We start from the raw sequence: 57671 nt of genomic DNA, 5'->3' as shown, positions 1-57671 counted from the left end.
AAACAGCAGCTATTTCATCATCCGATACTTCTCCCTTTAAATTAATTTGTCCACTAACACTTCCTGTTGTCTGAAGCAATTCTTGTTTGTCCATTTTTACTGCCTTTGAGTTTTTATCCACCATATTGCTTTCTATCTTTTGATGATTATAATTCATTTTTTCTACAACTTTTGAAATTAATTTAATAATTAAACCTAGAAAAATTAAAACAATAAAAACTATTGTCATTGAAATAATGGTGGTATTAACCCCAAGAAGCAATTTGTCACCTAAACTCAACATATTCCCCTCCCTATTAATGTATTTATTTATTATTTTACCATAATCTTATTCAAAATTTAATAACTTTTGCAATAAAAATTTCATATTTAAAAAATATTTTTGTTAAAAGAAATACTTGTTTCACAAATTATTTCCTTCATAAAAAAAGAGGAGTAATAAACTACTCCTCTTTGCTATTCTTATTATTGACTCTGCTTATAAACTTATTTATATCTACAATATATCTTTCATGTATTCCTTCTCCTATTTTTTCAACTTCATCAAAAGCTTCGACCTTAAACACAACCTTTTTACCTTCAACAGCTACTATCTCTGCCTCTGCTCTTACCTTCATACCAATAGGTGTTGCAGCAAGGTGCTTAATGTTTAAACTTATTCCTACTGTTGAATATCCCTCATCTAAAAACTCATCTAAACATTCTTTAGCTGCACATTCCATTAGACCTATCATTGCTGGAGTTGAGTACACATCTACTCCTCCACTTGCATAGTTTATCGCAGAATCTTTTGGTTCTGCTACCCTCTCAACAATATGCCTTTTTCCTACCCTAATCTCCTTCACCTTTATCACCCCTATGCCTCATTGAAAATCGCTTCAAACTCATCTGCCTCTAGTTTTTCCTTTTCTAATAGAGCTTCTGCTACTCTATGAAGCTTATTTATATTTTCCTTCAATAATCTTTCTGCTCTTTCATATGCCTCATGTATTATATTTTTAATTTCTTTATCTATAAGAGCTGCAACCTCTTCACTGTAATTTCTTGATTTTGCAAAGTCACGGCCTAAGAATACCTCTTCATGACCAGAACCAAATTCTATTGGTCCTAATACATCACTCATACCATACTCAGTAACCATCTTTCTTGCAATATTTGTAGCTCTTTCAATATCATTTTTAGCTCCTGTACTTATATCATTTAAAACAAGCTTTTCTGCAACTCTTCCACCCAGTAATCCTACTATCTCCTCAATAAGCTCTGTCTTTGATGCGTAGTGTTTATCTTCTTCAGGAAGTGCAAGTGTATATCCTCCCGCTCTTCCTCTTGGTATAATGCTTATTTGATGTACAGGTGCTGCATTTGGTAAAAGCTTCATTACAACTGCATGACCTGCCTCATGATATGCTGTTAATCTTCTTTCCTTTTCACTCATTACTCTACTCTTCTTTTCTGGACCTGCAATAACTCTTGTTATTGCTTCTTCTAATTCTTCCATACCTATTAGTTTTTTATTTTTTCTTACTGTTAAAAGTGCTGCTTCGTTCATTAGGTTTTCAAGATCAGCTCCTGAAAAACCTGGTGTTCTTTTAGCAATTATCTTTAAATCTACATTTTCATCAAGTGGCTTATTTCTAGCATGAACCTTTAATATCTCTTCTCTTCCCTTTACATCTGGTGGATTTACAACTATCTGTCTGTCAAATCTACCTGGTCTAAGTAGTGCTGGGTCTAATATATCTGGTCTATTTGTTGCTGCGATGACTATAATTCCTTCGTTTGTTCCAAATCCATCCATCTCAACTAGTAATTGATTTAGAGTTTGTTCTCTTTCGTCGTGGCCTCCACCAAGTCCTGCTCCTCTTTGTCTACCAACTGCATCTATTTCATCTATAAACACTATACATGGAGCATTCTTCTTCGCAGTATCAAATAAATCTCTTACTCTTGAAGCTCCAACACCAACAAACATCTCAACGAAATCTGAACCACTTATGCTAAAGAATGGTACTCCTGCTTCACCTGCAACAGCCTTTGCAAGAAGAGTTTTACCTGTACCAGGAGGACCAACTAGTAACACTCCCTTTGGTATTCTTGCACCAAGTTCTATATATTTTCTTGGTTGCTTTAAGAAATCAACGACTTCTTCAAGTTCCTGCTTCTCTTCATCTGCTCCTGCAACATCATTAAATGTAACTTTCTTCTTGTCATTTGTTACAAGCTTTGCACGGCTCTTTCCAAAGTTCATAACTCCTTTTCCGCCGCCACCTTGAGATTGCTGGATAAATATAAACCATACAACCCCTAACATAATAAGCATTAGTATATTTGGAATTGCAGATACCCAAACTGGAAATTTAGTAGGTGGTATAAAATCTAGGTCAATTTTATCACTATGTGTTCTATTATACTCATCAACTTTTTCTTGCAATTTCTCTGCTGAATTTATATTAACTTTAAATTGAGTCTTATCTTTAAGCTCCCCAGTTGCTTCACCAGAATCAACATCAACAGTTATCTTTGCCACCTTACCTTCATTAATAGCAGTATCAAGCTTTGTATATGTGAACTGCTCTTTTTTTACCGTTGGATTACTAAAAAAAGTAACTGCAACAAAAAAAGCTAAAATTATAAGTATCCATGCGCTTGCACTCTTTAAAAATGAATTCTTCAACTTAAGCCCCCCTCTCAAATTAAAAACTTATGTCTTTTAATTTTATCATAATATTATGATATATACAATTATTTGTTCGCATATGCTTCCTCCTTGACAACAGCTATATATGGTAAGTTTCTAAATCTCTCAGCAAAATCTAAACCATATCCAACAACAAATTCATCTGGTATAGTAAATCCAATATAATCTGCCTTTATATCAACTTTTCTTCTTTCAGGTTTATCTAATAAGCAGCATATCTTTAAAACTTTAGGATTTCTCTTTTTCAAATATTCATATAAATACTTTAAAGTAGTTCCTGTATCTATTATATCCTCAACTATTATTACATTCTTCCCTTCAATGTCAAAATCTAGGTCCTTTAAAATTCTAACTACACCGGATGTTTGTGAAGACAGACCATAGCTTGATACTGCCATAAAGTCCATTGTTACATCATTTTTAACACATCTCATAAGATCCGCAACAAAAACAACAGATCCCTTTAAAACTCCAATAAAAAACAACTCTTCGTCTTTAAAATCATTCATTATATCTTGAGCAAGTTCACAAACTCTCTTTTTTATTTCTTCTTCTGTTAAAAGTATTTTCTTAAGATCTTTATTCATTCTCTGCACCTCTTTCAAATCTAATTTCAAGTATTCTTTTTGTTTCACTGCTTACTTTATATAAACAGTTATCTCTCATACCAATGATCCAAACTACTTCTGAACCTTTTGCTACAAGTGGAATTCTCTGCCTTTCATCTCTTGGAACCTTTTTATCAATAAAAAAATCTTTTAACTTTTTCTTGCCCCTTATTCCACTTAATACTATATAATCTCCCTGCCTTCTGCTTCTTACAACTATGTCATTTCCTATTTTATCATAATCAAAGTATTTTATAAATGTATTATATTTAATATTATTTAAATTTTCTAATACATTTGTATAAATTTTAGAATTCAACTCAGGTATATATGTAACACCAGGAATATTTATTTTATACTCATACTCTGTTATTTCGTCACTTTTGACATCTATCATAAAATTATCATACTCTATTTTACACACAATGTTATGTGGTAATACTAGATATTTCCCAGTTTCTGCTTTATGTATAAGTTCAATGCACTCATCTATATGTTTTTGTTCAATTCCACTTATTTTCCCTATAACTATTTCAATTATTCTTCTTATTATCCTTCTTTTAATTGCTACATGCTGTTTGTTAAAAATACTTATACTAAATCTCTTATCTTTATAATGACTATTTATAATATCATCTACAAATCCTTGTAAAAATTCCTCCTCATACTTTATTATTTCTGATAATCTATTTAAACTTTCAATTATATTAGAATTAAAATTTTCCTTTATATAAGGTATAAGTTCTAATCTTACTTTATTCCTTGTATAGATACTCTCTCTATTTGTGCTATCTATTTGTGGATTTAACCCATTTACTTTGCAGTACTCTTCTATCTCATCTCTTGTAAGACACATTATAGGCCTTATATATTTACCATCTCTTTTGTTAGGTATTCCAACAAGTCCTAATGTGCCTGTACCTCTTATTAAATTCATAAGAATTGTTTCTGCATTATCATTCATATTATGAGCAAGGGCTATTTTATTTGCTCCAACTTTATTTAAAACTTCATCAAAAAACTTGTACCTAATAAATCTACCCGCTTCTTCTGATGTCATCTTATTTTCTTTTGCAAACTCCTCTACTTTAACTCTAAGATTAAAATGTTCCACGCCTAGTGATTCTGCCAGTTTTTTTGAATATTCTTCATCTCTAAAGGCTTCCTCTCCTCTAATCATGTGATTTACATGTGCTGTATAGATTGTAATATTCAAGTCATCTCTTAATGAGCACAATATGTGAAGCAAACATACAGAGTCTGGTCCTCCCGACAAACCAACTACTATTTTATCTCCATAGTCTATTAGCCTATTTGCTTTAATATAATTTAAAACCTTTTCCTTCATACTTCACCACTTCCAAACTATTTTAAGATATTATTATAATAACTTTAAACAAAAAATTCAGCAAGAAGGCTATATAAAAGAAAGAGCCATGACTATCATGGCTCAGCTTGTTTTCCATATTTTAGAAACAATAACCGTCATATCATCCTTTAAGTTGTTTCCATAATATTCTTTAGCTTTATTTAAAATATAATCTGCTACATCCTTTGGATTTCCACTATCAAATTCTTTAAGTGCCTTTACAACCCACTTCTCCTTTAGATTTTCATTAGAATCAACCACTCCATCACTTACCATGACAATCATATCACCACTTCTAAACTCAACTATATGGCTTTCTATATCAACATCATCTAATATTCCTACAGGTAGCGCAGAACTCTTTATAACTTCTACTTCTCTTCCTGACTTTATAAAAGTAGGTGCTGCTCCAATTTTTATAAATTCTCCTATACCACTATATAGATCAATAAGTCCCATATCAACTGTTGCAAAACTTTCATCACAAGATCTTAAAACTAGAACTGAATTTATTGCCTTAAGTGCTGTATTCCTTTCAAATCCTGCCTCCATTAATTTTTCTAAAAGAGCAATAGTTGTATTGCTTTCCATATTGGCTGCTCTTCCACTTCCCATGCCATCGCTTATTGCCATCATATATCTACCTTCGCCTATATTTCCAAAATAATAGCTATCGCCTGATATACTTTCTTTTGATGCCCTAGCTACTGCTGTTACTAGATTATAAGTTTCAGCCTCTATTAGTCTAAATTGACACATAGTTTTTGATTCATTAATTTTACATCCTGAACTATCAACTACCATCTTTGTTCCTAAAGCCCTAGATACTGCCTTTTCAAATTCTTTTACACATAAATTTTTACCTCTACACGGTTTTCTGTAGAAGGTTATTTCATACTTATCTCGTCCATTTTTAAGCGCAACAACGTTGTCAAACTCTAGTCCCATTTTATCTAGTTCTACTGCAATCTCCTCTTCTATATCATTCCTAAACTCAATTGAATTTGATGTCTCTTTAACCATGGTTTCTATTATATTTGATATACCCTTAATTTGTTCTGCTAAAATCATTCTTGAATTTATTAGTTTTTTCCTCCATCTATTGTTTAATCTCATTATTTCTAAAAGGTGTACAGACTGCTTCATTATCTCAGTTGGTCTAATACACTTTCTTCTAATACTATCTGGCATCTCCATAGTAGATATGATTCCTTTTTTCTCTATAGTTCTTAAAAGCTCTAAAATGGAATCATATGTATAATATAACTCCTTTCCCCAACAAATACTCTTACAATCACAGTTTGCACATACCCTATCTGCTATTTTCTCTACTAGTCCATTTATCTCCTGTTTCTTTGAAAGCTCATTCTCTATATTCTCCTGCAAAATAGAAGACATACCATATAAAGTATTTGACATTGAGGAAAGTCTTATTTCCATAAGCCCCTTTACTTTTTCTATGTACGACTTTTGTAGCTCTATTATCTTCTTATCCCCATCTAAAGAAGATGTTATCTTTTGAAACTTTTTTGTAGGTAAAAGCATAAATATTGCTGCTGCTATTAAGGATTCTAACATCAAATTATTTAAAGCAACACTCCCTGTACCATAAAACGAAAGCATTGCAGATGAAACTACAAACGAAACAGCTACAATAAATTTATTAAAGTCTTTAAATACTCCTGCTATCAATCCTGCAAAACCAAATATACCAATATTAACATGCATCGTACTATCAGATATTCCTGATACTACACCCATTGTAATTCCTACAGCAGCTCCCATGCTTGTACCTTCCGTATATGCAAAGCATATAACTATTAAAAATGTAATAATATTTCTTAATGAAAAACCATATATATTAATATCACCAAAACCTGATACTACAATTGCTAATATTAATATAAAACAAATTACTTCTTCCTTTGATAATATCCTTCTTGTTTGTTTGTTTGAATAAAATGGTATCCCATAAGAGAATATATATGCAGAAGCAAGCATAATTACCGATTCAAAGACAGCTACAATTATATCATAAGGTATAAAATCTAAACTTATGTAAAAATATCTAAAAAGCATGTTTGAAACTGTATTTATTAAAAAGGCTATTAATGAAAACTTATAAACCTTCTTATTCTCAGATATAAATGGTATAAATAATGTTAATATTATTACAGTTGCTATATGAGAGAATGAAAGAAATTTTTGAAATGAGAGCACATATCCTAAAACAACAAAAATAGCAACAAAGAAGGCTTCAGCTTTGGATAATACATGATAAGAAGCAATTAAAAAAGATATACCAAAGGGCATAAGAGAATTTAAAATAACAACTCTACTAACTAATACTGCACTTAAAAATAAAAGTAAGTACCTTAAAGAAAAAATATTAATATTTACTCTGGTTTTTACATTGTTCTCTACAACTCTTTTGTATGGAAGAATATCATCTTTATACATTCCAACCCCCCCCAATTAAATCGTAGGGTTATTATACCAAATATATGCAAAAATGTTTGTCATTATTACTCATTATATATAAAAAAATTCCGACAACTTATATTAAAAAAATGTATTGCTAAAGACTTTTCGACTCAATAATTCAACAGCTTTTTATATGGCTTGTAAATAGAGAATTTGTGAATATAAAACTTGTCGATTAGTCAAAAAACAAAACAAAAGCGAACAGCATATGCTGTTCGCTTCTTATTCTCATGGTGGCGGCGAACGGATTCGAACCGCTGACACTTCGGGTATGAACCGAATGCTCTGGCCAACTGAGCTACGCCGCCATGTTGGTTGCGGGGGGAGGATTTGAACCTCCGACCTTCGGGTTATGAGCCCGACGAGCTACCTGGCTGCTCCACCCCGCGATGTTAGTGGTGCCGGAGACCGGGGTCGAACCGGTACGGTTTTATTCAAACCGCAGGATTTTAAGTCCTGTGCGTCTGCCTGTTCCGCCACTCCGGCGTTTTTTATTTTGTTTTCATCGCCTCGCGACATTTATTATTATATATTGTTTTTTTATCTTTGTCAACAGTTTTTTTATTTTTTTCTTTTTACTTTTTTCTCTCTTTTCTTTTGCCCTGCTGACTCTTTTTATTATACATCTTTTTTTGAGTTTGTCAACACCCTATTCCCTATCCCCTAAAAAAAAAATTTAAAGGTATTTTGCATAAGCAAAATACCTCATATATCCTATCTTCTTGAATATCCGCCACTTCTTTTTGAATCTTGGCTTCTCTTAAGATCCTGAAATCTCTCCTCACTTTCCCTTAGGAATTTTGCAAGTCTTTCTTCAAAAGACATATTTGCAGACCTTCTTCTTTCCATATCCCAGTCAATCTCAATAGGTCTACTTGATTTTTTAGGAAGTGCCTGTCTGATTGAAAGACTTATCTTCCCATTTTCATCAATTGCAATAACCTTTACCTTTACCTTATCCTGCTCTTTTAAATGATTTCTTATGTCCTTTACATATGTGTCTGAGATTTCTGAGATATGAACTAATCCTGTCTTTCCAGAAATCTCAACAAAAGCACCAAAATTTGTGATGTTTACAACTTTGCCCTCTAAAATGTTTCCTACCTGTAGGGTCATGACGAAAAAATTCCTCCTTAAATTTTATCATATTTTTTATTATATAAAAATTGAATTTATCAGTCAATCTAATTATTCTTTTTGTTTTTATCTATAAACAATATTTCTCCCGGTTTTATAAGCCTTAGTTTTTGTCTAGCTAGTCTTTCTATATAATCAATCCTTTTACTAATTTTCAATTCCTCTTTGAGCTGAAGGTTTTGACTTTTTACTTTATTTAATGCTTCATTGCATGACTTAATATCCTTATTTAATCTAACTATTATGATTTGCTGCTTAATTAATATAGCAACAAAAAATATTACAATTAATAATCTAAATATCTGCTTCTTTCTCTTCTTTTTCATAGTTTTATCCCCCACAACCTTATTCTTTTGTATTATTTCTATCACTTATCAATTTTTCCTTCTAAAATTTAAAAGATAATATACAAAACTTCTTAATATAACTAAAGCAAATTTTAATGGTAAATAAATAATCTTTAAGATCAAACTCAACAACTTTATTATAACATATAATATACTATTTAATATCCCATAAAATAATTTACTTAAATATTTACTATAAATTAAAAATCCAAAAAATATTCCCAAGAAGCTATAATATCTCAAATTCAAATTATTTGTATAAACCATAAAAATAAAGGATATTATACTCATTAAAATCCAAAAGAGTAGATCTGAAATTGCTGTTAAAATATTTTTTCTAAATTTATCATGTGAGCATATCCTATAAAAATCATAAAATATACCAATAATAAAACCAACTGAAATAGTTGAAATAAAATATTTAAATTGAGTAAAAATAGGCAACGTCATTTAATCACCCAAATTAATTACTTAAAAAGCTTCTTTAATATACTCTCTCCACCTGCAGACTTATTTACATAGTTAATAGATATAAATTCCCCTTCTATTGACATATCCCCATTATCCACATTCAGCTTGTTTATCTTCATGTTTCTTCCTTTGATAATCATATCACCCATAACCGTACTTAAATTTATATTCTCTTCATTAAAGTTATTCACCTTTACTACTCCTGTAATATCGAGTTTTTGCCTATTTGACATATTTAAATTATGATTTTGAGATTTTAATGTTTTATTATTTTCCATAATCATCCCCCACCCTCATATAAATAATATTCACATATTAACAAGAATATAACTTAAATTTATCAACACAAACCCACATAATTCTCACAATTTATCCACAATATTATCCACAGGTTGTGAATAATAATTATCAATAAAAAAGAGATAGAAATTTATTCTATCTCCTCTCCTTGAAGTATTCTATACATTTCCTTTGCTTCTTCCTTTGTAACATGTTCCTTCTCAGAAAGAACTTCTGCTTTAACTGTCTTTGAAGCGTATTGTATTTCTATTATGTCTCCAACCTTTACATTTGTACCTGGCTTTGCAACTCTTCCATTTACTAAAACTCTACCTGTATCACATACTTCTTTGGCTACTGTTCTCCTCTTTATTATTCTTGATACCTTTAAAAATTTATCTAATCTCATAAAAATCATCCCTCATATCATTAATTATTAAAACTTAAAAAAAATCAGGTACAAGACCTGATTTTTTTATTACTTATTAACCTTATCCTTTAATTCCTTTCCTGGCTTAAATACTGGAACCTTTGATGCAGGAATTATAATTTCTTCTAATGTCTTTGGATTTCTACCTTTTCTTTCTGCTCTTTCCTTAACTTCAAAAGTTCCAAATCCAATTAATTGAACCTTATCATTCTTAGTTAAAGCTTCTTCTACACTTTCCATAAATGCCTTTAGTGCCTTTTCTGCATCCTTCTTTGTTAATCCACTCTTTTCTGCGATTGATGTAATTAAGTCTGCCTTATTCACAGTTTTTCCCTCCTTAGTTTATGCACTTATTTAAATTTAAATATAAATATTAAGCTACTTTTATTAATTCTTCATAGGTTTTAAAATTCCTTCTTTAAAATCAAGTTTTTTTCGATAATTTTACACATTTTTTGATTGGTTCCAAAGTTCATCCATTTCAGACAGAGACATATCTTTTAAATTCTTACCTAAACTTACTGCGGTCTTTTCTATGTACTCAAATCTTTTTATAAACTTTTCTATTGTTTTTGTCAAGGCCATCTCAGGATTAATATTACAAAATCTTGCTACATTTACTACTGCAAACATTAAATCTCCTATCTCTTCCTCTATTAAGTTATTATCTCCAATATTAACTGCTTCTAATACCTCTTTATACTCTTCTTCTATTTTTTTTATTGCCTTTGATACATTATCCCAATCAAAGCCTACTTCCTTTGCCTTTTCTTGTATTTTATAGCTTCTTAAAAGACTTGGCATAGACTTTGGAATTCTCTGCATCTCTTCAAAATAACTTTCTATTCTCTTTTCTTTTTTCTTTATCTCCTGCCAGTTATCTAATACTTCTTTAACAGAATCAACCTCTATATTTCCAAATACATGTGGATGTCTCTTAATCATTTTATCACAAATTCCATTTATAACATCATAAATGTTAAACTCACCAAACTCCCTTGCTATCTGACTATGAAATACTATCTGCAAAAGTACATCTCCAAGTTCTTCACAAAGCTCATCCATATCATCCTTATCTATTGCATCAACTACCTCATAAGCTTCTTCAATCAAATATCTTTTTAAACTTTCATGCGTTTGTTCTCTATCCCAAGGACATCCTTCATCACTTCTTAGCTTTTCCATAATATCTAAAAGATCGTTAAAATCCTTTTTACCCTCTTTTTTAGGTGGAATATATACACTTGTTAAATAATCAATCCAAGTAAGTCTATCAAGCATAAAAAGAGGTATTTTTTCTATCCTTTCAAGTCCCTCTACCCCTGCAGCACGTATAACAAATATTTCTTCCTCATCATTATAGTAATCCATAAGCTTTATCTTTAGTTCAGATGCAACTAATCTGTTGTAAACTTGAGTTATAACATTACCTACCCTTTTATCTGGCTTTTGTCTTTCAATATCAAGTGCATCAATTATCTTTAAACCTTCAGCTGGATCTATTTTGAGAGTATTTACAATTGCATCTATAAAACTTAAGGCTGGTACTATTTCTACTTTTATATTCTTTTCTTCCGCGTATTTTAATATTAACTGAACAGATCTTTCTGCAACCAATGGATGCCCAGGCACTGCATATACAACATCTTCCATACTTACAATGTCTTCAGCTATTCTTTTGTAAACTTCCTCAAAATCTTCACTCTCATCATAGTATTTGTCAAATGTTTCAAATTTTATACCCATATTCTTTATTTGTTCTACATTAGGGTGTTTTTCAGTTCTTAAATAGAGTCTTTTAGCCTGTTTCATTAAATTTAAACTTTTAATTGTTAAGTCATCAAAGGAACCAGGTCCTAAACCTATTATAGTAATCAAATTTTATCACCTCTTTATCTTTAGCATTTTAAATGTATCCATAATGCTTATTGTCCCTGTTATAAAAAGCAAAGCTATATATACTATTCCTCCAATTAAAATAGACATTATTGTTGAAATATTTATACTTAAAGTATATTCATAAAGCCTTGTATATGCAACTACAACAATAAAAATCATAACAACTGAACAAACTATTGGAGATATAATTGTTTTATATAGATCTAATTTTATATTTGTATATTTACACATAAAATAAAAGTTAATAATAGCAATTATTATATATGAAACCAATGTTCCATAGGCTGCTCCCTTTATATTTATGCTTGGAATTGAAATTAACTTAATTGAAATTATAATTTTTATAAAACTTCCTATGAGCATTGATATCAAAGGTAACATAGTCTTTCCTATACCATTTATTATACTTGATGATACTTGAGTAAAAATTATAAATATAATTGAAACAGATAGTATCTGAAGCAATTGCCATCCATCATCCATGCCTTGAAAAACAAAACTTAAAATCGGTCTTGCTAATGCATATAATCCTGCTGCACTTGGAAAAGCTAAAATGGATGCTAGCTTAAAGGACATATCTATATTTTTTTTCAATCCGTTTCTGTTATTTACAACATACACCTCAGATATTGCTGGAACTGTGCTTTGTGCTAGTGCTACAGATAAGGTAAGGGGAACACTTATTAAAACATGAGCTTTCCCAGTTAACTGTCCATACAATGCAGTTGCTATGCTATCAGTATATCCAGCCATTTTAAGCAGTTTTGGTACAGTTAATGAATCAACTAATGCCATAAAGGAACTAACTGTTTGTCCTAAAGAAATAGGCAAAGCTATAAATACCAATTCTTTAATTATTCTACCATAAGATTGTACACTACCACTGTTATAATTAAAATTATCCTTAGATTTGTAAAATAGTATTATTAAAAATAGCAAAGATATAAATGCTCCAAAGGTTGCTCCAAATGCAGCTCCTCCCGCTGCTAGTCCAATGCCATATGGTAGTAAAATATAGGTTAATCCTACACCTGCTAAAACTCTTCCAATCTGTTCAATAATTTGAGATACTGCTGTTGGAGTCATATTTTGAAGTCCTTGAAAATATCCCCTATAAACAGATAGTATACAAGTAAATAGTGGTGCCAATGAAATTCCTAATATTGAGTAGTATGATTCTCTGCTCCATGAGAAATAATTAATAATATCATCAGCAAAAAATATGAGAAACATACTTGAAAAACCACCAAGTAAAAACATCAAAACCAACGAAGCTCTATATATTCTCCTACATTCTTTAAATTTTGAAAGTACCACTCTCTCTGAGACCATTTTAGATATAGCAATCGGAATTCCACCTGCTAATGCAAGCAAAAAAGTATATACCGGATATGTAAGTTGATAAAGACCTATACCCTCTTCTCCTATCATATAAATGATAGGTAATCTAAAAAATACCCCTAAAACCTTTACGATAAAACCAGCTAATCCTAATATTATAGTTCCCTTTATAATGCTCTTTTTAGGCATAAAAAACCTCCTAATTCTTTCTGATAATAAAATATTAGAATTAGGAGGTATGTATTCCAAATTATTGTTCCATTTGTTTTCCTAAAAAAGTTGCTGCAGTTTCAGCAAGCTTTTTCTCTAAATCACCAAATACAACATTTTGGTCTTTTGACATTATAACTACTGCACCTACTGCGTCTCCTTCTGCTATAATAGGTGCAATGATCTGTGCTTTATAGTCTAGATTGTCTTCTTCATCTGGAATTATAGCAACAGCCTTTCCTTCTTTTCCTGAAAAAACAAAAATTTTTCTCTCTTCAAATACCTTTTCAAGCTCATCGCTTATTCTTTTATCAAGATACTCCTTCTTTGCTGTACCAGCAACAGCCACAACAGTATCTCTATCACAAATAATAACTGGATGACCTATTGATTGATGTAATGCCTCAGCATATTCTTTTGCAAAATCACTTAATTCATTTATAGGTGAGTATTTCTTAAGTATTATTCCACCTTCTCTGTCTGTAAATATCTCAAGTGGATCTCCCTCACGTATTCTCAATGTTCTTCTTATTTCCTTTGGTATAACAACTCTTCCTAAATCATCAATTCTACGAACAATTCCTGTTGCCTTCAACCAAATCCCTCCTCTTTATATGTTCTTATTAATAATCTCTACAAAAAAATAAAAATTATACCTTAAAATAAGTAAATAAATTAGTAATTTAACAAAAAATATAAAAGAGAGGTCAATATTTTCCTCTCTTTTATTTTGAATTCTTTAACATACAATTTTTACAAGAGAAATCTTTGTTTGATGCACGCATCCTATAGCCACAATATCTGCATTCTGATCTCATATATCTTAAAAAGCTTCTATCTATTTCTCTTATGTTTATCTCTTCATAGCGCACCTTCATATAACATACCTCCACAACTTATTTTATTTATAATTATACCTCTGTATTTATAATTATGCAATATATACATACAAAAAGAGGGAGAAAAAATTCCCCCACCCTTCTACAATCTTTCATAATAAATCTTAATTTTAGCCTTTTTTCTTAAATTGTTAAGCTCTTGTTCAAAAGCTTGTTCTTTCTTGTCATCAATTAACTTCTTTTCTATGTCTCCCTTTACCTTTTCAAGTGGTATTTGTTTGTATTCTTCCTTACTATTTACCTTAATAATATGATATCCAGATTGAGTTTTAACTGGACCACTTATCTTACCTACTGGTAACGCTATAGCATTTGCCATAAAGTCCTTATCATAATTTTTATCGTTATAGTATATATCCCCTAAATTTCCACCCTTATCCTTAGATCCAGGATCTTGGCTATATTTTTTAGCTACTTCCTCAAACTTTACTCCTTTATCTAATTCTGCCTTTACCTTATTTGCCTCATCTTGTGTTTTTACAAGTATGTGTGAAACATTCATTTTATTTGGTTTTTCTGTATAATCATAAATATTTTCATTGTAATACTTTTTAATTTCATCTTCTGTTACATTAACATCCTTTGTTATATGATCGTATAATTTTTCAATTATCACTTGATTTCTTATATATGCCTTATAATCTTCTAATGTAATCTTTAAGTCACTTAAAGTCTTATTAAACTTATCTTCTCCACCTAGAGTTTTCTTAGATTCTTCTATATTTTTATTTACCTCATCTTGTATTGTCTTTTCATCTGGTACTACCTTTAATTCCTCAGCTCTCTTTACAAGCAGAACCTCATTTATCATGTTTTCTAATAAATCCTGTTTAATTTGAGTTACATAATTTTCATTTTCCTTCTTCTCAAAAAAATCACTGCCATAAAAAGCTTGTATTTGTGCTTTTTTGGTTTCAAATCTCTTTAAATATTCAGCTTTAGTAATAGTATGTCCATTAATTTTTGCTACTGCCTCTTTAAGCTTCCCCTCTTCTGTTTTTGAAATAAGCTCACATGAAGATAAGCTCAACAAAAATGCCCCTGTTAGCATAATAGAAATTATCTTTTTAGCCAACTTCACTTTTATCCACTCCCTCTGTAAAAAATCAATATCTATTATACAACATTATTGATCTTTATGCAAATTTTTCAATTCTTCCAATAAATCCTTAATTATATACAATATCTGGTTAGAAGGATATTGACTAACCTTTATTCTTAAAATAGGCTCTTTTACACTTGCATAGCTTACTATATTATTAAATTTACTGTTAATATCTTTAATCTTTTCAACCTCTATATACCTTGAATCCTTAAAATATAATAAAATATCCTTCTGGTGCTGTTTTATATTAGTGATTTTAAGTTCCTTTGCAATTGACTTAATATATGCTATCATAATTAGATTTTCTACAGGCTTTGGAATATCTGAAAATCTATCAATTAATTCATCTTCTATATCCTGCTTATCCTCAACTGATGTTATAGCTGCTATCTTTTTATATACTTCAATCTTTATCTTCTCATCCTTTATATAATCATCTGGTATATATGCATTAACTAGTATATCTATACTTGTTTCAATCTCTTCTGTAACCTCTCCTTTTATTTCCTTTACAGCCTCCTCAAGAAGTTTACAGTATAAATCATAACCAACTGCCATCATATGACCATGCTGCTTTGTTCCAAGTAAATTTCCAGCACCTCTTATCTCTAGATCCCTCATAGCAATTTTAAATCCAGATCCAAATTCAGTAAACTCCTTTATAGCCTTAAGCCTCTTTTCAGCTACCTCCGATAAAATCTTATCCTTTCTATAAGTAAAATAAGCATAGGCAAGTCTGTTGGACCTTCCAACTCTCCCCCTTAATTGATATAACTGAGAAAGTCCCATTTTATCTGCATCATAGACAATTAAAGTATTTACATTTGGCATATCAATTCCTGTTTCAATAATAGTGGTACATAATAGTATATCTGCTTCTCCTGATATAAAATCAAGTATTACCTGCTCAAGCTCATGCTCACTCATTTGTCCATGTGCTACTAAAATTCTCGCACCTTCCACCAGCTTCTGCAAATATATTTGCATGTCCTTTATTGTATCTACCCTGTTGTATACGAAAAATACTTGTCCTCCTCTTGACATCTCCCTTAAAATTGCATCACGTATTATAAAATCATTATATTCTAAAACATATGTCTGAACTGGATATCTCTCCTCAGGAGGAGTCTCTATTACACTTATATCCCTTACTCCAATCAAAGACATATGAAGGGTTCTAGGTATTGGTGTTGCTGTCAATGTAAGTACATCTATATTTTTCTTCAACATTTTAATCTTTTCTTTATGGGATACTCCAAATCTTTGTTCCTCATCAACAATCAATAAACCTAAATCCTTAAATTTAACATCCTTCTGAAGTAATCTATGGGTTCCAATTATTATATCAACATTACCTGCAGCCAATTCCTTTAGGGTTTTTTTCTGTTGTTCCTTGGATCTAAACCTGCTTATCATATCTATATTTACAGGAAAATCAGCAAAACGCTGTTTAAAGTTATTATAATGTTGCTGGGCAAGTATTGTAGTTGGTACAAGTACAGCAACCTGTTTCCCATCCATGACAGCCTTAAAAGCTGCACGCATTGCTACCTCAGTCTTACCATATCCAACATCACCGCAAAGTAACCTATCCATTGGCCTTTTACTTTCCATATCCCTTTTTATCTCTTGTATTGCTATCAACTGATCTTCTGTTTCGTTGTATGGGAACTCATCTTCAAACTGTTTTTGCCATGGAGTATCCTTTGAAAAAGCATGACCTTCTATTGAATTTCTCACAGCATAAAGATTAACAAGTTCTTGAGCAACCTCCCTTAAAGATTCCTTTACCTTCTTTTTAGTCTTTGTCCATTCCGAAGTACCAAGCTTATTTATTTTTGGAGGATTATCCTCTCCACCTATGTACTTCTGAACCATATCAAGCTGTTCAACAGGAACATATAAAGTATCATCACCATGATATTTTAGAACTAAATAGTCCCTCTTTATACCCTCAATAACCAACTCTTTAATTCCTGTAAAAACACCTATTCCATGGTTTACATGAACAACATAATCTCCAACTTTAAGGTCTGTAAAACTCTCTATCTTTCTAGACTTTTTACCAAACTGCTTTTTTCTTTCTCTATTTGTTTTAAATACTTCCTTTTCAGAAATAAGTATTAACCTACAATCAAAAAATTCTATGCCATTTTTAATACTTCCATATGTAACATATACTTTTTTAGGAATTAGATCATTTAATGTCTCAACATATTCTGTATCAATTCCTTCGTCCCTTAAACCCTTTGATAGCCTTTCTGCCTTTGCCTTTGTTCCTGCTAAAATTACTATGTAGTAGTTTTTTTGAATTTTAGACTTTAATTCCTCTAATAAATATTCAAGATTAACTGAGGTTACATTGCTTACCACTGTATTAAAATTTACTATTGACCTTGGATTTAAATCTTCAAAGCTTCTAGGTAGCATGTTTAATCCTATACAGCTTGTGTTTTTTATTTTATTTAAAATATACTCTATATCATAAACCCACTCTGCCTGTATAGGTAAAACCTCTCCCTTTTCTATCATTGTTTTAAATATTTCTTGAAATTCCTCATTAAAGGATCTTATTCTAGATACAATTCTTACAGTTTCATCTAAGAGTACAGTAGGATTATTAAAATAATCTATAAAACTACTGTTATTTTCATAAATTAACTTTATATAACTCTCTATCCCTTCAAAATATCTAAAGTTCTCCAAACCCTCCATCATTGAATGATATTTTTCCTTTAATCTCTCCTGCGCCTCTTTGTTTTTCTTATAATTTTTTATTGCCTTTTCATATTCCTTCTCTATTTTGTTAGATAATATATTTACATGATCACTTTTAATTATAATTTCTCTTGCTGGTAATATAATTACATTTTCCTCATAATCAAGGCTTCTTTGTGTTTCTACATCAAATCTTCTTATAGTATCGATTTCATCTCCAAAAAATTCTATTCTTACAGGAGTACCCTCATTTAAAGGAAAAACATCAAGTATTCCGCCTCTTACTGCAAATTGTCCTGGTCCTTCTACTACTTCTACCCTCTCATAGCCTAAATCATAAAGATACACTATTAAATCTATTACTTCTATCTGTTGTCCTCTATTTAAATGTATTTTACATTTCTCAAGAATTTCTCTAGAGACCATTCTATAAAATGTCGAATCTATCGAAGTTACTACTATTAAATCCTTTTCTTCAAAGATCCTAAAAATAGTCTTTATCCTTTCCTGTTTAATTTCAGATGAAGTAACATCAACATTGATTGCCCCTTCTTTAGAAGGAAAATATACAACTTTATCTGTAAATGTACTTATATCTTCAAAAACCTTTCTTGCCTCTATTTCATTATGGGCAATGTATAAAAATTGCCCCTTTATTTCCTCAAATAAGCAATAGCACAAAAAGGCCTTTTGTGTTTCAGAAAGGCCATACGTCTGACATAAAAAATTTTGTTCCTTAACATTTTTTAAAAGCTGCCTGTAGCTCTCTTCCTTTTCAAATACCCTTTTTATCCCTTGAAACCTCAAAGGAACACCCCCTATTTTAAAGCAGAGTATCCATTAAACTTATTCATCGCACTTTGTACTCCATTTTTAATTATCTCCAAAACTGCATCTGACGATACCTTTATAACTTCATCAACAATCTTTCTTTCTTCTGGAGTAAATTTACCAAGCACATGTGAAACTAAATCTGCCTTTGGAGCACCTATCCCTACCCTAACCCTTGGGAATTTGTCATTATTTAATTGATATATGATATTTTTTATACCATTATGACCTCCATCACTACCTGATGGTCGTATTCTTATTCTGCCCACATCAATTGCTATATCATCATATACAACAATTATATCTTCTACATTTAACTTATAAAACTCCTTTGCTTCCCTCACACTTTCACCACTTAAGTTCATAAAAGTAGAAGGTTTTAAAAGAATAATTTTTTCTCCTTCGTAAAGGAATTCTCCAACTAAACCTTTAAATTTAATCTTATTTACATTTGTGCAAACAGAGTCTGCTAAATGATCTATCACATCAAATCCAACATTATGTCTAGTATTTTCATATTCTCTTCCTGGATTTCCAAGCCCAACTACTAACTTCATACCTTTCCTCCTTATGAATACTTATAACTTCAGTATCTGAACTTCATTATACCATAACATAAAAAATTGTGTTATCAATATAAAGTAAAAAGTCCTCTTTTAAACTTAGAGGACTTAGTCTTATAATTTTATAAACGATACAAGAATTGAAATTACTATTACAACTATTCCTATTTTTACTATTCCCTTCATTTTTTATTACCCCTTTTAAGCCTTTTTACAATTTTATTCATAAATTTAATTTTTATGATTATTTCCACTTAAAAGGGGTAATAAACATCTTATCTATTCTTCTCTCCTAATTTTATCTTAACATCTATATATTGTCCTTCACGCCAAATCCTTGCAGATACAACATCTCCAGGCTTATGTTTCTCTAATGCATCAGATAAATCTTCCATGTTTTTAATGTCAACACCATCAAACTTAACCATTATATCTCCTGGTCTAATTCCTGCTTCTTCTGCACCGCTACCTCTCTCAACTCCTCTAATATTTGCACCAACAGGAACATTAAACTCTTGAGCCATTTCTTCATCTATAAATTCATAATATATTCCAATAAAAGGTCTAGATACATAGCCATTTTTCATTAATGACTCAATTATAGGCTTTGCTTCGTTTATAGATATTGCAAATCCCATTCCTTCTGCACTGCTTATCTTCAAACTATTTATACCTATTACTTCACCAGCTTCATTGCAGAGAGCTCCTCCACTATTTCCAGGGTTAATTGACGCATCAGTTTGAATAACCTTATAAGTTCTTCCATCAACAGTCATTTTTCTATTAACTGCACTTATAACTCCAGCAGTTACAGAACCTGAAAATTCTTCACCTAACGGATTACCGATTGCAATTGCAATATCTCCTACTCTAACTTTAGAGCTATCCCCAAATTTCGCAACAGGAAGATCCTTAGCTTCTATTTTTAACACAGCAAGATCTGTTCTGTAATCCGCACCAATTATTCTAGCTGGAAGCTTCTTGCCACCAGCAAGGGTTACATATACTTCAGTTGCACCCTCAATAACATGTTGATTTGTAACAATGTAACCTGCCTTATCAAATATAATTCCTGAACCAGTACCTTGTTTTACTGTTCTCCCTGTAAATGTTGTAACATTATTTGTAATACCAACAACCGCAGGACCAACAACTTCAGCAACTTTAGTAATAGAATTTTTAGGAATATTACTTGTTATTTGTTGCTGCTGTAGGTTAGAGGGAGTTGTTAATTTAGGTACTTCCTCATAGCTTTTCTTAACATAGTATCCTCCAATAATTCCCCCTATGCCTGCTGAAAAGAAGATAATAAATATAAGTGCTAAAATCCTTAATATTTTTTTGGATCTTTTTTCTTCAACAAATTTAACTCCACTTTGCCATGATCCATTATTATAATCCATAACCACACCTCCTAACTTGATTATATCCATCAATTATAAACAGACTGTGAACAAATTCTGAAAAATGTTATAAATTAAACTAAAGTTAGTGTAAATGAAAATCTTGTTCCAAAATCACCAGATTCTACCCAAACAGTCTCTCCATGTTGATTTATAATCTGCCTTACTATAGAAAGCCCAAGTCCATATCCTGCACCTTTTTGTCTAGCTTTATCAACTTTATGAAATCTATCCCATATATAATTTATCTCTTCCTTTGGAATTGCAGGTCCATTGTTATAAATGTGAACAACCACTTTATTACCTTTTATTTCTGTTTTAATTTCTATAATTCCTTCATCCTTAACAAACTTAATAGCATTATCAATTAAGTTTGTTAAAACTTGATCTATTCTATCTCTATCTCCCTTTACCTTTAATTTTTTATCTACTAATTTTACACTTACATCAATTTTCTTTTTATTTATCTTTTCTTCAAATTTTATTACCCTCTGTCTAATTAATTCATTTAAATCAAATACTCCAATATTAATAGAAAACTCACCTGATTCCAGCCTTGCTAAATCTAATATGTCATTAATAAGCCTCATAAGTCTCTTTATTTCATCATGTACTATATTTAAATAATACGTCCATTTTTCTTGTGGTATTGTTCCATCTATAATACCTGTTATAAACCCATTTATCGAAGTCATAGGAGATCTTAATTCATGGGATATATTTGCAATAAAACTTCTTCTCATATTCTCTAAATTCTGTAACGAATCTGCCATATAATTAAAGGATGTTGCAAGATCTCCAATCTCATCATCAGAAATAATTTCAACCCTCTTATCAAATTCACCCTTTGCGATACTTTTGGCTGTATTATTTATTTTATTTAGTGGTCTTATCAATATCCTTTCAGAGAAATAATATATTATTATCGCAGAAATAAATATAGCAAAAAATGCTGACATCCATATTACAAAATATACAGTCTTTAATGTATTCTTAAGTTCTATTAGGGGGGTGTGTAAAAACAAAGCACTTTGAACTTGATCCCCAACATATATTGGAATACCTACAGTAAGCATAGGTTTTGAAAAAATCTGCTTGAAACTTCCACTTTTTACTATTATGTTTCCTGAGATAACTTCGTGTATTTCTCGGTCTGTTATCTGTTTACCCATAAACTCCTTCATTTCATTAGATGAATAGGCGTACAAAAAACCATATTTATCAACAACCCATATTCTTGCATTGCTCAATTCATCCATTACTCTAATCTGATTAAGAAGCTTTTCCTTTGAAATTTTTCGAGACAAATAATCATTTATTGTTTTGTTTAATATATATCCCTCTCTTATTAGGGAACTTGTTTTTTGGTTGTAGTAGTACCTATAAAACCAATAGGACAAAAACACTGCAACTAAACTATAGGAGATAACTATAATTATAAAATACGCTGATATTAATTTAGTAAACAAGCTCCTTCTCATAATATCATTTCACCTCAAATTTATATCCAACACCCCATACCGTCTTTATTTGCCAATCTGTTTGCTCGGATAATTTTTCTCTAACTCTCTTTACATGTACATCTACAGTTCTTGAATCCCCTGGATAATCATATCCCCAAACTTCATATAAAAGCTGATCTCTTGTAAAAACTTTATTTGGATTTGAAGCTAAAAAGTAAAGCAGTTCAAATTCCTTAGGAGGCATTTCAATTTTACTACCCTTATAAATTACTATATATGAATCAGGGTCAATAACTAAATCCTTATATTCAATTGTTCTTTTTTGACTTGATGGCTTATATCTTCTTAGAACAGCTCTAATTCTTGCTACTAGTTCTTTAGGTTCGAATGGTTTTACCATATAATCATCTGCTCCAAGTTCAAGTCCAAGCACCTTATCAAATGTTTCTCCCTTTGCAGTAAGCATTATTACAGGTATTTGAGAATCCCTTCTTATTTCCTTTAAAACCGTATAACCATCCATTTTAGGCATCATCACATCAAGAAGAATTAAATCCAATTGTTTTTCCTTAAAAATTTTAATTGCTGTCTCTCCATCATAGGCCTTATATACCTTATATCCTTCCTTTAAAAGATAAACCTCTATCAATTCACATATATTAACATCATCATCGACTATTAATATTTTTGATTCAACCATATTCATCCCTCCCTATCTTATCTTAATATTATTTTCGCATCTTTGTCTTATATTTACAAGGCTATAGGTTGGAAAGTATATTAAATTAATATATTATTCAAAAATTCTAAAAGATTTATTAAATTATTTGTTCCAAAAGTTAAAATTTGGTGTAAAATATAAATGAGAGTATTTTAAATATTCTTAACTTTACAAAGGGGGTTATAGGTATGGATGCAAAACATTATGTAAAATCCGTTTACGAAGATGTAGTTAGACGTAATAGCAATGAGCCAGAATTCCTACAAGCAGTAAAGGAGGTCTTAGACTCACTTGTACCAGTTCTTGAAAGACATCCTGAATACATAGACGCTGGTATTGTTGACAGAATAGTAGAACCTGAAAGACAAATAATTTTTAGAGTACCATGGGTAGACGACTCAGGAAAAGTTCATGTAAACAGAGGTTTTAGAGTTCAATTTAACAGTGCCATCGGCCCATATAAGGGAGGCCTAAGATTCCATCCATCAGTTAATGCCAGCATAATCAAATTCTTAGGATTTGAGCAAATATTTAAAAACTCACTAACAGGTCTTCCAATAGGCGGTGGAAAAGGTGGTTCTGACTTTGATCCTAAAGGAAAATCTGATGCTGAAATTATGAGATTCTGCCAAAGCTTTATGTCAGAACTATATAGACACATAGGACCTGATATAGATGTTCCTGCAGGAGATATAGGTGTTGGAGCTAGGGAAATAGGATATCTATTTGGTCAATATAAAAAATTAAAGGGTGGATATGAAGCCGGCGTATTAACTGGTAAGGGATTAACTTACGGTGGAAGCCTTGCTAGAAAAGAAGCAACTGGATATGGCCTTGTATACTTTGTTGAAGAAATGCTAAACGCAAAGGGTCTCTCCTTTAAAGACAAAACAGTTGTTATTTCAGGTTCTGGTAACGTAGCTATATATGCATGTGAAAAGGCTCAATCTTTAGGTGCTAAAGTAGTTGCTATGAGTGACTCAAATGGATATGTATACGATAGAGATGGAATAAAACTTGATACTATAAAGAAAATAAAAGAAGTTGAAAGAAAGAGAATTTCAGAGTACATAAAATATCATAGCAATGCAGAATATCACGAAGGATGCAGAGACATATGGAACATAAAATGTGACATAGCTCTTCCATGCGCAACTCAAAACGAAATTGACTTAAACGCAGCAAAAACTTTAGTAAACAACGGAGTAATCGCAGTAGGTGAAGGTGCCAACATGCCATCTACATTAGAAGCAACTGAGTATTTCATTGAACATAAAATACTATTTGCACCAGCAAAGGCTGCTAATGCTGGTGGTGTTGCTACTTCAGCACTTGAAATGTCTCAAAACAGCATGAGACTTTCATGGACATTTGAAGAGGTAGATCAAAAACTTAAAAATATAATGGTTAACATATACAAGAATGCAAGCCAAAAAGCTTTAGAATACGACCACCCAGATAACCTTGTGGTTGGTGCAAATATTGCTGGTTTCATAAAAGTTGCTGATGCTATGTTATCTCAAGGTATAGTATAAAAAGAGCGGCAAAGTGCCGCTCTTTTTATTCAAAAATTTTGCTTACAGATAAATCTTCGTAAATTCTCTTAATTGCCTCTGCAAATACTGGTGCAACAGATAATACCTTAATATTATCTAACATCTTATCTTCAGTTAGTGGTATAGTATTTAGAACTACTAGTTCCTTAATTGCAGAATTCTTTATTCTCTCTACTGCTGGACCTGATAAAACAGCATGCGTACAGCAAGCATAAACTTCCTTTGCACCTAAGTCAGCTAGGGCATTTGCTGCATTTGTAATTGTTCCTGCTGTATCTATCATATCGTCCACAAGTATTGCAACCTTACCCTTTACATCTCCAATTACGTTCATTATCTCAGAAACATTCGCTTTAGGTCTTCTCTTATCAATAATAGCAATAGGAGCATGTAATCTATCTGCGAACTTTCTAGCCCTTGTTACACTACCTAAATCTGGTGAAACTACAACTATTTCATCTTCATCTAAATTAAATCCTTGGAAGTACTTTGCAAGCAATGGTACACCTAATAGATGGTCTACAGGAATATTAAAATATCCCTGTATTTGTGCTGCATGTAGATCCATAGTTAAAACTCTATCAGCTCCTGCAGCAGTTAAAAGATCTGCCACAAGCTTTGCAGTAATTGGATCCCTTGCTTTAGCCTTTCTATCCTGTCTTGCATATCCATAGTATGGAATAACAGCAGTTATTCTACCAGCAGATGCTCTTTTAAAAGCATCCATCATAATTAAAAGCTCCATTAAATTATCATTTACTGGTGCACATGTTGACTGAACAACAAAAACATCTGCACCTCTAACTGTTTCATTAATATCTACAGATATTTCTCCATCGCTGAATCTTCCAACATTTGCATTGCCTAAGCCAACTCCAACGATATCAGCTATTTCCTTTGCAAGCTCTGGATGGGAATTACCTGTAAATATTTTGATGTTCTTGCCATGTGTTATCATAAAAACGCCTCCTATGCTATTTTTTCCAGATACCCTTTTTTTCAAGCCAACCTTCTTTATTGACTTGTTTTGCTCTTGCAATAGCAAGGGCTCCGCTTGGCACATTTTCAGTGATGGTTGAACCTGCTGCAATATATGCATTTTCTTCAACAACTACAGGTGCTACTAAGTTAGTATTACATCCTATAAACGCATGGTCCTTTACGATTGTTTTATGTTTGTTTGTGCCATCATAATTTACTACAACTGTACCACATCCAAAATTACATCCACGTCCAACTTCTGCATCACCTATATATGTTAAGTGTGATACCTTTGTATCATCACCTATTTTAGACTTCTTAATTTCAACAAAATCACCTATCTTAACATTCTTTCCTATTTCACTCTCTGGTCTTATGTAGGCAAATGGTCCAACAGTAGCATTATCATAAACTATACTGTCTAAAACAACTGAACTTTGCACTTCTACACCATTGTGTATTTTTGAATTAACTATTCTTGAGTTAGGACCTATTATACATTCTTCACCTATTTCTGTATTACCCTCTATTACGCATCCTGGATATATTATTGTATCTCTACCTATTTTAACTTCAGAATCTATATAAGTATTGTTAGGATCTATAAATGTTACTCCCTCATCCATTAATTTTTTAACTATTCTTCTTCTCATAACTTCACTTGCTTCAGCAAGCTGTATACGTGAATTTACTCCCATAAATTCAGTAAAATCAACCTTATATGCCCCTACTTTATGCCCCTGTTTCTTTAATATTTCAATTACATCTGTTAAATAATATTCCCCTTGAGCGTTATTATTATCTAATTTATTTAATGATTCTAGTAGTAGTTTTATATCAAAACAATAAATACCTGAATTAACTTCCTTTATATTAAGCTCATCCTGATTTGCATCCTTGTGTTCAACTATCTTTTCTATATTTCCATTTTGGTCTCTAACTATTCTTCCAAAACCAGTTGGGTTTTCAACATCACCTGTAAGTACAGTTACTTTATATCCTCCGTCAACGTGGAATTTAAAGACATTACTTATTGTTTCTGCAGTAATAAGTGGTGCATCTCCAGCAAGAACAATAACAGTTCCATCCTTATCCTTAAGGAAATCACTACAGCACATTACTGCATGTCCTGTTCCTAGCTGTCTATCTTGATACGCCGTTTTGATGTTTTCTTTAAGATGTGCTCTAACAATATCTGCCTTATGTCCAACGACAACGATAAAATCATCAACATTTGCACCCTTTAGTGCATCAATGACGTGAAAAAGCATTGGTTTACCACAGACTCTATGAAGTACTTTTGGTAAATTTGACTTCATTCTTTTACCTTCACCAGCTGCTAATATCAAACCATAACAGTTACTCATATTTAGCACCTCATCCTTAAATATTAAATTATAATACCTATTTTATTATAGTCTATAAACTTAATTTATTCAATTAAAATAGCTCAAAAAAACTTAAATGAATAATATTAAAAAAATTCCAAAAATAAAAAGGAAGCTTTCGCTTCCCCTTTATTATTTTTCTTCAGCGTTTTCTAGATTATTTTTAGCTTTTTCGTATTCTGCAAGTATTGCTTGTTGTATTTTTTCTCTTGTTTCTGAGTTGATTGGATGTGCTATGTCCTTAAATTGACCATCTGGAGTCTTTCTGCTAGGCATAGCAATAAAAAGTCCATTTTGTCCTTCGATAACCTTGATGTCATGAACTACTAATTCATTGTCGAATGTTACTGAAACAATTGCCTTCATCTTTCCTTCGTTTGTAATTTTTCTTACTCTTACATCAGTAACCTTCATACATTCACCACCTTCCAAGTTGCTTAGTTTATAGTATTCTACACATTTTTAAAAATTCCTTCTGAATTATCTAAATATTTTTTAATTTTTAATCGTTTTTTGTTGGGTAAATTTTTATAATACCATTTTCTTCATCTACCGTCTCTAAAGTTAAAAGAGATATATAATCAGATACTAGTTTTTTATCCGAAGCCCCTTCAACCAAAACACCTATCCCAACTAATTCACATTCGAATTCCTTCAAAAGTTCAATTATTCCATTGGCAGTTCCTCCTGCCTTCATAAAATCGTCAATAAAAATACATCTACTTCCCTTTGTTATGGCCCTTTTCCCTAAACTCATTCTTTGTATCTTTTTAGATGATCCAGTAACATAATTTATGCTAACTGAAGATCCCTCTGTAACCCCAACTTCACGTCTTGCAATTACCAATGGCTTATTTAAAGCTCTGGCAGTCATTAGAGCGATTGGTATACCCTTGGTTTCTACTGTAATTACATAATCAACATTCTTTTCAATAAAGTAACTTGCCAGTATCAACCCAACCTTTGATGATATCTCTGGTGAAAAAACAATATCATTCATGTAAATATATCCACCCTTAATAATTCTGTCAGGTGAACTTAAAGTTACACATAGCTCCTTTAAAAACGCGTCTTTGTTTATATCACTTAAACCTGGGATGTATTTTACTCCTCCTGCTGCTCCTGATATAGTCTCTATTTTCCCACATCCTAAATATTCAACAACTTTTTTAGCAAGCACAATATCTTCACTTAAAGTAGAACGTGCTGATCCAAAAAATTCTGAGAAGTACCCTAAACTAAATACCTTATTAGGGTTATCGGATAATATTTTTATTATTGCTGCTACTCTTTCTTTCCTTTGTAATCTATCCAAAATACCACTTCCCATCCATTCTTTTATATTTTTGTCATTATTTTTTTATTTTATACATATATTTTTAAGTGAATTGCTATAATTTTGGTTTTAAGTTAATTGTAGATTATTTAAAAAATTATTTCAATAAATTATAATAATTCATTCTTTATTTGTATTATGTTATAATCTTTTTGTCAATAATCATTATAAATATGTTCAGGAGTGATAGCATGATAAAGGTATTAGATGAAAAGATTAATAAAATACATTTTATAGGTATCGGTGGAATAAGCATGAGTGCACTTGCTGAAATTATGTTAAATGAGGGCTGTATTGTAACAGGTTCCGATAGAAGTGCATCAAAACTTACAGATAAGCTTAAACAAAAAGGAGCAACTATATACATTGGCCATTCTGAAGCAAATATAACTAACCAACAACTTGTTGTATATACTGCAGCTATTCCTAAGGATAATCCTGAGTTACAAGAAGCAATAAGAAGAAATATACCTATTATGGATAGAGCCGAATTCCTTGGACTAGTTATGAAACACTACAAAAACAGCATTGCTGTTTCAGGAACACATGGTAAAACAACAACAACATCAATGATTTCTTTGATTTTATATAGAGCCCATCTAGATCCTACAATAATGATAGGTGGAGAACTTGATGCTATAGGTGGTAATTTAAAGATAGGAAATAGTGAATATTTTATTACAGAAGCTTGTGAATATAAAGGTAGTTTCCTAAATTTCTATCCTAAAATAGGAATAATATTAAATATCGATGCAGATCATCTTGACTACTATAAAGATATAAATGAAATTTATGATACTTTTATAAAATTCTCTAAAAATATATCAAAGGATGGAGTTTTAATCGGATACGCTGAAGATGAAAGGGTAAAACAAATATTAGACTCAGCTCAAGTAAAAACACTATCATACGGTTTTAACGAAGGAGATGTAAGAGCAGTAAACATTAAGTTTGATTCAAAAGGATGTGCTGAATTTGATGTATTACTAAATGATAAAATGCTAGGAACAATAAAATTAAATGTACCAGGTAAACATAATATATTAAATTCATTAGCTTCAATATGCTGTTCTATATCCCTTGGAATTGACTTTGATGTAGTTAAGGATAGTCTACATGAGTTTACAGGTACTCATAGAAGATTTGAAAAAAAAGGAACTAAAAATGGCATAACTGTAATAGACGATTATGCCCATCATCCAACTGAAATTAAAGCTACAATACAAGCTGCTCTAAACTATCCACATAAAAAACTATATTGTATATTCCAACCCCACACATATACAAGAACTTTAACATTGTTTGATGAATTCTCAAAGGCATTCAATGGAGTGGATAAGCTAATTTTAACTGATATATATGCTGCAAGAGAAAAAGACCTAGGCCTTGTAAGCTCCAAAATGTTAGCTGAAGCTATAGAAAAAAACGGAGTTGATGTAATATATATAAAGGATTTTGAAGATATAATTAAGTATATAGAAGAAAATCTTTCCGAAGGTGATGTTGTAATTACAATGGGTGCAGGAGATGTATACAAAATAGGTGAAGAATTTTTACAAAGATAAAAAGCTCAATCTTTAAGATTGAGCTTTTTATATAACAAAATAAAAAGGGCTGCAATTCGCAGCCCTTTTGGTCGGGGTGACAGGGATTGAACCTGCGACCTCATGGTCCCAAACCACGCGCGCTCCCATCTGCGCCACACCCCGATGACATACTTTATTATATATCATTTTTTTAACTTTGGCAATACCTAATTTATAAAAAAAATATTTTCATAATCTTTTCAATTTTACTATTTTAACTTAATCTATTGACTTATATACCCCTATAGGGTATATTATTCTATGTAAATTATCTCTATGGAGGTGACCTGCATGAATAAGAAGAGCCACCAAAATTGGTCTTGGATTATATTAGTAACATTCCTTATAGTTGCAGCAATTAAACCTATATTTGGTTTATTCGGTATAGTATGTATGACAGCACCTATGTATCATGCTTTAAGAGGAAGAGGAAAAATCCACTGCTCAAAATACTGTCCTAGGGGTTCCCTTCTAGGTAAATTCTTAAAATATGTATCTTTAAATAATACTCTTCCTTCATTCTTAAGAAGCAAAACAGCAAAGAACATCCTTCTTTTAATTATGATCTCAATGCTTACATTTGCCATGATTCATACAAAAGGAAACATAACTAAAATAGGTTTTGCACTTTTTAGATTTATGTCATTATCTCTCCTTGTCGGTATAATACTTGGAATACTATTTAAACCAAGAAGCTGGTGTCAAGTTTGTCCTATGGGACATGCTTGCGACCTTATAGATAAACAAGTAAAAAAGAGTATACCTAATTTACAAACACAAAAGAATTAATCCCCATCATTTGGGGATTATTTTTTTGGTCGGGGCGACAGGACTTGAACCTGCGACCTTATGGTCCCGAACCACACGCGCTCCCATCTGCGCTACGCCCCGAAGTAAAATACTATAATATTTTCTATAATTTAGTCTATTTACATTAATTATAGCACCTTAATATAATTTTGAAAATATGCTCAACCTACAACAAATTAAAATACAAAATAAAAAAGGGCTGCAATTTGCAGCCCTTTGGTCGGGGTGACAGGGATTGAACCTGCGACCTCATGGTCCCAAACCACGCGCGCTCCCATCTGCGCCACACCCCGATGACATGTATTATTATATCACCTATTTTAAAATAATGCAACTGTTTTTTAAAACAAATTAATAGGTGCCCTAAATTTTAGGCACCTATACATAATCACTGTTTCTCCCCATATCTTTTATATGATACTCCACGTCTTGGAACACACGCTGCAACAAATCCTATTATTAACGATTGTACCATAGGTACTATTACATTTATATATCTATCAAGCTGTAACATATATACAGCCCATGCAGTTAAAACATTTATGACTAGACTAACTATAAATATATAAACAACAAATTTAGCAAATGAGCTAATGTACCTTTCCCATATCTTATGTCTCCACTCACCCGAAAAAACAAAAGAAAATATGAAAAAACTTACAATAACTATACCTATATTAGCTAAAGCTATAAGTAGTAGCCTTTGCATATAATCTGCCTGTAACATTCAAAACACCTCCTTTGATTTTATTTTTTGCATATATGAATTAATAATGTAAAAAATAATGTGTTAATTTAAGTAAATTTTTTGTATAATAACTTTAAGGGAGGAGATAGGGTGGTTGTTGAAAAAAGAAGGTACAAAAGAGTTAAATTCGATTGCGAAATACTTTATCCTACAGTTATATATAACAATGAAAAAAGACTATTTTCTGATAACTGTAAACTATATACCGTAGATATATCAGAAGCAGGTATAGCTCTTAAATCAAATTTTTTTATACCAAAGGATGCATTTATTACATTTTTCCTTAGAATAGAAGATCACCTACCCTTTAGAGCCTTAGTCAAGGTTAGATGGAATAAAAGCTCAAATGGATTTTTCTTCTGTGGCGGTGAATTTATTGCATTGAATTTAGAAGATATACACAAAATAAGAACATATATAACAAAACACACAAATAACATGGAGGTTTAGATATGGCAAAAGTTTTTCTAGGATATAAAAAAGGACTTAGGGTTGAAGATGGACATCCATGGGTTTTTAAAAACGAAATTGAAAACATTGAAGGAAGTTACGAACCTGGTGATATAGTAGAAGTATACAACTATAAAGGAAAATTTATAGGAAAGGGCTACATAAATCCAAAATCTCAAATAACTATTAGAATTATGACAAGAAATAAGGATGAGGAAATAAACGAAGAATTTTTTAGAAAAAGGATAATTGATGCATGGAATTACAGACAGAAGGTTATTGAAACAAATTCATGTAGAGTTGTATTCGGGGAGGCAGACTTTCTTCCTGCTCTTATAGTGGATAAGTTCAGTGACTACTTAGTAGTTCAATTTTTATCACTTGGAATTGAAAAGTGGAAGGATACCATAGTAAAGGTATTAAAGGAAGTACTAAACCCCAAAGGCATATATGAAAGAAGTGACGTTCCTGTTAGAGAACTTGAAGGCTTAGAGCAATGCAAAGGTTTTTTAACCGAACCTTTTGACACCACAATAATAACAGAAGAAAACGGTGTTAAATTTTATGTTGATGTTGAAAATGGCCAAAAAACAGGCTATTTCCTAGATCAAAAAGAAAATAGACGTGCTATCAAGGATATTGTTAAGGATGCAGATGTACTTGACTGTTTTTGTCATACAGGTTCTTTCTCACTTCATGCAGGATATTTTGGCGCAAAAAGCGTATTAGGTATAGATGTTTCTGAACACGCTGTTGAATTTGCAAGAAGAAATGCTAAACTCAATGGACTTGAAAACGTATGTAAATTTGAAGCACATAACGCCTTTGATGTTTTAAAAACTTGGGCAAAGGAAGGCCGTAAATACGATGTAGTTATATTGGACCCTCCAGCATTTACAAAGTCACGTTCAGCAGTTGAAGGAGCAATTAGAGGTTATAAGGAAATAAATCTACGTGCACTTAAAATGATTAAAGAAGGAGGATTTTTAGTAACCTGTTCTTGTTCACATTTTATGTATCCTGAACTATTTATGGAAGTTGTAATGGATGCAGCAAAGGACGCAAAACGAACCTTAAGACTTGTTGAATACAGAAATCAATCAAAGGACCATCCAGTTCTATTTAATTCTGACGAAACTTTATATCTAAAGTTTATGATACTTCAAGTAATATAAAAAAACCCTCTTAGCATACCCTAACGCTAAGGGGGATTTTTATATTCTTTTTATTTTTCCATCTTTATAATATGGTATTGTATCTAAAATATCCTCTTGAAAACAATATTTAATATCCTCCTCTAATCCAATGGACAACATGTATCTATAATGACTTGCATATTTTAAATAATCAAAAACATTGTCTTTATTTTTTATATAAGTCAAATATGCTAATGAAGAAAAATCTGACATATTAACCTTTGTTAATTTATTTATTTCATAGATAATTTTACCTGCACATAAAAAATCATCCATAGAAAATATTCCATTTGTTCCTGCACAAACTATACTAATATCCTTACCAAGCTTTACTATATAATCAGCTAAGAACTTGGCATTCAACATACATCCTATAAAAATTTCATCTGAATATCTAGATCTTACAATAGCCTTTGTTCCATTGGTTGTAGTAAATATAAGCCTTTTACCTTCAACCTTATCCTTTGTGTATTCAAGAGGAGAGTTAGAAAAATCAAACCCTTCAATTTTTAGCCCTTTTCTTTCTCCTCCTAAAATTACATTCTCACCTTTTAATGATAATGCCTCATGAACCTCAAGTACAGGTACAACCTCCAAACATCCATTATAAAGAGCAGTTGTAATTACTGATGTAGCCCTTAAAACATCTATTACAACTACTGTATTTCCCTTTAAATTCTCCTCTTTTATACTTGAAACATCAGGATATAAATTTATATTCATTTTACCACCTTCTAAAAATAACGGGTTTCCCCCTTAGTCTATCTATTTTCTACTATTGATTGCCTATGTATTATGTGTGTTTTTAATACTTTACTTACTGTTTCACTACATCTTCCCTTAAGCTTATCAATAACAATCTTTGCTGCCTCATAACCTAAAGTATATGCATTAATTTCAACAGAAGTCAGTGGTGGAGTGGCAAATTCAGAAAGAGGAATATTATTGAAACTCATAATAGAAATGTCTTGTGGAATCTTAACTCCCATATCTTTAGCAGCTTTAATAGCACCAAATGCCATTAAATCATCTGTTGTAATTATAGCCGTTGGTGGTTTAGGACTCTTTAGTATCTTTTTCATTCCTTCGTATCCGCCTTCTTGTACAAACTCACTAGAGGTTATAATAGATTCATCTATGTCTATATTGTATTTTTTAAGTGCCCTTTTATATCCTTCAAATCTATCGATTGAAACAACTAGATTTAAAGAACCATTAATTAATCCAATTCTTCTATGACCCATTCTAATTAAGTATTCAGTAGCATTAAATGCTGCCTCTACATTGTCGTTATCAACAAAATCCAAATCTTCCTTCTTAGGCGGTCTACCTATCATAACAAATGGTACATGCATTTTTTTTACTGCCTTCAATATAGGATCATTTATTTTTGAATACATTAAAATAAGCCCATCTACTCTTCCACCATTAACAACAGTTTTTAATGACTCAAGTTGCTCTTCATCAGTATTTCCTGTAGTTATTAGCATACAATATCCTTCTTGATGTGTACATTTTGCAATACCTCTTAAGGCCTCTGGAAAGAATGGGTTTAAAAATACTTCATCTGCAGCTCTTGGCATAACAATTCCTATAGTATTTGTAGTTCTACTTACAAGACTTCTTGCTATAGCATTAGGATGATATCCTAACTCCTTCATTACCTTTCTTACTCTTTCCTTTGTTTCTTCACTAATTCTTGGACTATCAGAAATTACTCTTGAAACAGTTGAGGGAGAGACTCCAGCCTTTTCAGCTACCTCTTTAATCGTAACCATATTCCCTATCTCCTTTTTAATTTATAAAGTGCAACAACAGTTCTAAAAATAACAGCTTCTTCAAATTTTTTAATATCTAATCCTGTCAAATTTTTTATTTTTTCAAGCCTATATAACAAAGTATTTCTATGTAAATAAAGCTTCCTAGAAGCTTCACTAACATTTAAATGACATTTAAATAGTTCCTCTGCAGTATCTAAAAGCTCTTTATCTTTAATAACATCATAAAAACCACTAAAGCCACCGTTCATATAAAATTCTACATCTTTATCATTACAAGAATATAGTATACCATACATTAACATCTTATCAATATGATAAAATCCTTCTTTAAATCCTAATAGGTTAGCTAAACTTGCTGCTGCCTTTGCATGTTCTGCTGCATCTTTAATTGTATATCCTGCACAAACCCTCCTGCTTGCACCTATTATTAAACTTGATCCGGTCTCTTGGGATACTCCATCTATAATAGACTGGGCCTCCTGTTCTAAATCCTCAACAACCTTAACTATGTATATGCCTTCATCATCTTCCACAATACTTGTCTCTGTAGATTCATATATACTTTCTAATAAATCTTGTATATAGTTTTTAGATTTTATGTATAATACACTATAATCAACAAAACGCCCCTTTAAGCTTTCCTTAGAAACATCATTCTTTAAAATATATTCAAGAGGCTGCATTACTCCTGCAGCCTCTTCTAAACTAGACATAATAAGCATCTTAACTAAACCTATAGCATCCTGCGATATTATTTTAGAAATAACTAAAATATATTTTGATAAATTGATATAGGTAAATCCATCTATAAACTCTACTTCATCAACAAACCTAAATCCTAAATTATCTCCTTCAATCAAATTTCCATTTAAATCATAAAGTGAGACATTAACCTTCAATGCTGTTTTTATATTATCGCAGAATGCCATCCTAACCCTCTCCTTATAATATAGCTTTTTCTGTTTCTTTATCAAATAAATGCATCTTATTCATGTTAACAGCAACCTTAACATTAGCATCAACTTTAGCTTTAGTTGTTGGTTCAACTCTTGCAACTATATTGTTGTCTTCACATACTAAATATAAGTATGTTTCTGAACCCATATGTTCCATAACTTCAACCTTTGCTTCTATTATACTATCTTTAAACTCAGTTAGGAAGTCTGTACTATCATCAATATGCTCTGGTCTTATACCAAATACAACTTCCTTACCTACATATCCCTTTTCTCTTACTACCTTAGCCTTATCTTCTGGTATTGGAAGTTTTGTTGAACCAAATACAACAAATAAGTTTCCGCCTTCTTCAACTATCTTGCTATTTATAAAGTTCATTTGTGGGCTTCCAATGAATCCTGCAACGAACATATTTGCTGGATGATCATAAATTCTCCTTGGAGTATCTACTTGTTGAACAACTCCATCCTTCATAACAACTATTCTTGTTCCCATTGTCATTGCTTCTGTTTGGTCATGTGTAACATATATGAATGTTGTATTTAATCTCTTGTGAAGTTTTAATATTTCTGTTCTCATTTGAACTCTAAGTTTAGCATCAAGGTTTGATAATGGTTCGTCCATTAAGAATACCTTTGGCTCTCTAACTATTGCTCTACCTAGAGCAACTCTTTGTCTTTGTCCACCTGATAATGCCTTTGGCTTTCTTTCAAGTAAATGTTCTATATCAAGTATTCTAGCAGCTTCTCTAACCTTTCTATCTATTTCATCCTTTGGTACCTTTCTTAATTTAAGTCCAAATGCCATATTTTCATATACAGTCATGTGAGGATAAAGTGCATAGTTTTGGAAAACCATCGCTATATCTCTATCCTTTGGTGGAACATCGTTGCAAAGCTTATCTCCAATATATAACTCACCTGATGATATTTCTTCTAGACCTGCAATCATTCTAAGTGTAGTTGACTTTCCACATCCTGATGGTCCAACTAGAACTATAAATTCTTTATCTTCAATATCTAAATTAACATCTTTAACCGCAGCTACATTGCCTGGATAAATTTTGTAAATGTTTTTTAATACAACCTTTGCCATACTATTCCCCCTCAAGTATCTTTTCTTTTTTTATTATTTTATAATTTTTAAGTATTTTTTAGTATGGCAAAGATATATGAATAGTTTGTACATTTTAAACAAACTTAATTATTTACAGGTTTCTTAAAATTTATATCTTGCCCTTTGTTACTTCGATCTTTTCTTATAAATAGATTCTTAATAAACTGGAAAAAATTGATTACCCCCCTGTACTTACGCTTAAGTCTCCACAGCTTCAAGCTGACAACCTTGCTGCCCCTGCCCACCATAATAACACCCCTCTTCATTTTTCTTAATTTTCTTTAAATTTAATTATATATTATAGTAAATAATATTACAAGAACAACCCATAAAGAACCTTATTTTATCTGGTTTATATCACCTTTTTGTATTTCTACCATCCAATCTCCCTTTAATTTACTCTCTTCATCTGTTGCATTTTTTGACGGAATAACTGTAAAAACTACCTCATTTTCCGACACAAAATATGGTTTAGTTAAAGAAAATCTATCTTTAGGAAATCTTCTCTCAAGTTTTAAATCTAATTTTTCACCAGATACACTATATAAATTTAAATAAGACATTCCATTCTTGTCCTTAACCTCTACAACCAAATTTTGACCATTTGGAGAAAATATTATTGATGTTATTGTAGAATTGAAATAAAAGTCTATATCCTTTATAGTAAAAGTTGTTTTTGTTTCTTTAGATTCCTCCTCTTTTGTCTGTTCCTCTTCCCCTTGTGCCTTTCCAGAATCCTGCTTTTTTTCCTCCTCTCCCTGTGCCACTTTGAATGCTTCTTTGGTTTCTGTTATTTTTATATAACCTAAATAACTATCTGTACCTATGCTACTTACTAAAATTGACTTACCATCTTCACTTACTGCACATGGTCCAAACATCTGCTTTGGAACCTGATATTTTTGTTCGCGAACTGTCTGTTTAGAATAAACAAAAGGAGGTAAATCCTTTAATGTGAATATCTTTTCAGATTTACCAGAATCTTTATCACGTTTAAATAAACTTTTATCCTGTTCGTATATTTCTATAGAGTTTTCCTTGTCTATGGAATCGATTAACATTTTGTCATTTTCCATTATAATGCCATATTTAAAAAAATCTACTGAAAAATATGGCTTATTATCATAGGCATTAAATATAGTCACTTTAAACTCAGCCTTATCCTTTTCAAATTCTCCTTCACTAATCTTAAACGCAACAGGCCTTGGATTAGATTGAGGTTTAACCTCCTGTATTGATGATTTTAACTTTTCACTATAATATCCTGATAGGTTTGAATAATCTCCCTTTAAAACATATCTTAAATAGTTGTCAATAAAAGTTGATGCCTGCTTTTGGTCTATCTTCATAACCTGTTCTTTATTTTCATTTTTCTTTTCTTCATTTTTACTTTTACTACTACAGGAAGGAAAAACTATTATAAATATAGCTAAAACAATAAACACTAACCTTTTCATACACATCACCCATCTTTAGTATTTTATAATTAGTATTTGTAGTTATATTTTTTTAATTCTATTTTCTTAATATGACATACTTAATAACTCCAATTAAAAGTATTAACATGCTTATTAAACCAAAGGGCGGATAAAACATTTTTATAAGGTTTGAAAATCCAATAAAAGAAAATGGAATTGATATTAAAAGTATAGTTAAAAGACAGTAAAAATAACTCTTATTTAAAACGTTTTGCATCCTCTTTGATAAACTATATAAACACCCAACTTCAGTTGTAAACATCTCAAGCCATATAATAACTGTTAAATATAAAGGTAAAAGAGGCCCATGATTTTTAGCCACATATAAATTGGGAATTTCACTATTAAAACTTGCTGGATAGTAAGTTAATATGTTATAGTTTATAATTAAACCTAACAGTGTTAAAACAATACTTCCTAAAATACACCCTTTAACAAAACTCTCCCTACTTTTTACTTCCCTAGCCATTGGATATAAAACTCCTATCGCTGTCATAAAATTAAAGCATGCATATATAATGGCTGAACCATATACGTTTTCATTATTAAATAAAGGAAGTGTTATATTAATACTATTTTCTTCAAAAACAAAAAATCCAAGTATTAAAACTATAAAGGTTGATAGAGGAACTATAATTGAGTTTATTGCAATAACTCCATTCGTAGAGAAAAGAGCAACCAAAAAAGAAACAATTGCCATTATAAATATTCCATATCTTTTATCTATACCAATATATTCATTAAGCATTGCTCCGCCACCTGATATCATTATGGTGTTACTAAAAAATATAAATATAGTTATGATCCAATCAGCTATAAACCCCAGTTTTTTCCCTAAACAATAGTCTACAAGGTCGTTATAACTATTGAATCTTTTTTTATATGCCATATTTATAAATATAAAGGATAATAATATGTAGAGTATAAAACAAATTAGAATACCAATAAAACTGCCTCTACCAAATCTTGAAAAAAACTGAAGTATCTCTTGACCTGATGCTAAACCTGCTCCTATTATTGTTCCTATAAAAACTGCAGCAACTTTTAATTCCTCCTTCACAGAAACTCCTCCCATTTAATAATTCTTTTAAATTTTATTCTTGAAATTAACTGTTAATTACACTAAATATTTGGTAAAATTATATAGGAATATCTAAAAGGAGGTCTTTTTATGGTTTCTACTTCTGATATTATGAACCTTGCTTTAAAACTTGCAGGACTTGATGAAATACCTCATGATTCAGGAATAATTGTAGAAGGTAATAATATTAAAAAAGTACTTATTGGTATAGATATGGATACTCCAGAGCTTCTTTTAGCAAAAGAACTAGGATATGATCTTGTAATAAGCCATCATCCTCATACAGGTATGCCCGATATTAACTTTCACCATGTATTAAATAGGCAAATAGATAAAATGGTTGAGTTTGGAGTTCCTATAAATAAAGCACAAAAGGCCCTAAGAGAAAAAATAAATTCTTTAGAAAGAGCATCCCACCCAAGAAATTTCGATAGGGTACAATCCTTTGCAAAGCTATTAAATATGCCATATATGAACATACATATGCCTTGTGATATCATTACAGAAAACTTTGTTCAAAACCATATAAATAGTAGGCTTAACAACAACCCAAAAGCCACCTTAAAAAATGTATTAGATGTACTAATGGAAATACCAGAATATCAAAAATCTCCAGTAAAACCTGTAATAAGAGTAGGTTCACAAGATGACTATGCTGGTAAAATAGCTGTACTTATGGCCGGTGGAACAAATGGAGGTAAAAATGTATTTAAAGCTTATTTTGATGCAGGAGTAGGAACAATCATCTGCATGCATATGCCTGATGATGTAAGAGATGCAGTCATAGAACAAAACATTGGAAACGTAATAGTAGCTGGGCATATGCCATCAGATTCTATTGGAATAAATATACTTATAAACGAACTTGAAAAAATAGGTTTAGAAGTTACTGCAGTAAGTGGCATCATCAGATAGGGGTGGTGTTTTTTGAAGAAAATTAAAAGATATTTATTATTTTTTATAATTATTACTTGCATTTTATATATGGTATATTACTTCCTTTTTTACAAAGAACAGTCTATTGAATGTGGCTTAGTAGTAAGCTTTAAGGAAAAAAAGAAGAACTACGATGTTGAGTTATTCATAGGAAATGATTCTAAAAGCCTTTCCATTCCAAAGGATAAATTTAACCCTCAAGTGCAGTGCTATAACATAAAATTTAAAGGTATATTCATCAAAGAAATAACTCCTGCAAAATTTATAGACGGCACATTTAATTCTCTTAAAGGTGATGTAATAGAAATTAATGATACAAAATACAGTAAAGAAAAAACGTTAAGTTTTATATTTTTAAAGGATGGTAAACCCCAAAAAGTATCAAAAAACTTCTTTGTCGTCGGAAATTCCGGATATAAGTATTATTTTAATTCACAGAACAAAATTCAATTGATTGTAATAGAATCTCCACCTAAACTCGATACTATAAGAGTTGGCATTTCTCAAAACAATAATTCTAATTACAATCACGGTGAAGTAAGGCTATATTCAAAAAGAGGATTAGAATTAATAGCAGATGATCAAAATTACAATATACCAAAAGAAAATAAACTTCAAATAACATTTAAAAAAGAAGTATTGGTTTTAAATGTGCTAGATAAAGAAGGAAAGTTAATTTCAAAATTACTAGAAACAAACAGACCAGTTAAAGTATTTGGAGTTAAAAATTCACTATTATACATGGAAAAACAGATTAACAATATAAGCTACATCCCAACTTATCCTGGATATTTGGAAATAAAACTTAACTCTGAAGGTTTTAATATAATAAATGTAGTACAAATGGAAGATTATATACGATTTGTAGTTCCTTCAGAAGTTCCTTATTCTGCAGGAATAGAGGGCTATAAAGCTCAAGCAATAGCAGCAAGAACATATGCAATATCTGACATGCTATCTGGAAGATTTGAAGGATATGGTTTTCATGTGGATGATTCAACTTTGTCACAAGTATACAACAGTCAACCTACAAATGATCTAGTTAAAGAAGCTGTACAAAGCACTCAAAATTTAGTTATGACCTATAAAAATAAAATAATAGATGCAAAATATTATTCTACATCCTGTGGATTTGGTGCATCATACGATGAAGTTTGGTCAGATAAAACTTCAAAACCTTACTTAACCTTTAACAATTTTACAGACAAACAAATAAAGGATTTAACAAATGATGTAGATGCATTAAGCTTCTTTAAAGACTGGACAGTAAATGCAATTGATTCTGCCTCACCATATTTTAGATGGAAATATACACTATCTTCAAAACAGCTAAACACAATAATAAATCAAAATATATATGAATCTTACTTAAATTCTCCAACATCCTTTAAAAAGAAATGGTTATTTAACATATATATTAAAACAAAAATATCACCCCAAGGAATTGGTCAAATTCAAGATATTTATATATCAAAACATACTCCTTCTGGTTTAGTCAGTGAGCTTACTATTATTTCTGAAACAGGAACTTATAAAATAGTTGGCTCAAGGATAATAAAAAAATTAGTTACACCTTTAAAAACAATGGATAAAATTCTTTTAACCAGACTTCGCGGTGAACCGATTAAAAATTTCGAAAGCCTTCCTTCTGCCTTTTTTAGTATCGATAGAGAATTCAAATCTAATAGATTAACTTCTATTACAATTTATGGCGGAGGATACGGTCATGGAGTTGGAATGAGCCAATATGGGTTAATAGAAAGCTCAAGAATAGGAAAAGACTATAGAACAATTCTTACTACATTCTATAAGGATATTGAATTTGCAGATTTAAATACCATAAAAATAGAATAGCACGTTCTTTGCGTGCTATTCTTTTATATAAGCAAATACTCTTCTTTTAAAGAATTCAACAAATTCTCTATAGTTAAATACCACGTATATAGAATAAGCTAAAATAGTCGCTGATACAGCATCATAAAAATAATGCTGCTTTACAAACATAGTTGATATTATTATAGAAAAGGATATAGCAGATGAATATAACTTATATTTGAGCTCAATAAATTCATCTTTATTTACATATACCGCAAACAATACTGAATCTAAAACATGTATGCTTGGAAAACAATTATAAGGATTATCCTTTTTATAAATAAACCTCATTAAATCCGAAAAAATATCTTCACCATAAACATTGGGCCTTGGGACATATGTTGGGAAAAAATAATATATAATAAAGCAGATCATCATTCCTACATTTACGCCCGCTAATAATTTATAATATTTCTTTTCATCATAAACTGCATAGTAGAAAAATATAAATCCTAAATAAATATACCAGAATAAATAAGGTATAACAAAATATTTATTAAAGGGTATTATTAGATCTATGGGGGATTGAATATGATATACTTTTCCTCTGTAGTTATTTAAAAGCACATATATCTTTGATTGAACAGCTATAGACATAAGTAGCATAAGTCTAATAGCTACATTTTTATAATCTTTATATGCATCCATTAATAATGCCTTTATTTTTACAACCATATTCTTCCCCCTTTCTATTCCTATATATATTATACATAAATTTTCCATTTTTATTTATTAACTTATTATAAATTTTACACCATATTTGGATACATACAAACCCTATTCTTACCCTTATTTTTACATTCACTGTACAGTATTTCATCAGCCTTTTCTATTATCTCTTTTGAAGTCTTTCCATCTTCAGGGAAGGACGCTACCCCTCCTGAAACAGTAATCTTAACTACCCTACCAAAAACAAATACTTGAGAAAACTCAATTTGTTTTCTTATTCTTTCAGAAATTATATACGCATCCTCTTTAGATAAGTCCTTAAATAATATAACTATCTCTTCTCCACCGTACCTACATACAATATCCGTTTTTCTAACCGAACGTTTCACTATATTAGCTACATGTTTTAAAACTGCATCTCCTACTAAATGTCCATAGGTATCGTTAACCTTTTTAAAATCATCTATATCATATATAACTAAAGAGAATCTATTATTCAACTTAACAAGATTATTTATTTCTTTATCAAATACCCTTCTATTATTCAATCCTGTTAGTGCATCTGTTTCAGCCTCTTTTTTAATTGCTGACATATAATCATAATTTAACAATGCAAGAGACATCTGCCTTGATAAAATATTTAGTATGTCATTTGTATCCTGAGAAAGAAAATCTACTAAATTAGACTTTCCACCTATAAATATTAATCCCCTAATATCATTATCAATTTTAATAGGAACAAATACCGCCGCATCAATCAGAGTAAAAAGTCTTCCTGTAATTTTAATATTGCTATCCTTTTTTATATTTTTGCTTACATATATACTTCCTTTACTTACAACCTTAAATGTAACTCCACTTTTAAGATCTATACTTAAATCTCCAATATCTATAGGATATGATGAATAATAGGAAATTGGAAAAGATGTTTCATCATTCTTTGAATCAAAAAAATACAAAGAAGCAATTTCATATGGTATTATCTCTTTTAAATTTAAAAGCAAGTGATCACTCTTTTCCTTTAAATCACCATATTTAATTATATCCTCAGTAGCATTAAGAAGCTTCTTAATTAAAACTGCTTTAAAATTCAATTTATTATACAAGTAAAAAACATAATGAGTAATAATTAACACCCCAAAAACCAAAATTAAACCCGATAATCCTATAGCACCATATATAACATATAAAATAACTGAAAGTACAGTAGAAACAATTAAATTAATCAATATAATATCTAGGTCAAAGTTCTTTATTGAGAAGAATTCCTTATCCTCTAAAGTTTTATCGATAGTTATAAAAATAATATTTAGAACTAAAAATACAAAATCAAACAACAAGGCTGAAATAATTAAAGTTGTTATATAAGGTACACGTATATTCATTCTTATATAATTAACAAAATTACCAGATAAAAAAGTTATTAACGAAAACATTGATGCATTCAACAAATGTCTACTAAATTCAAATTTACGTTTAATAATAAAATAACTTAAAACAGAACCTAAAAGGGTATATATAAATTCAAAAACAATCGCTACATATACCCCAAAAAATAAGTATATAAATACAGTTATTGTTTCTGTAAATTCAACCTTTAATTCCCCAATATATAGGAGGGATAAATCCATGATTACAGCAGATAAAACTGCAATCCAAAAAACTACTTCATTAGATAAAGTAAGGTTGAAAAACCTTAAAGAATTAAGAAATAGTATAATTCCTAAAATTAACATTAAATTGCTATACCTTCTATTCATCCCAACCTTCTCCTAAAGACATCGTAATTTAATCAGACAAACATCTTTTTATGTCTTACACCCATTATGAAAGTATAAATCGAAGCAAATCCAAGTAAAATAGAAAGAATTACAAATGTTGTAAATATACCCTTTGTTGCACTTAAACTTAATTTATATACCTTTGCTAGCTCTTCAAAAAATACATTTCCTTCATTAAAAGCTAAAATAGAATTTTTTATCCATATAACTGATGTTAAAAGTCCTATTGGTAAAACAGATAGCGCTAGTGTAAGTCCAGTTGAACTTCTCTTTTTTAACCCTTTTATGCCAAGAAATATTGGTAATATAAATACTAGTGGAAGTATTGGGCCTAAAAATTGTGGAGCTAGTATCATAAAAAGTATTGATGTTAACAAAAAGGCCCTAAATATATGGCTTAAAGGTTTTAAATTACCTTCAAAATCATACAGTGCCGCTTGACAGTATCTTAAATAATTTTCAATCTCCAATGCATTTAAATTTTTTTGTACTTCTTTACCCTTCCTTACTAACGACTGATACACTTCATTCTTTGTATCTATATCTAATTTTGCATATCTATCTATTAAATTTTCTATTTCCTTAACATATACCCTTTTCTTTTTATCACTAATTTGTAATTTAATTAATTTGTCATTTAAACTCTTCAATATAGCTACAATCTGCATATTTTCACCCCATCATCTCTAGAGTAATTTACAATCAAATTTACTTAATATTATAAAAATTAACAGGAATGGTTAAATAATATTTTAAACCATTCCTGTATTTTTTTCAATTGTTATTTGCTATTTTTTAACAGTGCTGACATTGTAACATAACAAGCTGCTAATATAATTCCCCAGGCTACTATCATAAAAGCAAGAGCTCCACCTGACATAATACCCCTCCTATCTCACAACAATAACTTTTCCTGCTTCTATTTCTTCTGCATATTTTCTTCTTATGCTTCTATAGGATTGAACAAAACCTATAACAAGTACAACTAATAGAACAACTCTTGCTCCTTGTACCCATGGAATAAGTTCTGGTACGCTTTCTGCAAAGCCTGGAACTAGCTTGAAGTATCCTTCTTTAGCATAGTTAATTGTTGATGATACTAGAAGTATAATGATGTATACAGGTGCTAGTACCCTTACAAATAGGTTAAAGAACCAGTTTGGTACCTTCCAGTAGCTTCCTCTATTCATTTCGTCTAATGCCTTAGTTCCCATTAACCATCCTGTTACTATAACTTCAAGTAGTCCAAGAACAACTAGGAAGTAACTTCCTACCCAGTTATCAAGCTCAGTTAGATAGAATAGTTCTGCCTTCTTTGTTAAGATTGGTTCTAATGCAACTGGTAGACCAATTACAATGTATAGGATAAATACTAAAACTGAACCTATTTGTCTCTTTACACCCATTTCCTCTTCAAGTAGTGCAACTAGATAGTTGTACATCGCAATAGCACTTGTAAATCCTGCAAAGTATAGTAGTAAGAACCATAATGTTCCGAATACTCTACCACCTGCCATAGTTCTAAATATATTTGGTAGAGCTACAAAGGATAGTCCAACACCTGCACTTAGTCCTTCTGGTCCTAAGAAGGCATAGCATATTGGAATAGCAATTGTTCCTCCTAATATAACCTCCGCAAGCTCATTTAGTGATACTGTTGCAAGTCCTGATACTACTATATCATCATCTGGTTTTAAGTATGATGCATAGTTTTGTATAATTCCCATACCAAGTGATAATGTGAAGAATATCTGTCCTGCTGCTGCAAGAGCTGATTTAGCATTCAATTCATTCCATTTTGGAGACCAAATATAATCTAGACCTGCAATAGGAGTCCAGTCTGGTCTAACAGGAGCAGATAGAGTAAGAGTTCTTATAATTAGTATAATACCGAACACATAAATTGTTGGCATCATAACCTTTGCCCATGCTTCTATACCCTTTTGAACTCCACGCATAACAGCTATACCTAATATTGCAACTGCAATAATCCAGAATATTAATGATCTTCCTGGGCTTGTTAAATATTGACCAAAGAATTCTCCTGTCTTAATTGATTTGTCCATATATTGTCCTGTTGCTGACATATAAGAATATCCAAGAGTCCATCCAATTATATGATTATAATAGCTGTTTAATAATACTGTAACTGAAAAAGCAAACATACCTGCAATAGCACCTAAAATTGCAGCTGTCTTAGGCTTTACACCTTCTCTTGCTTGAAGATATACCATTGGTCCTAAAGTACCATGTCCATACTTCCCACCATAACGTCCTTGGTTCCATTCAACAAGCATTAGGGGAATGCCGAGCATTATTAGTGCAGCAAAATATGGAATCATGAAGGCTCCTCCACCATTTTTTGCTGCTTGGTATGGATATCTCCAGAAGTTACCAAGTCCTACTGCATTTCCTGCCATAGCCAAAATTAGCCCAAGCTTACTCCCCCAATTTTCACGTCTTTCTTCCATAGGAATCCCCCTTTACATGTAATTTTGTTATTATGATAATTCATTTTCACAAAAATTTCAACTAGTTTAATGCTTTAAATTGTGAATTTTTCTTAAGATTAATTTTTTAACAAAGTTATAAAAAATCTAGCGTCTAGGACATGCCCTAGACGCTAGATTTTTATAGTTCAAATTCAACCCTTATGCATCTGCCGATGATTTTGAAAGTTTTTATATCTCGACTTTCAGTTTTTATATCATTATTTTGTGAAATAAGTAACACCCTATTGGCATCTAGTCGTTTTAATTGCCTTATCATTCTTTTACCATCAACATCCACTAAATAAATAGCATTATTCTCCATCTCTTGAGTCAAGTAAACCATTATTTTATCCCCTTTAGCTATCCTAAATCCCCTCATAGAATCGTCTGGTGCAATTATGAAAAATACCTTTTCTGCATTGTATCCTTCAACCTTTTTATCTTTTATCGGAAGATATTTATAATCATATATTTCCTTCAGATAAAGATCACAAACAGGTATCTTTTTTAAAATACTTGAAAAAGCTTCCTCCATCTGTTTGTTTACTTTAACAGGTTCTTTGTATTCTTTAATATTTTCAATAGGTTGCTCAACTTCATCAAAAAGCGAATCATTTAAATTTATATTAAGGACCTTTTCTATTCTTTTTATTAAATCTTCACTTGCTATTCTTCTTCCAAGTTCAACATCCTGTAGAAAACCTTCAGAAATACCCAATTTTTTTGCTAACTCCTTTGTTGAAAAATTCGCCTTTATCCTTTCTTGTTTTATTCTCAATCCAACCCTACTCATAAAATCACTCCTTATGCCGCCTTATTATGTAATAGTATACCAAAATATACTTTTACTGAAAAGCTCAACTGTTATAACAACTCAGAAAATATTCTACAAACTCCCTCTACTATCTTTATGAACTTCGGTTGATTTTTAAAATATTCTTCATCAACCTTTGTGCTATCCTCTAAATCCCTTCTAAACATCTCATTTATCTTTTGCGTTATCTCCCTATCATATATAACTGCATTAACTTCATAGTTCAATTCAAAACTTCTAATATCCATATTTGCAGTTCCAACAGTACAAATCGAATCGTCTATGGTAATCACTTTTGAATGAACAAAGGCATTTTTATTATAGAAATATACCTCAACTCCACATTTAACAAGCTCTTCTAGAAACGTCTTGGATGCGTGATATACAATGAAGTGATCATATTTACCTGGAAAGAGTATTTTTACATCCACACCACTAAGCTTTGCGATTTTTATAGCCTCCATAACACTTTCTGTTGGCACAAAATATGGCGTAGTTATGTATATGTTATTTTTTGCCATACTTATCATTTTTATAATCCCCTGCATTATAGCAGGATGTTCCGAATTAGGTCCACTTGTTACAAGTTGCATTATCTTTCCTTTTGATTTTTCACTTGTTGGAAAATATTTGTCAAATTCACCTTCAATAAAAAATTCTCCATCATCTATTCTTTTTACAGCCATAAAATCATCAATAAACACTCCTTGAAGACCAAGTACAAAATCACCTTTAACCTTTATATGCAAATCTCTCCAATCACCAATCTTTCCTAATCCTCTATATTCATCTCCCACATTCATGCCACCTAAAAATCCAACTCTTCCATCTATAACAACAATTTTTCTATGATTTCTATAATTAATCTGGGTATTTATTTTTCTAAGTAAAGGAGCTAGGAAATATGAATACTGTACCACATCTACTCCATTTTCCTTTAATTCCTTTATATAATTCTTCTTAAGCCTTATGGAACCAACTCTATCCATAATAAACCTTACCTTAACCCCTTCTTTTGCTTTTCTTATTAAAATCTCCTTCAATCTATTCCCTATTTCATCAGACTTTACTATGTAATACTCTAGATGAATATGATGTATTGCCTTCTCCATCTCTTCAAATAAAGCATTAAACTTATCATCTCCATTGTTGAATATTTCTATTTCATTATCTACAAACAACGGACTGTAACTGTTATTTGCTAAAAGCTCAGCTAAATATTTATGCTCTTCTTTATCTACTCTATTTATAACTCTATTTAAAAGATCCTTAACCACCGGTGAAAACTCTTCATTTAACCTGTGTTTCTTCCAATTTCTACCTAAAAATAAGTATAGAATCAATCCTAGAGGAGGAAAAATTATTATAAGCAGTAGCCAAGCAATTGTCTTCTCTGGCCTCTTTCTTTCTAAAATAATAATGGTAGTCAATACTACAGCATTTATAATTAATACAACTGATAGTATATTCATACTACCACCTCCTTTATTACATTATAACAAAATTTTATTTTTTTGTTTTTTATTTATTATAGACATACACCAAATATTTTTATAAAATTAATAATGTTTTTCAAAAAACAAAAGGATTGTGTTAAGTAAATATGAAAAAATAGCGTAGCTAGATGTATAATTACTCAAAATTACTCAGGTTTTTATTAAATTCTAAAAAATAATTTTTAATAACTAGGGAATTTATAAAAAATAGGCATGCCGAAGGCACCTACAAAAACTTAAAAATGTAGGTGTATGAAAAGATATGCTTTATTTTAAATTAAGCAGATAGAAGCCAATTATTCATTGCTTTTTCATCAACTAATATCCCAGCTACTTGTGCAGGGGTTAGATTGTTTAAAGAATAGTGAGGTCTTAAAAAATTATAATGGAAAATAAACATTGCTATCAGAGTGTTTGCACTTTCAAATGATTTAAATCCTCGCTTGAGTTTATACCAATCTTTAAATGTATCATTAAAAGCTTCTATCAGGTTGTTAGAGATATCATCCTTAAATGATTGTACTTTGATATGCTTAGAATTATTAAAAATAGTTTTAGCTGCAAGATTATATGAGTCTAGTCTGTCGGTTACAATAGCCGATGGACATCCAAATTTGCTTGCAGATTTAAACAAAGCAAAAGCTTGCGAAGCATCTCTTGATGCTGTTAAATTGAAACCTAAAACCATTCTGGTTTCTGAATCAATAATTAACCAAAGATAATGCTTTTCACCATTTATAAAAACGACAGTTTCATCGGCATGCCATTCATCAGAGGTGCCTAAATCGAGATTTTTAGTAAGTCTATTAGCTATACTTAGAAATATAGGAGCAAATTTTTTGCACCAAGATGCAATAGTTACATGAGACACTTTAATATTATAAGTTACTTTAAAGAATTGAGATATTCGTCTAGTTGAAGAACCATTTAAGTAATAAAGATTAAGTGCAGAAAGAATTAAAAATAAAGGAAATCTCATTCTTTTAAAGTCCATCTTTCCTTTAATTAATTCACAAGATGCAGATTGTATATTATTAGGTTTTGCGACATAAACAGAATGAGCACATTTTTTAGAGTTGCAAGTATAATGAGAGTAATACTCGTAATCATGGTGTAAATACATGCCATACCCACAAACAGGGCAACGAGGGTATCCTCTCAAAAGACTCTTTTTCTTGCCTGAACAATCTTCGAGAGTAAACTGACGTTTACAATTTCTACATTGATATTTCTGCTTACCAGCTTTATCTTTACCAAATCGATAGAGGTTATGACTGTGGCATCTTGGGCATGAAAGATTATTCATTAATTTGCACATAATTTCATCTCTCCTTCGGAGGTATTTTATTGTTGGCTATCTTTAAGATAACTCAAAGGGGAGATGAAATTCAAATATCATATAACTTAACAAAACTAACAAAAGCAAAAGGAGGACGGATAGATGAAGATAAACTTAATTGGTGTACCTTTACATTTAGGTGCAGACAAGTTTGGTTGTAATTTAGCTCCAAAAACCTATAGAGAAGCAAATATAGTAAACTTAATTGAATCCCTAGGTTTTGAAGTTTTTGACTGTGGTGATGTGAATGTACTTGAAACAGATGAAAAAAGAAAATATGAACATCATCCAAACCTAAAATATCTACATGAAGTAGTTGATGCCAATAATAAACTTGCACAAAAGGTATATGAATCAATATCTAATGGAAACTTTCCTCTAATTTTAGGCGGAGATCATTCATTAGGTCTTGGAAGTATAGCTGGTGCAAGTAAATCAATAAAAAATCTAGGCGTTGTTTGGATTGATGCCCATGGAGATATTAATACTGATATAACATCACCAACTGGAAACATACACGGAATGCCTCTTGCAGCATCATTTGGAATAGGACATGAGGCGCTTGTTAATGTATATGAAAATAGGGTTAAAATTAAGGAAGAAAACGTATTTCATATTGCAGGAAGAGACTTGGATGAAGGAGAAGTAGAACTTATAAAAGGAAGCAAGGGCCAATTCTATACTATGGATAAGGTCAAAAAACTAGGTATAAAAAACGTCGTAAAGGATATGCTAAACTACTTTAAAAACAAAGTAGATGCAATACACGTAAGTTTTGATTTAGATTCAATAGATTCTTTGTTTGCACCTGGAACTGGTACGCCAGTTAAGGACGGTCTATCTGTTGAAGATGCAAAATATATACTAGAAAGTCTTGCACTTTCAGGGATGATGTGTTCACTAGATATAGTTGAGCTTAATCCTGTACTTGATAAAGATAATAAAACTTTAGATATAGCAATGTACTTAATTAAAAATACATTAAGCAAACTTAAATACGGCTTAGAAAATAGATTAACAGCTTAAATACAAAGTGCTGTGTAAAGTTCACACAGCACTTTTGTTATTATTCATATATAGATTCTACTTTCATCTTACCATCTCTACAGGAATTGCAGGGTACCTTTTTATCTTCACCAATTATTATTTCATATAAAGTTAAAATATCTCTACTGCCACACTTTGTACATTTTTCCACAATATCAACCCTTGGGAAATTCATCCAAGCAACTTCATGTTCATCTGTAATATCTTCTAAGTACCTACTTTCTCTAATAACTTCCCCACAGTTTTTACAAACCTTATCCACCCAAAAACCTGATATTCCCCTATTTTTTGCTTCTTCACTTATGTTCCCAAATTCATTATAGTAGTGTTCTCTTCCTAAGCTGTCTACATAAAATTCCCTTCCCCACTCAACTTTGCTTTCTTTACCACACAAGCTACACCTTAGAATAACAGTTTTACCCATGATATCACCCCAAAAATAAACAAATTTTCTACTAATGAATTTATATCATAAATATTTAGAAAATTCAATATATTTTACCTTTTCTTTGCTCCTCTAAAATCTTAATTTTTGTCCATAATTAACTATACTAAGAATAGTTTTATCATCTTAATCATTACACAATAAAGGGACTGAATACTCAGCCCCTTTAAACAACTATAATATGCATCTTCTGTTTAATCTCTGGATTTGTACTTTCCTTACAACTTATTGTTAGACTTGCTATACGAGTTCCTATTGAAACTGACTTTTCTAGACTATAACCACTAATTAGGCCATACACAGTTCCTGCAAAGAAGGAATCTCCTGCACCAGTTGTATCTATTACCTTTACAGGAACAATATCAACATGCCCCTCTTCTCCTGTTTCTGCATCGTAATAAACAGAACCCTTTTTTCCCATTGTAACGACTATCTTCTTTAACCCACTCTTTGTAAGTTCTCTACAAGCCTCAATAACTTCCTCTTTTGTCTCAAATGTTCTTTCTGCGATTATCTCAAATTCAATATTATTACATATCAAGCAATCAAGCCTATTAAATAAATGCTTATTTCTCTTTACAACATCAAGATGCCCTATAACCGCATATACCTTCTTATTATACTCTTTTGCTATATTTATAATCTTTTCAATGTAACTTGCCTCAAAATCTAAATCAAGTACAACACTGTTACATGCCTTTATAATTTCTTCAGCATGATTATCAATTATGTTATAAAGATACTTTAAATTTGGTTGATGTGATACAGAAGCTGCTATATCTCCCTTTTCATTTAATACAACAAGCCACATCCCCATGCCATCTTTGTCCACAATATCAACATACTCCGTATCTATCTTTTCATTTTTAAGCCTTGCTAAAACTTCCATACCTAGTGCACTATTGTCTACAATTGAAACAAATCTCGTCTTAAGACCCATGTAGCTAAGATTTTCAACAACATTTCTAGCTACACCACCATGCTTAAACTTTACACTACCTATATTAGTTCCCTTTGGTATTAATATATCTCTTGGAAAACCTTTTATATCAACAAAAACAGCACCAAATACTGCAACATCAAATGTTTTCTCCACAATATTCGCCCCTTCTTTTAAACTTCACAAAAATAAATTATATCAATTCTAAAGGAATATTGCAATTATTGTCGAATTTTTTCATATAACTATTATAACACTATTTATGGAGATGATTAATATGGAACCATTTAAAGAAATAGCACAGCTTGGAAACAAAATGTTGCCTGTAAAAATATTTATAACAGAACTTAATCAAACTTGTACATATGTACCTCCTCACTGGCATGATTTTATAGAAATACTCTATCTACTAGAAGGTGAAGCAAAAATTCAAATAAATAACTCATACTATGATATTAAAAGTGGTGAGATAATCCTTCTAAACAGCTTAGATGTACATGCAGTATATGGTTTTTCTAAATATCTAGTTCTTCAATTCGATACAAGTATAGCAACTGATCTTCCAATTGAATTTAACAAGCTCTTCCCCTTCAACGATGATGATAAAATTATAAAGCAAAATAAAAATTATATTGATTATATAGAAACAATAAGATATTACATGGAGGATATTATAAATAAATACAACCAAAAACCCCCAGGTTATGAAATTGATATTAGAGGAAGTATATATAAAATTTTAGCATCTATTATTGCATACTCCCAAACCACCTCAAAAAATGAACTTTCGTATAAAAAACATAAGGAAAACCTTAAAAGGCTAGAAAAACTTTTAAGATATATAGATGAGCATTATAACGAAAATATCACCATAAATGATGCCGCATCGATGCTAAACTTTGCTCCTAACTATTTTTGTAGGTTTTTTAAGAATACAATGGGTAAAACCTTCCTTGAATATCTTAATTTTTATAGATGCTCTAAAGCTGAAATATTAATAAATACAACAAATAAACCCATTACAGAAATTGCACTCATGGTTGGTTTTTCAAGCGTTGCATATTTTAATAGAGTATATAAAAAATATAAAGGACATAATCCTTCATATGAACGTAAAAAAGATAATATTGTACAAATAAAAGATAATATATAAATAGTCCTTTCTATTTAATTTGGCTAAAATAAAGCTGTAATCAAATAATGAAAGGATAATAAAGTATGATAAAAAAAGTAAAGATTATACATAAAAATATTTTATTCTATTTATTTATTGAAATATTTATAGGGATATATTTTGGATTTTATTCCTTTCTTTTAGGACCTTTTATTTTGTCTAAAGGATTTAACGAAAGTTTCTTAGGTGTTGTAACTGTCACACAGACAATAAGCTTTGCCCTATTTGCTTATATAGTTGGTATATTATCTAAATACATTAAGGATAAATACATATTTGCCTCAACAGGAATTCTATGTTTTATATCAAGCATAATCTACATATTTTCTAATGGTAAACTATCAATACTATTTGCTGCATCTATATATGCAATGGGTATATCTGCAATTGTTGTAATAAAACCACCCTTTTTAATAAAAAACAGCAAAGGATTAGACACTGTTAAATTATTTAGCTTTATATTCATATATGCAACCTTCATGAATCTAATTGGAAACTTTTTATCTGGTAAAATAATAAAACTATATAACTTTAATACTGCTTTATATATAATGAGTATCTTAAGCTTATTAGGCTCTATACCTGCATTATTTATAACTTCAAACAAAAATACAGAAAAAAATGTAAGTAAAAATAATAAACTTAAGATAAATAGAAAAATGAAGTTAATTTTACTATATACATTTTGTGGTGCCTTTGCAGTGGGAATGATAATACCATACTACACAACCTATTTAATAAATAAAATGAACTATTCAACTGATACTGCAGCTTTTGTAAATAACTTCAATATGCTTGGAAACCTTTTAGCTATGATTCTATCCCCCATAATAGCTAAAAGAATAGGCGAATTTAAGACTATAACCTTTGCTAAGCTATTATCATTCCCCTTTGTTCTACTATTTGTTCTGTTTAATACAAAACTAAATTTTATAACCCTCATATTATGTATATTCTTTCTTATAAGATCTGTCCTAATAAATATAACTGTACCCCTTGAAAACATTATTTTTATGAATTCAGTTAATCAAGAACATCAAGCTAAATTCAATAGCATAGTTGTTCTAATAGGTAATATAACAGTTTCTATATCCTCATATTTAGCAGGAAATATTATTTCATATACAAAATTAAGCTATTCATTAACCTTCATAATTTCTGCAGTAGTATTTGTTATACAAGCATTGGTTTTTATTGAATTTAATAAAATAAAAGAGCACCAAATATAAGGTGCTCTTTATATCTCCTCTATTGAAACCACACTATATCCAAATTCCTCTATCTTATCAATAATCTCTTTATTGTCCACATTATCCACATCACAAACTGCATATTGCCCTTGTAAGTTGACCTCTATATTTGATATTCCCTTTATTTCTGATAGTGCCTCCTCAACATGTCTTACGCAGTGCATACAGCTCATTCCCTCAATATTAATCTTCTTTCTCATTTTATCTCCTCCTTTTATTTTTTAGGCCTAAAGCCCTTAAGTCTTAATGCATTTAAAACAACAGAAACTGAACTAAAACTCATCGCAAGTGCTGCAATCATAGGGTTTAACCTTGGTCCTCCAAACAGTACAAGTACTCCTGCTGCAACAGGTATACCTATAACATTATAGAAGAAGGCCCAGAATAAATTCTCCTTTATATTCTTTATAGTTTTTCTGCTAAGCTCTATTGAATAGGCTGCATCTAAAAGGTCACTCTTCATCAAAACAACATCTGCCGACTCTATTGCAATATCTGTACCTGATCCTATTGCCATTCCTACATCAGCCTGTGCTAATGCTGGTGCATCGTTTATTCCATCTCCAACCATTAAAACTCTCTTATTTTTACTCTGATATTCCTTTACAACATCTGCTTTATTCTGTGGAAGAACCTCTGCAATAAATTCATCCACCATAACCTCATCTGCAATAGACTTTGCTGTTAAATAGTTATCCCCTGTTAACATAACAACCTTCTTTTTCATATTTTTTATTAACTCTATTGCCCTTCTGCTGTTTTCCTTTACTCTATCTGCTATTCCGATTACACCTTTAACTTCTCTATCTATGGAAACTATAATAGCTGTTCTTCCAAGCTTTGAAATTTCCTCTATATATCTCTCTACACCTGAAATATCTATATTGTATTCCTTCATAAGTTTTGTATTTCCAACTAAAACTTCCCTCTCCTGTATCTTTCCATATACTCCATGGCCTGTTATACTTTTAAAATCCACAACATCATATATATCTATTCCCTTATCCTTTGCAAATTCATACACCGCTTCACCAAGTGGATGTTCTGAAAGCCTCTCTAATGATGCAGCATAAGATACAAGCTTTTCTTCTTCTATGTTATATGCCTTTATATCTGTAACTGTAGGTCTCCCCTCTGTTATTGTACCTGTCTTATCCAGCAAAACTACATCAACCTTGTGTAGCATTTCAAGTGCCTCACCAGATTTTATAAGCACCCCAAGCTCTGCCCCCTTGCCTGAACCAACCATTATGGCTGTTGGTGTTGCAAGGCCAAGAGCACAAGGACAAGCAATTACAAGAACAGAAATAAATATAGTTAAAGAAAATACTCCATCTTTTGTTACTATATACCAAGCAATAGAGGATACTATTGAAATTAAAATAACTACTGGCACAAAATATCCAGATACTATATCAGCAAGCCTTGCAATAGGTGCCTTCTTAGACTGTGCCTCCTCTACAAGCCTTATTATTTGGCTTAAAACTGTATCCTCCTTTCCCTTTGTTACCCTAAACTTTATCCAGCCATTTTTATTTATACTTCCTGCAAATACATTAGAACCTTCTTCCTTAAGTTGTGGTATGCTCTCTCCTGTAAGCATTGATTCATCAACTGTGGTTTTTCCTTCAATTACAACTCCATCGACAGGTATTCTCTCACCTGGACGAACTAAAACAACATCCTCAACTTCAACTTCCTCTGTTGGTATCTCAATCTCCATATTATCCTTTATTATTGTTGCCATCTTTGGAGAAAGATTTATAAGCTTTTCTATTGCTTCAGATGTTCTATTTTTTGCCCTTGCTTCTAAATATTTACCAAGAAGTATTAAAGTAATTATTGTTGCTGCAGACTCAAAATATAGTTCCTTTGCATACTCTGTATTTCCAATTGCTATTTGATATATGGCAAATAATCCATATATTATAGCCGCTGATGTACCTATTGCAATTAAACTATCCATATTAGGG

At 31.0% G+C, this 57671-nt stretch carries 54 protein-coding genes and 6 tRNA genes (2 of these 60 only partly in view); 10 read left to right on the top strand and 50 right to left on the bottom strand.

Going from position 1 to position 57671, the window contains the following annotated elements; genetic code table 11:
• From TCEL_RS11225 to TCEL_RS11110, 25 genes are all read right to left on the bottom strand, one after another.
• Positions 1 to 283: the 5' portion of an OadG family protein gene (locus TCEL_RS11225; RefSeq protein WP_018664365.1), read on the bottom strand. 77 nt of this gene lie to the left of the window's left edge; only the first 283 of its 360 coding nucleotides appear in the window; its start codon is at positions 281 to 283; its stop codon lies beyond the left edge, outside the window.
• Positions 284 to 443: 160 nt separating this feature from the next.
• Complete coding sequence (locus tag TCEL_RS11220) at positions 444 to 845, bottom strand: thioesterase family protein (RefSeq protein WP_242823465.1); 402 nt, start codon at positions 843 to 845, stop codon at positions 444 to 446.
• A gap of 11 nt (positions 846 to 856) precedes the next feature.
• Positions 857 to 2674 (bottom strand): ATP-dependent zinc metalloprotease FtsH, encoded by a 1818-nt coding sequence (gene ftsH / locus TCEL_RS11215; RefSeq protein WP_018664361.1) that lies wholly within the window; start codon positions 2672 to 2674, stop codon positions 857 to 859.
• A gap of 68 nt (positions 2675 to 2742) precedes the next feature.
• Entirely contained in the window at positions 2743 to 3285 is a 543-nt protein-coding gene (gene hpt, locus TCEL_RS11210) for a hypoxanthine phosphoribosyltransferase (RefSeq protein WP_018664360.1), read from the bottom strand.
• Positions 3278 to 4654 (bottom strand): tRNA lysidine(34) synthetase TilS, encoded by a 1377-nt coding sequence (gene tilS / locus TCEL_RS11205; RefSeq protein WP_018664358.1) that lies wholly within the window; start codon positions 4652 to 4654, stop codon positions 3278 to 3280. Before tilS ends, hpt begins: the two co-directional genes overlap by 8 nt.
• Positions 4655 to 4756: 102 nt before the next feature.
• Entirely contained in the window at positions 4757 to 7135 is a 2379-nt protein-coding gene (spoIIE, locus tag TCEL_RS11200) for a stage II sporulation protein E (RefSeq protein ID WP_018664355.1), read from the bottom strand.
• Between the two features lie 255 nt (positions 7136 to 7390).
• Positions 7391 to 7467 (bottom strand) — tRNA-Met (locus tag TCEL_RS11195).
• 4 nt (positions 7468 to 7471) lie between these two features.
• Positions 7472 to 7548, bottom strand: a tRNA-Met gene (locus TCEL_RS11190).
• A 7-nt stretch (positions 7549 to 7555) separates the two neighbouring features.
• Positions 7556 to 7645: transfer RNA gene (locus TCEL_RS11185), tRNA-Leu, on the bottom strand.
• 228 nt (positions 7646 to 7873) lie between these two features.
• Positions 7874 to 8275: a S1 domain-containing RNA-binding protein gene (locus TCEL_RS11180; protein ID WP_018664353.1), complete on the bottom strand. Its 402-nt coding sequence runs from the start codon at positions 8273 to 8275 to the stop codon at positions 7874 to 7876.
• A gap of 68 nt (positions 8276 to 8343) precedes the next feature.
• Positions 8344 to 8622, bottom strand: coding sequence for an FtsB family cell division protein (locus TCEL_RS11175; RefSeq protein ID WP_018664351.1), 279 nt, complete (start codon positions 8620 to 8622; stop codon positions 8344 to 8346).
• Between the two features lie 48 nt (positions 8623 to 8670).
• The gene (gene yabQ, locus TCEL_RS11170) at positions 8671 to 9093 is read right to left on the bottom strand and encodes a spore cortex biosynthesis protein YabQ (protein ID WP_040684051.1); all 423 of its coding nucleotides are present in this window, start codon (positions 9091 to 9093) and stop codon (positions 8671 to 8673) included.
• A gap of 17 nt (positions 9094 to 9110) precedes the next feature.
• Complete coding sequence (gene yabP / locus TCEL_RS11165) at positions 9111 to 9392, bottom strand: sporulation protein YabP (protein ID WP_018664349.1); 282 nt, start codon at positions 9390 to 9392, stop codon at positions 9111 to 9113.
• Between the two features lie 152 nt (positions 9393 to 9544).
• Entirely contained in the window at positions 9545 to 9802 is a 258-nt protein-coding gene (locus TCEL_RS11160) for an RNA-binding S4 domain-containing protein (RefSeq protein ID WP_018664347.1), read from the bottom strand.
• A gap of 69 nt (positions 9803 to 9871) precedes the next feature.
• Positions 9872 to 10147 carry an HU family DNA-binding protein gene (locus tag TCEL_RS11155; RefSeq protein WP_018664345.1) on the bottom strand — a complete coding sequence of 92 codons (276 nt, stop codon included), beginning with the start codon at positions 10145 to 10147 and terminating at the stop codon, positions 9872 to 9874.
• A 120-nt stretch (positions 10148 to 10267) separates the two neighbouring features.
• Positions 10268 to 11701: a bifunctional methyltransferase/pyrophosphohydrolase YabN gene (gene yabN / locus TCEL_RS11150; protein WP_018664343.1), complete on the bottom strand. Its 1434-nt coding sequence runs from the start codon at positions 11699 to 11701 to the stop codon at positions 10268 to 10270.
• Positions 11702 to 11707: 6 nt separating this feature from the next.
• Positions 11708 to 13252 (bottom strand): putative polysaccharide biosynthesis protein, encoded by a 1545-nt coding sequence (locus TCEL_RS11145; protein WP_018664341.1) that lies wholly within the window; start codon positions 13250 to 13252, stop codon positions 11708 to 11710.
• Between the two features lie 61 nt (positions 13253 to 13313).
• Entirely contained in the window at positions 13314 to 13868 is a 555-nt protein-coding gene (gene spoVT / locus TCEL_RS11140) for a stage V sporulation protein T (protein WP_018664340.1), read from the bottom strand.
• A gap of 130 nt (positions 13869 to 13998) precedes the next feature.
• Positions 13999 to 14151, bottom strand: coding sequence for a hypothetical protein (locus tag TCEL_RS13575; protein ID WP_018664339.1), 153 nt, complete (start codon positions 14149 to 14151; stop codon positions 13999 to 14001).
• 103 nt (positions 14152 to 14254) lie between these two features.
• Positions 14255 to 15253: a peptidylprolyl isomerase gene (locus TCEL_RS11135; protein ID WP_018664338.1), complete on the bottom strand. Its 999-nt coding sequence runs from the start codon at positions 15251 to 15253 to the stop codon at positions 14255 to 14257.
• Positions 15254 to 15298: 45 nt separating this feature from the next.
• Positions 15299 to 18802: a transcription-repair coupling factor gene (gene mfd, locus TCEL_RS11130; RefSeq protein WP_018664337.1), complete on the bottom strand. Its 3504-nt coding sequence runs from the start codon at positions 18800 to 18802 to the stop codon at positions 15299 to 15301.
• 11 nt (positions 18803 to 18813) lie between these two features.
• The gene (gene pth / locus TCEL_RS11125; RefSeq protein ID WP_018664336.1) at positions 18814 to 19383 is read right to left on the bottom strand and encodes an aminoacyl-tRNA hydrolase; all 570 of its coding nucleotides are present in this window, start codon (positions 19381 to 19383) and stop codon (positions 18814 to 18816) included.
• A gap of 281 nt (positions 19384 to 19664) precedes the next feature.
• On the bottom strand, positions 19665 to 20792 hold the full coding sequence (locus TCEL_RS11120; RefSeq protein WP_018664335.1) for a S1C family serine protease: 1128 nt from the start codon (positions 20790 to 20792) through the stop codon (positions 19665 to 19667).
• 74 nt (positions 20793 to 20866) lie between these two features.
• A complete protein-coding gene (locus tag TCEL_RS11115; RefSeq protein WP_018664333.1) occupies positions 20867 to 22273 on the bottom strand; it encodes a sensor histidine kinase in 1407 nt (468 codons plus the stop codon).
• Between the two features lie 4 nt (positions 22274 to 22277).
• Positions 22278 to 22961 (bottom strand): response regulator transcription factor, encoded by a 684-nt coding sequence (locus tag TCEL_RS11110; RefSeq protein WP_040684050.1) that lies wholly within the window; start codon positions 22959 to 22961, stop codon positions 22278 to 22280.
• A gap of 203 nt (positions 22962 to 23164) precedes the next feature.
• On the opposite strand from TCEL_RS11110, the gene gdhA reads away from it, so the two are divergent.
• Entirely contained in the window at positions 23165 to 24511 is a 1347-nt protein-coding gene (gene gdhA, locus TCEL_RS11105; RefSeq protein WP_018664329.1) for an NADP-specific glutamate dehydrogenase, read from the top strand.
• Between the two features lie 25 nt (positions 24512 to 24536).
• On the opposite strand, the gene TCEL_RS11100 is transcribed toward gdhA, so the two are convergent.
• The 4 genes from TCEL_RS11100 to purR form a co-directional block, all read right to left on the bottom strand.
• Positions 24537 to 25490, bottom strand: coding sequence for a ribose-phosphate diphosphokinase (locus TCEL_RS11100; RefSeq protein ID WP_018664327.1), 954 nt, complete (start codon positions 25488 to 25490; stop codon positions 24537 to 24539).
• 16 nt (positions 25491 to 25506) lie between these two features.
• Positions 25507 to 26880 carry a bifunctional UDP-N-acetylglucosamine diphosphorylase/glucosamine-1-phosphate N-acetyltransferase GlmU gene (gene glmU / locus TCEL_RS11095; protein ID WP_018664325.1) on the bottom strand — a complete coding sequence of 458 codons (1374 nt, stop codon included), beginning with the start codon at positions 26878 to 26880 and terminating at the stop codon, positions 25507 to 25509.
• A gap of 153 nt (positions 26881 to 27033) precedes the next feature.
• Positions 27034 to 27315, bottom strand: a complete 282-nt coding sequence (spoVG, locus tag TCEL_RS11090; RefSeq protein ID WP_018664323.1) for a septation regulator SpoVG — start codon at positions 27313 to 27315, stop codon at positions 27034 to 27036.
• Between the two features lie 88 nt (positions 27316 to 27403).
• Positions 27404 to 28216, bottom strand: coding sequence for a pur operon repressor (gene purR / locus TCEL_RS11085; RefSeq protein WP_040684049.1), 813 nt, complete (start codon positions 28214 to 28216; stop codon positions 27404 to 27406).
• Positions 28217 to 28428: 212 nt separating this feature from the next.
• Between purR and murC the strand changes: the two genes are divergently transcribed.
• Positions 28429 to 29802, top strand: a complete 1374-nt coding sequence (murC, locus tag TCEL_RS11080; RefSeq protein ID WP_018664319.1) for a UDP-N-acetylmuramate--L-alanine ligase — start codon at positions 28429 to 28431, stop codon at positions 29800 to 29802.
• A 68-nt stretch (positions 29803 to 29870) separates the two neighbouring features.
• On the opposite strand, the gene TCEL_RS11075 is transcribed toward murC, so the two are convergent.
• Positions 29871 to 29946 (bottom strand) — tRNA-Pro (locus TCEL_RS11075).
• Between the two features lie 168 nt (positions 29947 to 30114).
• On the opposite strand from TCEL_RS11075, the gene TCEL_RS11070 reads away from it, so the two are divergent.
• Positions 30115 to 30612 carry a 4Fe-4S binding protein gene (locus TCEL_RS11070; protein WP_018664317.1) on the top strand — a complete coding sequence of 166 codons (498 nt, stop codon included), beginning with the start codon at positions 30115 to 30117 and terminating at the stop codon, positions 30610 to 30612.
• 26 nt (positions 30613 to 30638) lie between these two features.
• On the opposite strand, the gene TCEL_RS11065 is transcribed toward TCEL_RS11070, so the two are convergent.
• The 3 genes from TCEL_RS11065 to TCEL_RS11055 form a co-directional block, all read right to left on the bottom strand.
• A tRNA-Pro gene (locus TCEL_RS11065) sits at positions 30639 to 30714 on the bottom strand.
• A 136-nt stretch (positions 30715 to 30850) separates the two neighbouring features.
• Positions 30851 to 30926 (bottom strand) — tRNA-Pro (locus TCEL_RS11060).
• Positions 30927 to 31021: 95 nt separating this feature from the next.
• The gene (locus tag TCEL_RS11055; protein ID WP_018664315.1) at positions 31022 to 31360 is read right to left on the bottom strand and encodes a hypothetical protein; all 339 of its coding nucleotides are present in this window, start codon (positions 31358 to 31360) and stop codon (positions 31022 to 31024) included.
• A 111-nt stretch (positions 31361 to 31471) separates the two neighbouring features.
• On the opposite strand from TCEL_RS11055, the gene TCEL_RS11050 reads away from it, so the two are divergent.
• Positions 31472 to 31831 (top strand): PilZ domain-containing protein, encoded by a 360-nt coding sequence (locus TCEL_RS11050; protein WP_018664313.1) that lies wholly within the window; start codon positions 31472 to 31474, stop codon positions 31829 to 31831.
• A 2-nt stretch (positions 31832 to 31833) separates the two neighbouring features.
• Positions 31834 to 33006 (top strand): class I SAM-dependent rRNA methyltransferase, encoded by a 1173-nt coding sequence (locus TCEL_RS11045; RefSeq protein ID WP_018664311.1) that lies wholly within the window; start codon positions 31834 to 31836, stop codon positions 33004 to 33006.
• A 39-nt stretch (positions 33007 to 33045) separates the two neighbouring features.
• Here TCEL_RS11045 and TCEL_RS11040 read toward each other — a convergent pair whose 3' ends face one another.
• The 6 genes from TCEL_RS11040 to TCEL_RS11015 form a co-directional block, all read right to left on the bottom strand.
• The gene (locus tag TCEL_RS11040) at positions 33046 to 33750 is read right to left on the bottom strand and encodes a 2-phosphosulfolactate phosphatase (RefSeq protein ID WP_018664309.1); all 705 of its coding nucleotides are present in this window, start codon (positions 33748 to 33750) and stop codon (positions 33046 to 33048) included.
• Positions 33751 to 33788: 38 nt separating this feature from the next.
• On the bottom strand, positions 33789 to 34805 hold the full coding sequence (locus tag TCEL_RS11035; protein ID WP_018664307.1) for a LacI family DNA-binding transcriptional regulator: 1017 nt from the start codon (positions 34803 to 34805) through the stop codon (positions 33789 to 33791).
• 5 nt (positions 34806 to 34810) lie between these two features.
• The gene (locus TCEL_RS11030; protein WP_018664306.1) at positions 34811 to 35737 is read right to left on the bottom strand and encodes a PucR family transcriptional regulator; all 927 of its coding nucleotides are present in this window, start codon (positions 35735 to 35737) and stop codon (positions 34811 to 34813) included.
• Between the two features lie 13 nt (positions 35738 to 35750).
• Positions 35751 to 36860 (bottom strand): ABC transporter ATP-binding protein, encoded by a 1110-nt coding sequence (locus TCEL_RS11025; protein WP_018664304.1) that lies wholly within the window; start codon positions 36858 to 36860, stop codon positions 35751 to 35753.
• A gap of 359 nt (positions 36861 to 37219) precedes the next feature.
• A complete protein-coding gene (locus tag TCEL_RS11020) occupies positions 37220 to 38338 on the bottom strand; it encodes a hypothetical protein (protein ID WP_018664302.1) in 1119 nt (372 codons plus the stop codon).
• Between the two features lie 58 nt (positions 38339 to 38396).
• Positions 38397 to 39419, bottom strand: a complete 1023-nt coding sequence (locus TCEL_RS11015) for a YkvI family membrane protein (RefSeq protein WP_018664300.1) — start codon at positions 39417 to 39419, stop codon at positions 38397 to 38399.
• A gap of 111 nt (positions 39420 to 39530) precedes the next feature.
• Here TCEL_RS11015 and TCEL_RS11010 point away from each other — a divergent pair, with 111 nt between their 5' ends.
• The gene (locus TCEL_RS11010) at positions 39531 to 40355 is read left to right on the top strand and encodes a Nif3-like dinuclear metal center hexameric protein (protein ID WP_018664298.1); all 825 of its coding nucleotides are present in this window, start codon (positions 39531 to 39533) and stop codon (positions 40353 to 40355) included.
• Positions 40356 to 40367: 12 nt separating this feature from the next.
• Positions 40368 to 42230, top strand: a complete 1863-nt coding sequence (locus TCEL_RS11005; protein ID WP_040684046.1) for a SpoIID/LytB domain-containing protein — start codon at positions 40368 to 40370, stop codon at positions 42228 to 42230.
• A gap of 15 nt (positions 42231 to 42245) precedes the next feature.
• Here the strand turns inward: TCEL_RS11005 and TCEL_RS11000 are convergent, their stop codons facing one another.
• The 7 genes from TCEL_RS11000 to TCEL_RS10970 all read right to left on the bottom strand — a co-directional run bounded on the left by TCEL_RS11000 (position 42246) and on the right by TCEL_RS10970 (position 50821).
• On the bottom strand, positions 42246 to 42926 hold the full coding sequence (locus TCEL_RS11000; protein WP_018664295.1) for a phosphatase PAP2 family protein: 681 nt from the start codon (positions 42924 to 42926) through the stop codon (positions 42246 to 42248).
• A gap of 74 nt (positions 42927 to 43000) precedes the next feature.
• Positions 43001 to 44680 carry a sensor domain-containing diguanylate cyclase gene (locus TCEL_RS10995; protein ID WP_018664293.1) on the bottom strand — a complete coding sequence of 560 codons (1680 nt, stop codon included), beginning with the start codon at positions 44678 to 44680 and terminating at the stop codon, positions 43001 to 43003.
• Positions 44681 to 44712: 32 nt separating this feature from the next.
• Positions 44713 to 45369: a hypothetical protein gene (locus tag TCEL_RS10990; protein WP_018664292.1), complete on the bottom strand. Its 657-nt coding sequence runs from the start codon at positions 45367 to 45369 to the stop codon at positions 44713 to 44715.
• A 222-nt stretch (positions 45370 to 45591) separates the two neighbouring features.
• A complete protein-coding gene (locus TCEL_RS10985; protein WP_018664291.1) occupies positions 45592 to 47172 on the bottom strand; it encodes a sodium:neurotransmitter symporter family protein in 1581 nt (526 codons plus the stop codon).
• 160 nt (positions 47173 to 47332) lie between these two features.
• A complete protein-coding gene (locus tag TCEL_RS10980) occupies positions 47333 to 47986 on the bottom strand; it encodes a helix-turn-helix domain-containing protein (protein ID WP_018664290.1) in 654 nt (217 codons plus the stop codon).
• Between the two features lie 71 nt (positions 47987 to 48057).
• Positions 48058 to 49479, bottom strand: a complete 1422-nt coding sequence (gene cls / locus TCEL_RS10975) for a cardiolipin synthase (protein WP_018664288.1) — start codon at positions 49477 to 49479, stop codon at positions 48058 to 48060.
• A 301-nt stretch (positions 49480 to 49780) separates the two neighbouring features.
• Positions 49781 to 50821 (bottom strand): IS6 family transposase, encoded by a 1041-nt coding sequence (locus TCEL_RS10970; protein WP_018664286.1) that lies wholly within the window; start codon positions 50819 to 50821, stop codon positions 49781 to 49783.
• Positions 50822 to 50944: 123 nt separating this feature from the next.
• On the opposite strand from TCEL_RS10970, the gene rocF reads away from it, so the two are divergent.
• On the top strand, positions 50945 to 51868 hold the full coding sequence (gene rocF, locus TCEL_RS10965; protein WP_018664284.1) for an arginase: 924 nt from the start codon (positions 50945 to 50947) through the stop codon (positions 51866 to 51868).
• 40 nt (positions 51869 to 51908) lie between these two features.
• Here rocF and TCEL_RS10960 read toward each other — a convergent pair whose 3' ends face one another.
• Both TCEL_RS10960 and TCEL_RS10955 read right to left on the bottom strand, forming a co-directional pair.
• Positions 51909 to 52313 (bottom strand): hypothetical protein, encoded by a 405-nt coding sequence (locus tag TCEL_RS10960; protein WP_018664282.1) that lies wholly within the window; start codon positions 52311 to 52313, stop codon positions 51909 to 51911.
• Positions 52314 to 52500: 187 nt separating this feature from the next.
• The gene (locus tag TCEL_RS10955; RefSeq protein WP_018664280.1) at positions 52501 to 53430 is read right to left on the bottom strand and encodes a carbohydrate kinase family protein; all 930 of its coding nucleotides are present in this window, start codon (positions 53428 to 53430) and stop codon (positions 52501 to 52503) included.
• Positions 53431 to 53551: 121 nt separating this feature from the next.
• On the opposite strand from TCEL_RS10955, the gene TCEL_RS10950 reads away from it, so the two are divergent.
• Together TCEL_RS10950 and TCEL_RS10945 are read left to right on the top strand one after the other, a co-directional pair.
• A complete protein-coding gene (locus tag TCEL_RS10950; protein ID WP_018664278.1) occupies positions 53552 to 54427 on the top strand; it encodes an AraC family transcriptional regulator in 876 nt (291 codons plus the stop codon).
• 65 nt (positions 54428 to 54492) lie between these two features.
• Positions 54493 to 55677, top strand: coding sequence for an MFS transporter (locus tag TCEL_RS10945; RefSeq protein WP_018664276.1), 1185 nt, complete (start codon positions 54493 to 54495; stop codon positions 55675 to 55677).
• Positions 55678 to 55685: 8 nt separating this feature from the next.
• Here the strand turns inward: TCEL_RS10945 and TCEL_RS10940 are convergent, their stop codons facing one another.
• Positions 55686 to 55898, bottom strand: a complete 213-nt coding sequence (locus TCEL_RS10940) for a heavy-metal-associated domain-containing protein (RefSeq protein WP_018664274.1) — start codon at positions 55896 to 55898, stop codon at positions 55686 to 55688.
• Positions 55899 to 55912: 14 nt separating this feature from the next.
• Positions 55913 to 57671 carry the 3' portion of a heavy metal translocating P-type ATPase gene (locus TCEL_RS10935; protein WP_018664273.1) on the bottom strand. Its footprint extends 677 nt past the window's final position, so the window shows 1759 of its 2436 coding nt (coding positions 678–2436); its start codon lies beyond the right edge, outside the window — the gene reads right to left on this strand; the stop codon is at positions 55913 to 55915.

Source organism: Thermobrachium celere DSM 8682, from assembly GCF_000430995.1.
Taxonomy (GTDB): Bacteria; Bacillota; Clostridia; order Clostridiales; family Caloramatoraceae; genus Thermobrachium; species Thermobrachium celere.
The sequence above is the reverse complement of the archived record's forward strand: the minus strand, read 5'-3'. Positions and strand labels throughout refer to the sequence as shown.

What these genes read in the sequence shown, in the direction of transcription:
- rocF (WP_018664284.1), top strand. Translation starts at nt 50,945, where the DNA reads ATGAAGATAAACTTAATTGGTGTACCTTTACATTTAGGTGCAGACAAG.
- TCEL_RS10950 (WP_018664278.1), top strand. Translation starts at nt 53,552, where the DNA reads ATGGAACCATTTAAAGAAATAGCACAGCTTGGAAACAAAATGTTGCCT.
- TCEL_RS10995 (WP_018664293.1), bottom strand. Translation starts at nt 44,680, where the DNA reads ATGAATAGAAGGTATAGCAATTTAATGTTAATTTTAGGAATTATACTA.
- TCEL_RS11145 (WP_018664341.1), bottom strand. Translation starts at nt 13,252, where the DNA reads ATGCCTAAAAAGAGCATTATAAAGGGAACTATAATATTAGGATTAGCT.
- pth (WP_018664336.1), bottom strand. Translation starts at nt 19,383, where the DNA reads ATGAAGTTAGTAGTTGGGCTTGGAAATCCAGGAAGAGAATATGAAAAT.
- hpt (WP_018664360.1), bottom strand. Translation starts at nt 3,285, where the DNA reads ATGAATAAAGATCTTAAGAAAATACTTTTAACAGAAGAAGAAATAAAA.
- TCEL_RS11100 (WP_018664327.1), bottom strand. Translation starts at nt 25,490, where the DNA reads ATGATAACACATGGCAAGAACATCAAAATATTTACAGGTAATTCCCAT.
- TCEL_RS11035 (WP_018664307.1), bottom strand. Translation starts at nt 34,805, where the DNA reads ATGGTTACGATTAAAGAGGTAGCTGAAAAGGCTGGAGTCTCTCCCTCA.
- yabQ (WP_040684051.1), bottom strand. Translation starts at nt 9,093, where the DNA reads ATGACGTTGCCTATTTTTACTCAATTTAAATATTTTATTTCAACTATT.
- TCEL_RS10960 (WP_018664282.1), bottom strand. Translation starts at nt 52,313, where the DNA reads ATGGGTAAAACTGTTATTCTAAGGTGTAGCTTGTGTGGTAAAGAAAGC.
- TCEL_RS13575 (WP_018664339.1), bottom strand. Translation starts at nt 14,151, where the DNA reads ATGAAGGTGCGCTATGAAGAGATAAACATAAGAGAAATAGATAGAAGC.
- TCEL_RS10940 (WP_018664274.1), bottom strand. Translation starts at nt 55,898, where the DNA reads ATGAGAAAGAAGATTAATATTGAGGGAATGAGCTGTATGCACTGCGTA.
- TCEL_RS11110 (WP_040684050.1), bottom strand. Translation starts at nt 22,961, where the DNA reads ATGAATATGGTTGAATCAAAAATATTAATAGTCGATGATGATGTTAAT.
- TCEL_RS11070 (WP_018664317.1), top strand. Translation starts at nt 30,115, where the DNA reads ATGAATAAGAAGAGCCACCAAAATTGGTCTTGGATTATATTAGTAACA.
- TCEL_RS10945 (WP_018664276.1), top strand. Translation starts at nt 54,493, where the DNA reads ATGATAAAAAAAGTAAAGATTATACATAAAAATATTTTATTCTATTTA.
- TCEL_RS11040 (WP_018664309.1), bottom strand. Translation starts at nt 33,750, where the DNA reads ATGAATATAAATTTATATCCTGATGTTTCAAGTATAAAAGAGGAGAAT.
- spoIIE (WP_018664355.1), bottom strand. Translation starts at nt 7,135, where the DNA reads ATGTATAAAGATGATATTCTTCCATACAAAAGAGTTGTAGAGAACAAT.
- tilS (WP_018664358.1), bottom strand. Translation starts at nt 4,654, where the DNA reads ATGAAGGAAAAGGTTTTAAATTATATTAAAGCAAATAGGCTAATAGAC.
- spoVG (WP_018664323.1), bottom strand. Translation starts at nt 27,315, where the DNA reads ATGAAGGTTACTGATGTAAGAGTAAGAAAAATTACAAACGAAGGAAAG.
- TCEL_RS11160 (WP_018664347.1), bottom strand. Translation starts at nt 9,802, where the DNA reads ATGAGATTAGATAAATTTTTAAAGGTATCAAGAATAATAAAGAGGAGA.
- glmU (WP_018664325.1), bottom strand. Translation starts at nt 26,880, where the DNA reads ATGAGTAACTGTTATGGTTTGATATTAGCAGCTGGTGAAGGTAAAAGA.
- TCEL_RS11000 (WP_018664295.1), bottom strand. Translation starts at nt 42,926, where the DNA reads ATGGTTGTAAAAATAAAGGCATTATTAATGGATGCATATAAAGATTAT.
- TCEL_RS11025 (WP_018664304.1), bottom strand. Translation starts at nt 36,860, where the DNA reads ATGGCAAAGGTTGTATTAAAAAACATTTACAAAATTTATCCAGGCAAT.
- TCEL_RS10970 (WP_018664286.1), bottom strand. Translation starts at nt 50,821, where the DNA reads ATGTGCAAATTAATGAATAATCTTTCATGCCCAAGATGCCACAGTCAT.
- TCEL_RS11045 (WP_018664311.1), top strand. Translation starts at nt 31,834, where the DNA reads ATGGCAAAAGTTTTTCTAGGATATAAAAAAGGACTTAGGGTTGAAGAT.
- TCEL_RS11055 (WP_018664315.1), bottom strand. Translation starts at nt 31,360, where the DNA reads ATGTTACAGGCAGATTATATGCAAAGGCTACTACTTATAGCTTTAGCT.
- TCEL_RS10990 (WP_018664292.1), bottom strand. Translation starts at nt 45,369, where the DNA reads ATGCAGATTGTAGCTATATTGAAGAGTTTAAATGACAAATTAATTAAA.
- gdhA (WP_018664329.1), top strand. Translation starts at nt 23,165, where the DNA reads ATGGATGCAAAACATTATGTAAAATCCGTTTACGAAGATGTAGTTAGA.
- TCEL_RS11120 (WP_018664335.1), bottom strand. Translation starts at nt 20,792, where the DNA reads ATGGATTATAATAATGGATCATGGCAAAGTGGAGTTAAATTTGTTGAA.
- TCEL_RS11010 (WP_018664298.1), top strand. Translation starts at nt 39,531, where the DNA reads ATGGTTTCTACTTCTGATATTATGAACCTTGCTTTAAAACTTGCAGGA.
- TCEL_RS10980 (WP_018664290.1), bottom strand. Translation starts at nt 47,986, where the DNA reads ATGAGTAGGGTTGGATTGAGAATAAAACAAGAAAGGATAAAGGCGAAT.
- murC (WP_018664319.1), top strand. Translation starts at nt 28,429, where the DNA reads ATGATAAAGGTATTAGATGAAAAGATTAATAAAATACATTTTATAGGT.
- TCEL_RS10985 (WP_018664291.1), bottom strand. Translation starts at nt 47,172, where the DNA reads ATGGAAGAAAGACGTGAAAATTGGGGGAGTAAGCTTGGGCTAATTTTG.
- TCEL_RS11020 (WP_018664302.1), bottom strand. Translation starts at nt 38,338, where the DNA reads ATGAAAAGGTTAGTGTTTATTGTTTTAGCTATATTTATAATAGTTTTT.
- TCEL_RS11180 (WP_018664353.1), bottom strand. Translation starts at nt 8,275, where the DNA reads ATGACCCTACAGGTAGGAAACATTTTAGAGGGCAAAGTTGTAAACATC.
- cls (WP_018664288.1), bottom strand. Translation starts at nt 49,479, where the DNA reads ATGAATATACTATCAGTTGTATTAATTATAAATGCTGTAGTATTGACT.
- TCEL_RS11030 (WP_018664306.1), bottom strand. Translation starts at nt 35,737, where the DNA reads ATGGCATTCTGCGATAATATAAAAACAGCATTGAAGGTTAATGTCTCA.
- TCEL_RS11175 (WP_018664351.1), bottom strand. Translation starts at nt 8,622, where the DNA reads ATGAAAAAGAAGAGAAAGAAGCAGATATTTAGATTATTAATTGTAATA.
- TCEL_RS11115 (WP_018664333.1), bottom strand. Translation starts at nt 22,273, where the DNA reads ATGAGAAGGAGCTTGTTTACTAAATTAATATCAGCGTATTTTATAATT.
- yabP (WP_018664349.1), bottom strand. Translation starts at nt 9,392, where the DNA reads ATGGAAAATAATAAAACATTAAAATCTCAAAATCATAATTTAAATATG.